This window comes from Neptuniibacter sp., assembly GCF_024231755.1.
Classification (GTDB): Bacteria; Pseudomonadota; Gammaproteobacteria; order Pseudomonadales; family Balneatricaceae; genus Neptuniibacter.
In genome coordinates this window covers 57672-115342 of record NZ_JAAEQH010000279.1, presented here as the reverse complement: position 1 = coordinate 115342, position 57671 = coordinate 57672, and the positions used below count along the sequence as shown (strand labels likewise).

The window sequence follows — 57671 nt, the reverse complement described above, 5'->3', positions numbered from 1 at the left end:
TGTGTAGGTTGTGATATCGCAATCGTGAAGCGCAACGGATTCAGCACGGCCCGATGCCAAAATATAGCCCATGCAATACCAGACATTACGCCCTTTACCCGGCTCTTTAGGTGCTAGCTCCAACTCTTGCAGCTCAGCGTCCAATGCTCGCAGGCGTGGTCCATCGTTCCACAGAATGCGATGATGCTGAGGTAATTTTCCAAAGAACTCCTTAGCAAACCTGAACTGCTCTTCATCCGCCCGGTCCAGGCCAATTACAATCTCATTCAGATAAGGGACTTTGCAGATTTCATCAATGATAGGGCCAAGTGCTGGCCCTTCCAGCTCAGAGAACAGTGAAGGCAGTATTAATGCCAAAGGACGCTTCTGGCTAAAGAGACATAACTCAGCTTCCAGCTCATCCAGAGGACGATCAGATAGATTGTGCAAAGTAGTGATAATGCCATTTTGATAAAAATCAGCCATAACAAATCCTTTAATCGTTTCTGGTAATGTTAGAGATTGAAGTGGTGGGGACGGTGATACCTGTCAGATGTTCAACACCTTCTACCCAGCCTTCAGGCCCGTAATTCCTAGAGTGGTAGCAACAGTTGTTATTGACCACGGGAGATTCATGCACCGGGGACTTAATCAACAGCGCTTTATCAGCAGCTTCCAACATGGCAATATCATTGCCACTATCCCCAGCGGCCAGGGTTAGAAATTCCGAATCGGGATGATAATGACGATACACTTCTGTCAGCCATGTCAGAGCCAAACCTTTGTCACACTCGCCCGTCACGTGTAAAAAGCGGCCACCCTGTAGCACTGTCGCTCCGGCCAACTGTAAACAGGCAATGAATTGTTGTTTACGCTCCTGCGAGCCTTGCCAGAGAACCGGTTCGCTATAATCACGCTGATTAGCAAGTCGCGCTGACTCTTCACTTAAGCCTGTTACTTCAACAATTCCCTCGCATCCCATATCCGTAAAAGAGACAAACTCACCGCCAAATTCAGTAGTTTGCTGTTGTAGGAGTGCTTGCCAGACAGATCTTGGCTGCGAGAAGCGGTGGCAGTAATAACCTTTGTACTGTTCACATTGCGCTGGAGGAGAAGGAAAGTAGTGATGAGGGATAAAAACCGCTGCACCGTTTTCAATAATAAACGGATGACGGTTGCCCAAAGCCTGACGCAACGGTAATAGCTCTGCACGGGTTTTACTTGTTACAGGAATCACAGGGATCTTAAGCTGTTCTAACTGACCAAGCAGGGACTGAGCTGGAGCAAAGCTATAGCTAAAGTGATCCAGTAACGAACCATCCAAATCACTATAGATCAGAATTTTTTGGTGCATATACGCCACCATAACGCCCAGAATGATGCAATCTCTGCCTATACATAGTGAGATTGCACCAAAAGCGTACTTTAAGAATCCTCTAATCCCCGAATACAGCCAAGACGAGGCACTCTTACTGACCAGAGCAGAAACCATGCCGGTTTATTGCTCAAGCTCCTTAAAGTTTTTTTCATTCCTCCAAGAAAAAATTAAATCCGTGCATATACTTAAGAATGTTTTGGGCAATCTTCTCCTTAGTTCGCCCGTTGCAGATTAGACTCAAAGAGGATAGAGGATGTCGGACGAACTCGTTTTCTTTGCCGAAGAAGATCCTGAGGATTCGGAAGCACAAGTCATAAGTTCAAAGCCTTGGAAAATCCTCATTGTTGATGATGATGGAGAGGTACATCATGCAACCAGCTTTAGTCTGAAGGGACTGAGTTTTATGCATCGCCCTCTTGAGTTTCTTCATGCATATTCAGCAGCTGAAGCCACTCAGATACTTCAGGATGAACCAGAGATCGCTGTCATACTCCTCGATGTGGTGATGGAAAATGATCGTGCTGGTTTGGATCTGGTAAGAACCATCCGCGAAGAGTTAGAGTTAAGCAATATCCGGATAGTTCTGCGTACTGGTCAACCGGGTTATGCCCCAGAGATGGAGGTAATCCAGCAGTACGATATTAATGATTACAAAAACAAAGCTGATTTAACCCGAACCGGGCTGTTTACCTGCGTCACCAGTGCACTTCGCTCTTACTCACAACTCGCCACAATCACCACTAGTAAAAAAGGCCTTGAAGTGATAGTTCGTGCATCCAGTGAACTTATGTCAATGCACGGTATTCAAGAGCTGGCGAACGGTATAATCACTCAGCTTGCAGCTGTATTAGGCATTCCCGCCGAGGGGTTGATCTGCTTTCGTAACAAGAATAAAGAAGCTCAGCTAACCTATGCTCCTGAAGATTTTGTTGTAGTTGCAGCATCAGATCAGCTACAAAACAGCATTAATACCCAGGTATCTAAAGTTCAGAATACACAGGTCCGTGAACTTCTGGTTGACTCCATTTCACGCCAGGCGAACAGTCAGAGCGATAATGCCTGTACCCTGTATTTTCCCAATGGCTATGGCGACGATATGTTGCTCTACCTGGATATCCAACGCTCCCTGGAAGAGACAGAACAACAGCTGCTTGAAGTGTTTTGCAGTAACATCGCAATCTGTCTGGATAATGTCACCATTCTCGACCGTTTACATAACTACGCATATTACGACTCACTGCTTGATATCCCTAACCGGGTTTCTTTCGCCAAACATATCGATGAGGTGATGGAGGAGGAATTTAAAAACCTGATCATTATTCTGGTAGATATCGATCACTTCAGTGGCATCAACGACACCCTTGGGGCTGAATCTGGTGATGAGCTACTCAGGCTGGTTGCCCAACGACTGATCCAGGATCTGCCAGCTGAAGTATTTACCAGTCGACTTTCCGGCGATACATTCGGTCTAATGGGGCCGACTCAGGTCCTGACCCCTGAACTAATCGACCGAATCCTGTCACAGCCCTTCGAACTGTTTGGCAATGAACAGATGATCTCGATCACACAGGGATACTATGTCTTACAGGATGCAAATATTAGCGGTAACAATGCCATCAAACGTGCCAACATCGCGCTAAAACGCGCTAAAGATATTGTACGTGGGGATTGCATTGAATATACGCGAGAAATAGAGGAAGAAACCCATCAGCGAATGTTATTGCTGCAGGGTTTGCGAAAAGCCCATACCGACCAAGAACTGTTTCTCGCATACCAACCTCAGATAGACTTACAGAGCGGAAAAATCATAGGCGTTGAAGCCCTAATGCGCTGGCGCACTAAAAATAACAGTATGATTCCGCCCGATCAGTTTATCCCTGTTGCAGAGAGCTCTGGTCTGATTGTGCCTCTGGGTGAATGGGCAATTAAAACCGCACTACAAGATCTAACGACTCTCGAAAAACGCTTTCAGCTAGGTCTGCAGATGGGAGTAAACATCTCTGCAGTCCAGTTCAGGCACCCCAACTTCCTGAAGATGGTCCAAAGCTGCCTTGCAGCAAGTCCAATAAAATCGGGGCAAGTTGAGTTTGAAGTCACTGAATCGGTTGCCATGATGGAAACGGAAAATGTCCGGGAAATTTTACATGAGTTACATAATCTCGGAGTCAAGGTAGCCATTGATGACTTCGGCACCGGTTTCTCCTGTCTCAGTTACCTGGAAAAACTTCCGTTCGATCGTCTGAAGATCGATAAATCATTCATCGACAAGATGATTGATCCAACAAGTACCACTTACATTCCTGAGATGATCATTAATCTGGGACGTAGCCTGCAGATGTCCGTTATTGCAGAAGGCGTAGAAACAGAGGAGCAGACACAATGCCTGAAAGACCTTAACTGTTTTCAGGCTCAAGGCTACTTTTTTTGCCGACCGATGGAGCTGGAACAACTGGAACAGTGGTTGCTTCAACATACACGCAGATAAGCATAAGTAGGTTGATTAGTGATGAGATTATCCCTCCGATTGGTTTTGCTAAGTGGTCTACTACTGCTGATCGGTTGCTCCGATCCCGAACCGATAAAGATCGGATTTATTGGAGGCACATCCGGCCGGGTTGCTGACCTAGGCATCGCCGGTCGCAATGGTTTCCTATTGGCTGTAGAACAACAAAATAAACGGGGAGGGATCGATGGCCATCCCATTGAAGTAATTCTCAAAGATGATCAACAAAACCCAGAGGTTGCTAAAAAAGGGATATCTGAACTACTCAACGCCAATGTTGATGCAGTGATTGGCCCCATGACCAGCGCTATGGCGATGGCAACTGTCGATCAGATGAATAAAGCTGAAACGGTGATGATGGCCTGCACCGTCACAACGGACAAACTGACCGCCCTCGATGATTATTTTCTAAGGCCCTTATCTGCCATCAATTCTCATTCGGCAAAAGCGGCTAAACTTCTAACGAATAAACACCCGGAAGTATCTCAACTAACAATTGTGATTGATCTCGGTAATGAAGCATACACCCGTGATTGGGCCAATGGCTTCAACTCGGAGTTCACAAAAAACGCTTCAAAAAAAGTTATCTCTGAAACATTCGCATCGAGCAACGATACTGATTTCTCCAGTCTGGCTGACAGTATTATTGGAACCTCTCCTGAAGCGGTAGTGCTTGTTATGAACTCAGTTGATGCCGCTCTGCTGAATAAACAGTTGAAACAGATCAAACCAAATCTAGTAATGCTTGCAGCAGAGTGGGCGGGTACAGAAAGGCTTATCGAGCTGGGCGGCAGTTATGTAGAGGGCCTTTATGTTGCCCAATACATTAACAGGGAAAGTGAAACTCCGAGATTCATTAAATTCAAAAATGAGTATCTACAGCGTTTTCAGCAAGAACCTGGCTTCCCTGCCATGTACTGCTATAACTCCGCAACAATGGTGATGGCAGCTCTTAAGCAGAGAAAGAGCGGCCATTCATTGAAACAAAGCTTACTCGCTCTGAATAATTTTCAAGGCGTCCAAGGGGTTGTGGCTATGGATCGCTTTGGTGATACACAAAGTATCACTTATATGACCCAGATAAAGAATGGACAATTTGTTGTAATGGGTGAGTAATGAACACACAAAAAGCCTGGCCCTTACGCTTATTTCTTTCCTCTCAGTTTGCTTTAGTGGCGATAATTCCACTGTTGGTTGTTGGGGTTCTTTCCCTGATTTTTTTACTACCCAAAATTGAGCAAACCCACAGTCTGGACCAAAAAGCTCTGGCCACCTCTATCTCTGGACAAGTTAAAGCCTATCTAGATAATGCTGCCACTGACATGCAAGTGTTAGCCTCTTTTTCTATTCAAACTAACTTCCCAGATGAGAGCATAGAAGAGCTGCTAGACCTCTATGCTAGCAATCAAAGTTATTTTGAAGCGATCTATCTGACAGATGAGAAGGGCAAAATCGAACATATCGGATTGCCTGATTATCAACAGTATCTTCGCCCCAATTTCCTTGGTCTTGATCTGAGTTACTCCGAACGCTACAAACAAGCTCGCTCAGTTGGCCGGGGAGTATGGACCGAAACATTCCTCTCAGCTGTGAGCGGGCGCTTATCAGTTGCTTATGCTCAACCACTGTTAGACGGCGTGATTATCGGTGAGATATCTGTTGACGAACTGCCCAAACTGGTTTTTAACTTGGCAGCCGAATATGACGTGACGGTAATGATCCTGGACAAAGGACGTCAACTGATCGCCCACCCTAACCTGGAATATAGTCTGCAGCAGCTCAACCTCAGTGACTATGAGCTGGTCAAAAGAACTGATTCCGGAGACAACGTTAGCCTGCCGCTTCAGTTTCAGGAAGATGACCTTTTTGGGACTGCTGCCATTATTCCCGAGTTGAACTGGATGGTGATCGCCGCTCAGGACCGATTACAAATTGAAGCGGAACAGAGTGCAATAAATCAGATACTTCTTGTCGCTGTGCTGATCGGTATGCTTGCCGCAGGTGTTACCGGTTCACTGCTGTCAAAAGAGTTCATTTCAGGCTTTAGCCATAATACTAAACTGGCGCAAGCATTAGCCGAGGGGGTGTACATGATAGATCCAAAAGCCTCTCGCATACGTGAGTTAAACTGGCTTGGAGAAAGCCTGAAAGTCACCAGTCAAGCGATCAATAAACGTGAGCAAGAGATCTGTCAGTTGAACGCAGAACTGGAACATCGGGTTGAAGAACGCACAGAGGACCTACGTCAAACCAATACCGAATTACATCATGCTCTACACAACCTTAAGATTACGCAGGACGAGCTAATTCAATCGGAAAAACTAGCCGCCTTGGGGGCGCTGGTTGCGGGGCTCTCACACGAGCTGAATACACCGATTGGCAACAGCATGATGGCTAGTAGCACGCTGGCTGAAAATTCACAAAGGGTCGGCCAACTGCTACATGACAACAAACTTAAAAAATCCGATTTTGATACCTTTATCGCTGAAACAGAATCAGGGAATCAGATTCTGATGCGCAACCTGGAGCGGGCATCGGAACTGATTAGAAGCTTTAAGCAGGTAGCTGTGGATCAATCAAGCTCTAGTCAACGCCCTTTCATACTAAAACAGTTGCTGGATGAGATCCTTATTACTCTGATCCCTATGCTGAAAAAAACCCGGGTACAGGTCAATCTGACAGTTGAGGAAAGTATCAAGATGGATAGTTTCCCCGGTGCATTAGCCCAGATCATAACCAACCTGGTTCAAAACGCACTCGTCCACGGGTTCCCTGATAACCAATCCGGCACTATCAATATTAATGCAGCACGCATCGACGGATATCAGGTTCTTCTGACGGTAGAGGATGATGGCCTGGGTATTCCTCTAGATAAACAAACCTCTATCTTTGATCCGTTTTTCACTACAAAGCTGGGCCAAGGGGGCAGCGGCATAGGCCTACATATCGTACACAACCTTGTGAATAATCTTCTTCAGGGTACTATCACTGTCAGTAGCGAACCGGGGCAAGGAACCTCAATGCAAATAAGAATGCCTTGTGAAGTCACTAAACCGGAGGAGGAAGAAAACGGAATATATCCTGAAGATGAACAGGCATCCTAGCCTTGAAGCGCTGCTTCTAGAACGATTCAACCCTGTTTCGGCCCTGTTCTTTTGCCTTATAAAGGGCTTGGTCTGCCCGTTCTATCAACTGATCAATATTACTATCACTGTTCTGTAACTGGGTTACACCAATACTTACAGTGACTAATAACCCCTCCGGCTTCAGTTGCTCCAGCGCCAAGCGAAGTTGCTCTGCCTTTTGTTTCGAAGCGTTTAAGTCACACTGGCAGAGCAACATAACAAATTCTTCACCACCAAAGCGGGCTGCAATATCCTCCCGACGACACTGATCAGCCAATTCCGTAGCAACATGCTTCAGTACAGAGTCTCCAATGAGATGCCCTTGCTGATCATTAACTTGCTTAAAATGATCAATATCCATTATGAGCAGACTTACCGGGGAACTATGTCGGCGTGATTCAGCAATTTTCTGAGCAGCAGCTTCCAGTAGATAATGGCGGTTATACAAGCCTGTAAGCTGATCTCTTAGGGCAATTTCACGTAACATATCCCGTTGTTTTTTCAGAGTGATATGTGTATTTACCCTAGCCAACACAATCGCGGGTTTGACCGGTTTAGCTATGTAATCAACCGCTCCAAGCTGCAAGCCCATCTCTTCGTTACGATCCTCGTCCCGTGCCGTTACAAAAATCACTGGGATATCACTACTCTGCGAGTCCTGCTGAATTCGCTGACAAACTTGATAGCCATCCATCCCCGGCATCTCAATATCGAGAAGAATCAGATCAGGCTTAGGGCCATGAGCAATAAAGCCGAGACAATCTTCGCCAGAGGTAGCAACTTTAATCTGATAATGCTCTTTCAGGCACGCAGCTAATACCTGAATATTTGAAGGTGCATCATCAACGATCAGCACTACAGGTTTTGCGGTTTCACTCACACCAAACTCCTCAGGACAGTTGCAGATCGAGATCCATGATTTGTTCCAGTTTCTTCAAGCTATCCAGCGCCCGGCTATAGTTAAATGCTCCAATACTACTTTGCAAAGCACTCAGGTGTTCAGTAAGTTCAGCAGATGCATCACAACTCCATAAAGCATCAAAGTCGGAGGTATCTATATAACTCTTTTCAATTACTGCTTTGGCAATCTGGATTAGCATTTCAGTCATCTTTTCTTTACTTAATGACTCTACTTCGGTGTTCTGCTTCTCAGCCAGATACTGGGTAAATTCAGTATTAACTAACTCAGCTGCCTGCATAAAGTCGGGCAGCAACCTAATAACCTCTGCCTCGTCATCCGCTTTAGCGGCTTTTTCCAGAGTTACAGATATCTGATGCAACTGCATAGCAGATAGGTTTGCCGCCATCCCTTTGAGAGCATGTACAAGGCGTCCAACTTCTGCCCAATTCTTTTGTTCCACCGCGGGCCCAATCTGCTGAAGAAGCGGGTCAACATCAGCAAAGTAAATATCTAGCAGAGAGGCCAATAATTCTTCTTTTCCCATAATTCTTGAGATCGCGTCCTGACGATCCCAAATAGGCAAAGTATCCTCAGACATTATCTCTGCGATAGTGCTGGTCTGCAGTTCTGTGTTTAACTCTGGTTCCGCAGGGACATCAGAAAGGGCCTGTTCACTGGAGATGTCTGTTGTAACATCGGACGACTGAATATCAAGCCATCGTTCTAACTTACGATTCAGCTCTTCGGGCACTACCGGCTTGCTAAGATAGTCATCCATACCCGCTGCAATACATTTCTCTCTATCCCCCGCCATCGCATTGGCCGTCATCGCAATAATAGGTATTGAGATATTACTCTGCTCCGCTTTGCCTGATCTGATCCATCGGGTCGCTTCATAACCGTCCATCTCAGGCATCTGACAATCCATCAGTATCAGGCTGTATCTGTTTTCAGGAACTGAGTGCTGCAGTTTTTCAACGGCTTCAACCCCGTTACCCGCAACCTCCGCGGCAAAACCTAGCTCCTGCAATACACCGGTAATCACCATTTGGTTAACCTGGTTGTCCTCTACCACCAGAATTTTAGTTCCGCTCTCAGGAACAGCAGTAGATTGAGATTCTGACTCAAAGCGGAGCTCTTTAAGATTGTGTTGAGTAACCAATGGCTGGGCTTTTTGGTATGCCTCACCACCATCCATTACCACCTGCAAAGCATCAAAAATATCTGAAGTAGTGGCAGGTTTCGGGAAATATGCACTGAAGCCCAGATCAGCAAAACGCTGAGCATCTCCCCTATGTGCCATAGAGGTCATCATTACCAATTTTGAGTTTTGGAAACGTTCATCTATTTTAATGTTCTGTCCCAACGTAGCCCCAGTCATCTCAGGCATCTGCATATCCAAGAAGATCACATCAAAGCTTCGCCCGGTGTCACCGTAATGCCGTTCACACTCTTGCAGTGCTGTTTCTCCACCATCAGCCTCAAATACATTTGCTCCCCATAACCGCAGCTGGGCCGTCAGCACCTCCCGATTAGTAGCATTATCATCCACCACCAGTAGATTTAACTCACTGAGCTCTACACTTGGTAGCACCGCTGTCGAATGTGCACTTGGTTCCAACAGGATGCTGAACTCGAAACAACTACCTTCTCCAACCTTACTCTGGACGCTGATACTTCCGCCCATAAGCTCACTGAGCTTTTTGCTGATAGCGAGCCCTAACCCAGTACCACCAAACTGGCGCGTAGTGGAAGCATCAACCTGACTGAATGAATCAAACAGATCTGGCTGTTTCTCATCTGGTATACCCATACCCGTATCGATAACAGAGCAGGTAAACTGCAGCTTATGGTTGGCAGATGGCTCCAATACCGCACGAATCAGAACCTCGCCCTGTTCTGTAAATTTAACTGCATTCCCAACCAAATTGGTCAAAATTTGGCGCAGACGTCCTGGATCACCTTTAACTTCAGACTGCTCAACTCCGGTCAGATCCAGAATAAGCTCAAGCCCCTTATCCTGAGCTTGTAGTGCCATCGCTTCAGCAAATTCGCCCAGCATCCCCCGCAGGTTGAATTCGATGTTCTCCAACTCCAACTTACCGGCATCGACCTTGGAGAAGTCCAGAATATCGTTGATCAAGGTCAGCAATGCATTGGCACTACTCTGTGCAATAACCGCACGATGTCGCTGCACATCATCCAATGGTGTATTCAAAAGCAGTCCCAACATACCTAATACACCATTCATAGGCGTTCGGATCTCATGGCTCATGTTGGCTAGGAATTCACTTTTTGCCGTATTTGCCAGCTCGGCTTCCTCTTTAAGAGCGACCAGACGACGCTGCATCGCTCTTTCTACGGTAATATCCTGGTTACTACCAATCATTTTTAGAGCATTACCCTGCTCATCAAGTAACACTGCTGCAGTGGCTTTGACGTATTTAATTTTGTCACCCGGTAGTAGCAGCCTGAACTGATAACGCCACTCTTTTTTTAACTCAACCGAACGCTGCAGAGAAGCTTCTGCCGCTGCCATATCCTCAGGATGAACACAGTTACGCCAGTGTTCAAAGTTCAAATTCTGCTGGATAATTGCTGCCGGGGTTTCGTAGATTTCATGCATCCGCTCATCCCAATCCAGCTGATTGGTCTGTAGATCCCACTCCCATATTCCCATGCCGGAAGACTCAACCGCCAGCTCGGTACGACGTTTGGCATCAACCAGTTGCTCTTGCATCCCCTCTGCCAGATCACGAGCCTGGATAATCTCTTTTTCCGCTTTAATTCGTTTAGAGATATCCCGGAAGCTCCAGACTCGTCCAACATTTTCTCCCGCCACATACATCGGTAATGAGGCCTGTTCATAGGTACGCCCGTCTTTCAGACTTAACGTTACATAATCACGCTTGCTTTCACTGCTGAGAAGAGCCTTGATGCTAGGCACAAATTCATCGGGGTTCACTAACTGCCTGGCTATAGGCCCCAACACACGGGAGTTTTCATTGTAGAGTTCTGGGAACCCCCACAGGTCGGCAAAACGTTTGTTATATCGAATAATCGCGCCGTCCAGACGAGTTACCAGAATGCCATTATCTGTAGATTCCAGTATCGACTCTTGGAGGCTCAGTGCTTCCTGAACTTCCAATTCAATCTGCTTTCGTTTCGTTATATCACTGCGGATAGCGATATAACTGACCGGTTTGCCCTCCTTATTTGTAAAAGGCACTACAGTGGTATCAACCCAGTAAATACTGCCATTCTTAGCACGGTTACAAACTTCTGCGTTCCAAACATGACCAGCAGAAATTTTACGGTACATCTCTATGAAGAACTCACGCGGGTGATATCCTGAGTTAAGCAACCGGTGATTCTGTCCAATCAGTTCTTCACGGGAGTAACCACTGATCTGGGAGAACTTATCGTTAGCGTAAGTGATCGTTCCCTGGACATCAGTAATCGCCACAATGGAGTGCTGATCCAAAGCAAACTTCTGCTCTTCCAGTTCCAATAAAGCCTCATTGGCCTGGATGCTACTAAACTGAAGTTCCATTTCGTGGGCTTTACGTTTTTCCAGCATGTGGTTAAACGCTTCGGCCAACTGACCAATTTCATCTGCAGATTTAACATCAACCCGCTGACTGGTTTCCCCCTCCGCTACTTTTAGGCTTGTCGTAGCCAAAGCTGTAATAGGATCAGTTATTCTTCTTGCAACCCAAAGTGACAGCAGTAACACCACCATGACCGTGAGCAACGTAAATATCAGTGTGATCCTTCCTAACCAATGCGCAGCAGATAAAGCAACATCATAGTCAAGTTCGCTAACCAACGCCCATTTCACATTACCGATCTGAATAACGTAGTTAACACCCAAAACCTCTTTACCGTAGGGTCCGATATATTGCAGTGCAGGGGGTGTTAGATCCTGATATGAAGCATGCTTTTCCACGAAATCTAAATAAGCTTCGGTTTGTATCGGCTTTTCCAGTACCTCATCCCAATTATTATTAATAGGGGTCCGCAGCTTTCCATCGAGACCTATAAGGTAGTGAACAAATGACTGCTCACTGTCCGTGCTCAACAAACCTAGAATACGATCTAACTTAAGTTGGAAAACAAACACTCCCTGCCAATCACCGTTGTAATCGATGATTGGGGCAACCATAAAGCCCGTTAATTTAAGATTTGAACTCTTATCCTTTATAAAACCGGAAAAACGCTCCTCGCCGGTACGGATCGATCTAAGTACAGCATTGGCATACTCACTACTTCTATGTTGCCCCTCCAACAAGTTTGTTCCCAGGTCCTCACCTTTAGCGACGCTAAAGAGGACATTTCCCTGCATGTCCAGCAACAGCACATCCTGAATGTAATCGTAGCGCCGTTGAAGAGTGAGGAAATCAGCCTGGTAAACAGAGGTTCTATTCACCCAATCAAAACTGCCCACATACTCTTCTACTGCTCCCCCTCTTTCATTAAAACCCTGATTAAGAGATTCCAGCATTAAAATGGTATTACGTGCTTCGGACTGTCGACGCAGATCCATCCAGCGGTAATCGAACCAGTTGCGGATAAACTGATCTGTCATCACCGCTGACTGCTGCAAGCGGTCTTCTGCAGCGTGCAGAAGGCTTTTCTCCGCTTGTTGATAACTTAGCCATGAAACAAGGGTAAGGGGTACTAATGCAAGCAGCAGAAACCAGAGCAACAATTGCAGGTTAAGTGACTTGAATTTGAAGGGCCTTGATAGCTTCTCCCTTGCCGTCAATGTCGAATCCTTATTCATATTTACTGCACCTGTCCACTGTTCAGCATTTCAACCGAGAAACGAGTATCTGCAAATTCATCTATATCAATGGTTCGTTTCAAGATATTTCCTTCAACTGCGTAGTCCATTATCTGTTTAAGACCGGCCTTATCCACGTTCAGGTTCAGATAGTTAATAACCTTTAAGCGGGGATCCAGGCTGGCAATAATGGCAGCCTTTGAATGTGCGGGGATATGTTTACGTACTATCGACACAATTTCCTGCATCGCTTCACCCCCCTGCCACCGAGCCATCTCAATGTCTGCTCCTGCTTCGTGGATGTAGTGCATTACTTCACGAAGAGCTGCTTCTTTCTCGGCAATCGCCTTGTCAGTCGCAAGCGTAATACACTCAACATGGCCGCTGGGCCATGGCATTACATCCTTCGAGTACCAGGCGACATGGCCAAACCCACGGGCCTCCACTATATCTGCCCAAGGCAGGGACTGCTGGAAGGCTGCGGCACGGGCCCTGTTACTTTGTCCTTTAATAAAAACAGGTGATCTCGGTGGTGCAACGGATATCGCCAAAACCTCATTCCTGCTATCAGGTTGTAAACCCAGACTCAGGCCATGTTCCTTAAGGTAACGATAAAGCACTACAGTATGCGTTGACTGGAGATGAGGCATTCCGATTTCAGTAGATTGGCCTGTATCCTGATGAGCCTGTCGCAAAGCGTCTGCAACAGAAGCATCAGGTTTACGCTCAGAACGATCAGCGGGGAGTTTAATCCGTTTCCTAAGCAACTCGTTTATCGCCAGCGCATTGCCATCCCTGTGCATCAATCCGATCCATCGGAAATCGGGTTGATCCATGTACATCTGCATCGCCAGTGGGCTCATTACATAAGCCATATCTGCTAAACCGGCCTGAAATTTAGCCCTTAACAGATCCCAGCTTTTCATCTGTTCAATTTGAAAATCCGCATGCTTCATCTGTTGTCCATAACGTTCGTATGCCACTAATGCGGCATAGTGATCTGCCAGAGGAATATAGAGAGCGTTCACAACCTGCTTAGAATATACCGAAGAGGAGAACAACAAACTTATCAATACAAGCATGAGACGTTTTAAAACACTGCTTGCGGGTTGAAAAAATGATCCCCTAAAAACCGATACCACCTCTATGCGACTCCTAAACACATAACACTGAATATTTAGTGTAGTTGTAATTATTTTTTTGGGTTGGCAATAAAGCTATTTAAAGCCCCAAAATTCCAATAAGCCTATAAATTCTTTAAAAAAACTGACAGCAAACCAAACGGTCTTTCAGTTTGCTCCGAGAATAAGACGAAAAAAAGCCGACAAAAGTCGGCTTTGCATGAGTCAGAAGAGTAAGGGTGGAGTTTCTAACTCGAGGGAGTAAACAGATCGCAGAAGATATCCTGCATATTAGCCCCTGCGAGGAAGGTCTGTTTGCGTAGCTTCTTCACTCGCTCTTCGGAACCACAGAAGTAAGCCCTGTAGCCTTTGGTGTCTGATACTTTGCTTTTAACAACAGCATTCAGATCACCCACTTCACAGCCCGCAGGCAAACTACCCTCTTCCAGAGTAACAGGCGTATACGTTAAATTCGGATAGGTCTCTGCCAAAGTATTCAACTCATCTACCAGATATAATCCCTCGGCATTTTTTGCTCCGGCAAATAGTTGAATTTCTCCCGAATGACCGCGTTTTAGAGCATCTCGTACAATACCGTATAACGGAGCCAAGCCTGTACCTGTTGCTGCCATAAGTACTGGCTGCGTCAGGTCTGATTCTGTGTAGAAGCAGTCACCAAAAGGCCCCTGCATCTCTATAGCTTCACCTACAACAAAGTCATTCATTGCCCACTGGCTAAATTGTCCATCCGGGAAGATGCGTAACTGGAGCTCTACGTAATCATCTACACCAGGGACACTAGCAATGGAATATGAACGACATAACCCGTCGTGTCGCATCAGGTTTACGTACTGGCCTGGGAGATAATCAAGCTCAGCATTAAGCCTTAATTGCAATACACTAGGGGTTAGCAACTGTTTACTAACAAGTACCGCGGAAACCTTTTGCGCTTCTGCACCTCGCTGGACAGTGATCGGCGTTTCAGGCTCACAACGACAGGCAAGAAAGTAACCTTGTTGCTTCTGCGTTTCCTTAAGTCCATTTTGGGCTGCAGCAGGTGGCGTTCCTTCTGTCGCCTGCAACATGCAGCACTGACAAGCGCCGGCACGACATGAGTTGGGAATGTCATGACCGGCATCCAGTAAGGCTTCCAACAGGGTAGTCCCTTCCTTAACCGTTACATCCACCTCTTCAAATCTGACGCTTACCATAGTGATTCCCTTATCGGTTTAGTACGTCGTCACGTACGCTGTTACCAATTGCCGCAATCTCTTCAATATCTGATGCAGGCACACCCAGTTCAGTCAGAGTTGCTGCCAGATTTTCCAGTACAGCATCAAAGTGCGTGTCATTCAGACCTTTCAAGTGTTTATGACCTTCACGCATATCCATGCCGGTATAGCTGTGTGGGCCACCGAAAACCATGGTCAGGAAGGCTTTCTGTTTAGCTGCCTGTCCATCCATATCAACATCATCGAAGTAGTGGCTGATACGATCATCTGCCAGCACTTTGCGATAGAAAATATCTACTGCTGCATCTACAGCTGCTTCACCACCAATACGCTCATACAAACTCATCTCTTTTTCCTCTTCTACTTCGCTCACGCCTTCCTTAGGGCGATTTAAAACATCATCACGCACGCTCTCTGCAATGCCTGCGATCTCACCAATATCCTCATCACCAACACCCAATTCCGTAAGTGTTGCTGCTAAATTCTCTACTACTGCATCAAAATGTGTGTCATTCAGGCCTTTCAGGTGTTTGTGGCCTTCGCGCATATCTTCACCGGTGTAATTGTTTGGTCCACCGAAAACCATGGTCAGAAAGGCCTTCTGCTTAGCTGCTTGCCCATCCATATCCACATCGTCGAAGTAATGACTGATACGGTCATCCACCAGAACTTTGCGATAAAAAATATCCACAGCAGCATCTACTGCTGCTTCGCCGCCTAGTCGCTCATACAAAGAGGCTTTGCACTTACCGCTACCACCAAACAGCCCTTTTAACTTGCTAAAAAAACAACCCATAATCTGTTCCTCACTGTCCTACTTGAGAGAGCATGTAACCTACTGCAAAGCTGATCTCTTCATCAGATAAATCATCAAAACCACCTTTAGCAGGCATTAGCCCAAATCCATTAATGGCATGTTCGACTAGAACTGCTTTGCCCTGAGTCGCACGTTTCTGCCACATCTTTTTGTTACCAACGATTGGAGCACCATTGATACTTTGCGCATGACACGCAAAGCATCGGCCCTCAACAATCTGTTTACCCTTCTCCAATTCAGGAGATAGCGAACTGGTTGTTGTGTCGTCTGAATTGCACCCTGATACAGCAAATGAAATGAGTACCAGGGTGAACAGCGACATCAGAGCACCGTTAAACATCAATGATTAGCCCCCTAGAGGAACACGAATCACTACACCGCCCATCACGTCGCCCATTTTGAAGTCAGTCTTAGGGCTGTCTTTATGGCCGTTGTGGCAAGTTACACATGCTTTAACGGAAGCTACGTCTGCATAAACTGCAGTGAAGTACTCTTTGCCACCCAGTGTTTCAGTGCCGTAGAAGTTTTTACCCAGGTTCTTAGCAACGTATTCCAGGCCTTCTTTCTCCATTGGAGTACGTGGTGCGTTTTGAGAGTTGATTGGCCAGATTGACTGAAGGGAGTAAGTGAAATCGTCAGTTACTTCTGAAACTGCTTCGTAACCAGCACGGAACATCTGAGCTGGTAGAGGTACGCCATTATCAACATCTTTCCAATGTTCGACTGGAAGAACAGCATCAGCCCCCTTAGGTCCCAAACGGCCTACGATCAGCTTCGTATAATTAGTACGATCTGCATTCATGACTGCGAACAGTGCATCTGTGTGTTTACTTGGGTCGATACCCACAGATTTAGCTTCTTCCTGACAACCTGTAATAGCTACAGTTGTTGCTGCTATGGCCGCAGCCAGCGTTAGTTTTTTCAGCATAGTAATTCCCCGTTCATCAATTGCTCATAAGTGAATCTTGTTTATTTTTTCTCGGCCTCCCGTTTCAGCGCCATCTCAATAGATGGAATATGCTGAACAGGAAGACCTTTAAAGTTGTTCTGAATTAGTTCTGGATCAGCCAGTGAATCAAGACTGAAAGAGAGAGAGTGGCAACTCATACATACATCACGCACCATCTTCTCGTTCGGGCGCAAGTTCATGCTTTGGTTGTGCTGAACACGCACTTCAACCTGACCGAATTCTTTATGTTCTTCACGTGGCATATGACAGGTCGCGCAGCTCACACCACTCCCACTAGGCAGCTCTCCGCTTTGCTCTTTCTTCCATAGCGTGGCATGAGGCGATGCGGCATAGCTCTGCGTGTGAGTATCGTTATGACAGCTGGTACAGGCTTCTACTGCTGCAAGCTGAGGAGCAGGATTATGTGCATCGTGACAGCTAGCACAGTCCAGACCGGTGAGATCAGCATCCCCATGGAATACAGCTCTACCCTTCTCTGGCGACATCTTGCCAAGCCCTTCCGCCAGTTTCATACCGTGCTTACCCAGTAGGAATCCTTTTTCTTCGTTCTGGTGACAGCTACTACAAGCCTCCAGACCGGGATCATCTTGCCAAGGCAGGCCATTCGGCGCATGACAACTGGTGCAGTTCACACCTGCTGCAGCATGGCCACTCAAACTCCACTCTTTAAGATGCTCAGGGCTTGCCGTTGGCGCATCTGCCTGATCAATACTCAGGCCCGCCTTACGCTCAATAGCTTTTGTCCCTGAACGCTCAAGAACCTGAGCAATCGCTTTGACCATCGGCCCCTCGCTGTTCTTCAACAGGAAGGCTTCATAAAGTGCACGGTTATCGTGGTAGTTGTGGCAGCCTGCGGAAGCACAGGTATCGAAACCCATGCCTTCATGGCTTGGACGTTCCTCTGCTATCTCTGCATGACACTCGTAGCAGAAGTCTTCGGGCAGGGTGACACCCATAGAAAATGTCCGGTCCTGCTTATGCTCGCCGTGACAGGCAACACAACTGACCGCATTGATTTTTTCCAGACGGTCAGCATTACGAGGATCGGTAAATTTCTTGATCGGATGCGAGTCGTGAGCAGCCTTTAACTCTTCTTGGTGACAACCAAGGCAAGCATCATGAATAACCTCTTCACCGCCGAAAGGTTCTGTGTGACAGGTAGCACAACTCAGTTCTATTTGATGATGGCCATGTGTCGCATCACCAATTAAGAAATCCGGTTTCTGTTCCTGCATAAACATCTGATAGCCAAAGAAAGCTACCAATGAAAAGCACAGTAACAACCAAACCAACCAGATAGACAATTTACGACTCATACATATCGCTCCGGCCTAGAAATAGTAAACGCTAAGAATATGGAAGCTAAGCAGTGCAGGCAGAGGCCAGCTGAGGAGCAAATGTCCCCAGAAGCTGATTTTGCGCAACTGAAGCCCAACGCTTGGTGAAAATTTATGCTGCATCCCTATTGCCACGCTTACGAACGCACCTAAAAAAGCCAAAAGCAGGAAGTCGATCAGCAACCACTGGTTAAGCGCCTGGCCACTGTTAAATCCGGTATGAACTAATAAGATCAACAAACAGAAAACAGCTAAGACGGTGTGTAAACTGCGCCATAGTTTGTAAGAACCAAACTTCAGTGCTTTGCTACGCTTCTTCAGCGACATCAACAGACCAATAACGGTTAACCCCAAAAGGGTGAAACCTGATACCTGTTTATAGAATCCATCATTCCAAAAAAGATCTAAGCGCAGAGGCTCCTGCACAGAAGTGCTTACAGTCAGTGCAGGGATCAATAGAAATGCCAACAATGCTGTTGCTACAGCCAGTGATGTGCCAAGTAAGCTGTTTTTATCAGGTTCAGCTTCCTGCTGAACTTCGCTTCCCAACATCTGCTGCACCAGAGGCTTACAAGTTCCGCAGGTTGTTGAAGCACCTGTTGCCTGAGCTAGACGGTCGACACTGCAGCAGCCATGTTCAATGGCGTAGCTGAGCTGACCTCGAGTAACATTATTACAGTTACAGATAACGGCTGTTTCAGGCCAGTGTTCAGGGCTATTAGAGGAAGGGCTCCAAACATTCCCGCTCATTCGGAAGCGCAGCAATTGCCAAGGAAAGAGGCGGCGTTTGTGCGTAATCAGTTCCTGGATACGTGGAATTTCATCCCACTCACCTATCGCCATCGCTCCAACCAAGCGGCCATTTTTTAGCGCTAGTTTGCGATAGCTACCCTCTTTTGTTGTGTAGGTAATAAACTTTTTCTTGTCGTATTGTTGTTCATCCAGCACATCCCCCATGCTGAAGACCGCTTCTCCAACAACCTTCAAACGGGCAATACTGTGTGAACCCAGATACTGACTACCACCCTGAGTAATATGATTCGCAGCTACAGCAGCCTGTTCAAAACCAGGTGCAACCAGGCCATAAACCTTTTCACGGTGCTCTGCACACTCGCCGATCGCGTAGATATCAGGGTGCGAAGTCTGAAGCTGGTCATTAACTCGAATACCACGCCCGACTTTTATCCAGGCTTTTCGCGCTAGCTCGATATTTGGTTTGATTCCAGCAGATAGCAACACCGTGTCACACTGAATGGTCTCACCATTTCGAAGTGCAACGCCCTCAACTCGATGCTCCCCGACGACACCTTTAACGCCGGCACCAACAACGACACGAATACCCATCGCTTCAAGTTTTTCCTGAAGCGCTGCTGCAGCAACATCATCCAGTTGCTGATTCATAATTCGGTTAGCCTGCTGTACCAAGGTGATGTTGGTCAGATTTCCCTGCATCGCCTTAGCGGCTTCGAGTCCCAGCAAACCACCACCCACTACAACCAAATCCTGGCTTCGCGTGGTGCGTGCTTTGAGCTTTTCCGCATCACGCATGTTGCGGAAAGTGAACACGCCATCCATCTCCACACCTTTAATATGCGGTACATGGGCACGGGAACCTGTCGCCAACACCAACTTACTGTAGGAGTATTCCGTACCTTCGGAATCCATCACCGTACCCCAATCGGTATTGATGGCAGTGATCTCTTTACACAGATATTTGAAAAGCGGGTCGTTTTCTAGATCATCTAACGGTAAAAGCAGGCTTTCTGTAGAGTCCTGGCCAGCCAGTAAGGCACTCAGTCTGACCCTGTCATAAGGAAGGTAAGGTTCGTTACCAAAAAGAATAACGGGAGCCTGAGGAGCGTTTTTACGCAACTCCTGAATAAAACGAAAACCAACGGGACCGGCGCCGACCACGATGATCGCTTCGTCCCATTTATCTGCACCTACGCTCACTTTTGGAAGTGCTTCGCTCATTTTTAACCTCCCGATGTCACTCACCTGACCTCGGTTATAGACTGAGCAAAAGCCTTGCCAAAAATGTTTTAGCTACACATCTTTAAAGAAAAATATTTATATATCAATAAGATACAAGCACTCAAAAACATTAACTGTTGAATATTAAGAATAATGAGCTTCGCACCAAAAAAATACTTGAACAAAGAATAGACAGATTTTGTGCACCGCAAAACTGCAAACAGCGAACTCTAATATAGTGCAACATGGATTGTTAGTAGCTAAGAAAAGGTGCAACAAAGATATTGTTGCACTTATATAATGCCAAACCTGCTCTACAGATTACTGCAACTGCTGCAGCTTCTGTTTTTCCTGACCGAGTTGGTATTCAAGACGATGAAGATAGGAAGGGGAGGGATCTTTTTTCTGTTCCAGCTCTCGAATCTCCTGCAGCAACCTCTGCCGTTCGCTGCTCGATAGACCATCACTGACAAGACGTTTCTCTTTTTTACTAATCTCTTGGTCCAACTTTTCTTGCTCACGCTTGTGCTGGCTGATCTTGCGTTCAGTTTCGCGGACTTTCTGCTCCTGGAGATAGAAATCACGACCTTTCTTATAGGTTGCTAAGAAGGCGGTTTCCATATCCGGCGGGCAAACATACGCATATACAAAACCATTACGTCCAACCCGGTAACCGTTATCAGGTTTACAGTAGGACTGCAGGCCCTTTGTTCGGCCAGTAAGATACTGATCCAGATTCAGTTTAACTTTATGCTCAGAGCAGGCCTGTTGATGCTCAGCCAAATAAGCTTCAGTTTTACCCTGCAATCCATCCTGATAACCAATACCATGCCAGTCACCAGTCAGACACTCCTCTTTACTAAGACTGGCACAGCCGGTCATAGCTAATATAGAGAGTACTGCTCCTATGCTTCGTAATCTCACTATCGCTCCTCCAGTTTGGAGGCAGAATAATACATACAAGCTTAATAAAAAAAGAACGATTCCAGTTTCAAAAACTAGAAAACCGGTACCAATTTATAACCCTGTGTTTGCCAACCGATCAAAGAGATAAACCCATCGGCAACCACGCTTAGCTCTTTGGGTAGAGTACTGTTGTCCACCTTGAACACATCAGTAGCAATAGCACAGACTTCGATTCGCACACCCCGTTTATGCAGCTCTTTGATACTCTTCTGAATGGAATCAAACTCCTTCTCATAATCAAAGGTCAGCTCAGGGTTGGCAGTTTTGCTCAGAAACTTAACCGTCGGTCCGATGACAACCACAACCATTTCCGGCTCTACATTCTGCCGTTTAAGCCCATCATAGGTACCCACAATCAGGTCCATATAAAACGCAGTTTTCTGAGCCGTTTGAAAGTCGATCAGGAAAACTGCTTTTGTCTCGCTGATACCATTCAGTGCAACTGAATCATCATATTTCTGTTCCGCGGATAGTGATACTGCAAACAGGAACGTAAACAGCAGCATCAAAGATTGTGCTGCTTTATACAGATAGCTCATAACTTCCCCCTCATTTTTATGCAGTTATCTTGTAGCAGAGCAGGAGATGCAAGACAGTTAAGGGAAAAAGGATAGAAAGAACTAATTTAGCCAGCACTAAAGTAGAAAAAATGCAAAGTATTGGAGCCAATAACCAGAACGGTTATAGACTCCAACCGAAAGGAGAAAAGTTACTGCATCAGTACATATTCACCACGAAATTGAAGGATGATACGCACAGGCTTGTCTGACTTATTTTTCCAATACCAGCCATGGGTTCCGGCAAACGGTGTTTTTACCTCTCCACTAACTTTACTATCTGTACCTATCTGATAGCTCTGAAAGAACCCCGTCTTATCTCCTGCCGGCTCACCATGGAAATCGTAGTAAAGTTCACCACCATCAGTTATCCACTCGTAAGCCAACAGTTTATCTTTGGCCTGCATCACCTTATATTCCTTGTACCCTTGCGGCGGCAGATCAATAACGATTGAATCTTGCCAGTCGCCTTCAGATAACCCTTCAGCAACAGCTGATACCTCTACGGCTTTACTCTCAGCAGCATAAGACGTATCTGCATGGGAATAATCATGCATCTGCATCAAGAACAGTAATCCCCCCATCACCATCAAACCAGAGTTGGCTAGGCGAGAGAAAGGTCTGAAGCTTTCCTTATCACGCCAGACACGTAACAGGATCAGCATAACGACCAGTGCCGCTAGCTGCCCCAGCTCAATCCCCAGATTGAAGGTAACAATATTCAACAACAGATGCTCGGCATCCAGCGGTAACTCCTGAAGGCGGGTAGAAAGGCCAAACCCATGAATCAAGCCCAGGCCTGTAATCATCAGCAGCATATTAGGTGCTTCTATACGCAGGTACTTCTGGAAGCCTCCCAAATTGGTAAAAGCGATATAGGACACACTCAATGCAATAACAGCGTCAATCAGGTAATAATTGATCTGAATACCCTGGTAGGTAGCCCAGATCAAAGTAACACTATGTCCAAGCGTAAACGCGGTTACATACTTGGCAATATCCCTGAAGCTCTTGAGAAAGAAGACAATCCCGAACACAAAGGCCAGATGGTCATATCCAGAGAGCATATGTGTTGCTCCCAGCCAGAGGTAGCTCAGATTACCGCCTTCGATAATCGCCTGCTTCTCCTCTTCAGACATACCATGGGCAAAGGCCAACTGTGAAACACACAACAACGCCAGTAGCCCGATCAATACAGGCCAACGAAAACTAAAACTCATTTTATTTCCTCTATAGCGGGATCATAGATCCCCTTGAAAAACTGTTAACCAAATTTGTTAAAACAGTTTCCCTGGAGGAGCCCGAGGAGGCGGGCGAATGGTTGATAGTGAGGGTAAAGGTGCCGGCTGATATAGCCACCGAATTCGGGTAGCAACTCGAACCGACAGAATAAGGAATAGAAGGACACTAAGAACAAATAGCGTCGAATCGGATTGGACTTTCTTCAACAGCAGCTGTTGCGTGAACTCCATCTCAACACTCTGCTGCTGATGCTCTTCACCATCCGTAATAAAACTACCGTGCGCATGGGTATGATCATGTGAATAATAACCCACATCGTGGTGGTGATGAGACTCCGAGTTAAGATGCAGATGCAAAGAGGAGGACTGGACACTGGTATGCACCAGTATCAAAACGGCAATAAGCAGCCCCCATAGCAACTGAAATCGAGTATCGGATCTTTTCATGGAATTAATGATAAGGAAACGTAGCTACCGAGCAAGGCACAATTGGTGCCTAACTCGCTGTTATAAAGTACTAAAAAGCCACCTATGGCTATTATCGAATTACAATATCCGGCAACCAACGTTTAGCGCGATCGATCTCATCCCGCTCCCCTTCATTCATTGGTGGAACAGTAAGATCATCCGGTGGAGAGGCCAACAGGTTCAGATCTACTGCTTCTGCCTGCCCCTTGATCACCCCATCTTCAACCCGCATATTGTAGTAAACACCGTTCCAGAAGTTAGCGCCAAAATCCTCTTTCTTCTTGAACATAAATAACATGTCATGGGAAAGCCAACTTAAATCACTTTCGGTAACCATATGCGGCTGTTTATATGGGTATGGAAGATGACACATCAATTCAGGGCCACCTTCCAGACATTTCATCTCTTTCATTGAGAGGAAATAATCTTGAAACTTGGCATGATCCATATGCAGTTTATAACTACTGCCATCAGCTTGGGGCTTGAATATGACATCACCTACGACAACTTCATTGCCCTGTTTATCCATCAGGATAATCTGTTTTTTTCCATCTAGAGCATCAGCTAGAGCAATATTTGACAAGACAAGACCCGACAGTGCTACTGCGGTTGAAATAGTTCGGACAAGCTTCGGCATAACAGGCTCCCTCGACATTAAGCTGATACAAATAGTCTAGTAGTTTAGTCAGATATAGCCATGGTACTTGGGTACAGGATTTCCCATATCCAACAACATGTTGTAAACAACAGCACCATCTCTGGATTCTTCACAGCAGACAATCTGCAAACTTATTAGTTCCGACAATATGGCTTTTGCTCGACCAAAGGTGTAGAAATAAAATAATCGGAAAGAATGGAGTAATTATGGGCTCCTGTTGTGGTGAAGATAAAGATTTTGACGGAGCATCAATTGAATACCGTCGGGCATTGTGGTGGGTCATAGGGATCAATGCGGTCATGTTCTTTATCGAAATGGGCGCCAGCTTTCACGCCACATCTCAAGCACTGCAAGCAGACGCTTTGGATTTTCTTGGCGATACTGCCACTTATACCTTGTCCCTGCTGGTTATAGGCCGTTCCCTAACTATTCGTAACCGAGCTGCTCTGTTCAAAGCAGTGAGTCTGTTGCTGATGGGTATAGCAGTATTTTCCATGACGGTTTATCGGGTTTTAGTTCTGCAACCCCCTGAGGCAGTCACAATGGGAACCGTTGGCGTGCTTGCTCTCACCGCTAATGTTATCAGTGTTCTTATTTTGCTCCGTTTCCGAAACGGTGATGCCAATGTCCGTTCAGTCTGGCTCTGCAGTCGTAACGACGCTATCGGTAATGTTGCTGTTATTTTGGCTGCTGCCGGTGTCTGGCAGAGCCAAAGTGCATGGCCTGACCTCATTGTTGCCGCAATAATGGCAAGTCTGTTTATCTGGTCCGCTGTCCAGATACTACGCCAGGTACAGCATAGTGATTCAAACATCAACGGTTCTGGTCACACCAGCTAAAGCGCCCATAAGTCATCGTATAATGGTCAAAGGCTGGCGTATTAATTGATTTTGAACAAACATTATTTTTAAAAAACTATCCATAAAGACAGTTGAAAAATTGTGCCTAATCAAACAAAGTAGGCCTCAACTTTTTAGATTTTACCCTTTAGAAATTCTGGAATTTAAAGGAACACAATATGGCTACAATTCTTGTTGTCGATGACTCCGCATCTCTTCGTGGAATGGTAACTTTTACTCTGAAGGAACAGGGTTACGACGTAGTTGAAGCCGCAGATGGAAAGCAGGCATTACTCAAAGCAAAAACTGGTAAATTTGATCTGATTCTAACAGACGTGAATATGCCGGGTATGGACGGTATTACTCTTTGCAGTGAACTACGTAAACTACCAAATTTTAAATTCACCCCTATTCTGATTCTGACAACAGAAAGTAATGCTGATATGAAGATGAAAGGTAAAACTGCAGGAGCCACTGGTTGGCTGGTAAAACCTTTCAATCCGCAGAAGCTATTAGCAACAGTACAGAAAGTTGTACGTTAACTAGCCTTCCTATAGATATAAAGGTAACTGTGCAGAGGTCTGGCTATCACTGCACAGTAGAATCAGATTCTTTGGATTGATTACTATTGACCTTTAGCAAACAATCCACAAAACCCTCTGATTTATTTCCCTTAAAACATTTCCACATCGTATTTGAACGACTACTATTTACCCTAGGTCTATGGGTAATTCCCTCAATACTAATAAGAACATAGAAGTAGCGCCTGAACTATGAGAGCTTAGTCGGCGAGGTTTTGAAAAAGCCCCCAGCAGTATCAGGAACCAGAAATGAGCGACACCCTATTATTTGCAGAAGATAAACCTACCGTTGAGCAAAATAGTAATCCTCCCTGGAAGGTGCTTGTCGTTGATGATGAAGACAGCGTACATAAAGTCACCCGATTAGTGTTGAAGAATCTCTCCTTCGACAACCGACCTGTACAACTGATTGAAGCCCGTTCTGCTGCCGAAGCCCGAACTATTCTGAAACAAGAGGGTATTGATATCGCTCTGGCGCTGGTTGATGTGGTGATGGAGTCGGACCATGCGGGTCTGGAGTTAATTCGCACTATCCGTGGTGAGCTGCAAAACCATATAACCCGAATCGTGCTACGTACCGGTCAGCCTGGACAAGCCCCCGAAGAGAAGATTATTCAGGAATACGATATAAATGATTACAAGGATAAAACTGAACTCACTGGCACGAAACTGAAGACACTGGTTTACTCTTCTTTACGCTCCTATCGAGATATTCTTACTATTGATCATCAGCGCACCTCACTGGAAACGGTGATACATGCAATCGGCAAAATAAATGAAGTAAAAAGTCTGGGAATGCTGGCTTCAGCCATACTTGATCAATTAATTTCCCTTTTACAGTTCGAGCCCGATTCTATCTACTGCATTACCCGGCGTATTTATCGCAATGAAGCCCATTTTAATGTTCTGGCAGCTACAGGGGCATTGGAACCGCTTCTTAAGGACAAAAGCCATTCACATAAAAGCATGATGCAATACCATGAGGATGAGCTGCCAAAAGAGTTGCAAGAGGTCTTTAACACAGCGCTGCTCGAGAAATGCTCAATTCACACAAAACAGGGCTATGTAGCTTACCATTCAGGTATGTCAGGCTCAGAAAGCCTACTTTACGTTAAACATCACTCCCAAATAGACGAGCACGCTAAACACCTACTGGAAATTTTCAGCGCTGATGTTATCTCTACTTACCATACCCTTCTCCTCAAAGAGGAGATTCAGGAAACCCAGGAAGAGCTTATCTATATCCTTGGCGAGGCAGTTGAGAAACGTTCCAAGGAAACCGGTGCCCATGTTAAGAGGGTGGCAGAAATTTCAGCCTTACTTGCATCCCTGTTCGGCACTAATGAACTATTTGTAGAGAATATTCGCTTAGCCTCCCCTTTGCATGACTTGGGAAAAATCGCTATCCCTGATGCTATTCTCAACAAACCCGGAAAGCTGAATCCTGATGAGTGGGAGTTGATGCAAACCCACGCTGAAATAGGCGAAGCGATGCTTGCAAGCTCTGACAGGCCTATTTTCCAATTGGCGGCACGCATTGCTGGCAGCCATCACGAAAAGTGGGACGGAAGCGGTTATCCCAGAGGGCTACAAGGAGAGGAAATCCCCCTATCAGGCCGTATTACAGCAGTGGCGGATGTATTTGACGCACTCAACAGTGAACGCTGCTATAAAGAAAGCTGGCCCCTGGAAAAAACACTCGGTCTATTGCAAAAAGAGAGCGGAAAACAGTTCGATCCTGAGCTGATCAAACTGTTTTTAGATAATATAGAGACCGTTCTGGATATCTGTAATCGTTATCCTGATTAGGAGCGAGGCGATTCAATGTCTGAGGCTTCATCTCAAAAAACCTCCCGCAAAGTGATTGCCAGTCGACTGGGTAAACGTTTTGCTATCCTCATTGTCCTGTTCAGCTCCTGCTTCACTCTACTCAGCACAAGTCTTCAGTTGATACTTGATTACCGGGTGGATATCAGCCGAATCGAACAACAGTTCACCAATATCCGAACTTCATATCTGCAAGCGATTACGCTCAGTGTCTGGTCTCTTGATGACTCACAGATTGAAACCCAGCTAGTAGGACTGAGCCAATTACCCGATATCGAACACGTTTCGATTAAGGTATCTGGAGAAACCAACTGGCAGCAGGGGGATGATGTATCAACCAACACAAGGACGATGGAATTTCCGCTTTCATACCGGGCACAAGGTATTTCTGAACAGAACATCGGCACTCTGGTTGTCACTGCCAGTATCGACAATGTATACAAGCGACTGATAAATAAGGCAGGGGTTATTCTGGTCAGTAATGCGGTCAAAACCTTCCTTGTATCAGGTTTTATCCTGCTCCTGATCTGGGTATTAATTACCCGGCACCTACACACCATTTCAGAATATATCAGCACCCTTGATTTCGATAATCTGCGAACGCCCCTGCAACTGCAGAAAAAAGAGAATCCGAATAAACCTGATGAGATAGATTCTGTAGCCCATACAATCAACCATATGCGCGAAAGCCTTCATAGTTCCTACGAAGAGCTGAATGAACATAAACAACACTTACAATCTCTGGTAAAAGAACGCGATAACCTGCTACAAGTAGAGCGTAACTACAAAGAGCATCTGGAAGATTTAGTATCGGAACGCACAGATCAGCTGGAAAAATCGATGGATGATTTACGCTCAGCACAAGATATGCTGATCGAATCCGAGAAGATGGCAGCCTTGGGAAATATGGTTGCCGGTGTGGCCCATGAGATCAATACACCTATCGGTGTCTGTCGAACCGCTGCCAGCTATCAGGACGAGGGAAGCAAACTGATTCGAAAAAAACTTGAGCAAGGCACTCTTACTCAATCAGATCTCAAAACTTTTCTGGATGATATTGATGAATCAAGCCTGTTGTTTGAAACCAATATTGTTAAAGCCAGCAGGCTGATCTCAAGTTTTAAAGAGATCGCAATGGATCAGAGCTACGATGCCAAACATAAATTCAATCTCAAGAATTATTTGGAATCATCCATACAGACCATCTTCCCACAATACAAACATCAGAATGTTACTTTCTCACTCGACATACCCGACAATATTGAGATGAACAGCTACCCAGGTGCGTTGCATCAGGTACTGAGCAATCTGATCAATAACTCAGTTCTGCATGGCTTTGAAGACAATGAGATAGGTGAGATTACTATCCGGGCTGAAAGGGATAATGAACAGCTAGCTCTGTACTACTCTGATAATGGTCGCGGCCTTAACGACGAAGAGCAGAAAAAACTATTTGAACCGTTTTTCACCACCAAACGCGGGAATGGAGGAAGCGGGCTCGGAATGTCGATTGTATTTAATATTGTTTCACGGCAACTGGAAGGACGTATAGCGCTAATACCTTCAAATGAATCCGGCTTCCACATCAAGATTACCATCCCCCTTGAAGCGAAAGATAAACCGATTGAACTATAAATTCGAGTCAAGGTGAGCGGACTCTTAACTCAGGGCAATTTTCGCACGCTGAGATCCTGTCTCACCGATCTCAGCGCTTGCCTCACTAAGACGGCAAACTCTGCAAAGTACTATTACTCCAACAGACCGCATCAGAATATGAGGTAGAAAGTTGCTGCTGAGTATACTTGTTAGAAATGGCATCCCACTCACCACGGGTATAAGCATCAACCTCTTGTAACATAAGCCCCAGCGGGTTACCCCCACCAGCAACCGCTCTTTTGATTTCAAGCTGCACAGGCAGTTGTTCAAGAAGCTCTTTCTGCGGGATGCCAAACAGAGCATCAATCCCTGATAAAACACCTGCCATAAAGGCCGTACTAGGCTCTATTGCCTCCTCGCTTTCTGCCAAGGATTGGCACATTTTACCTTTGATAAGCAGATTATTAATCACTTCATCTGGAGCATGGTCATTACGGGTCAGTGAGAGAAGCAAAACCCATTTACGCAGCTCCTTCAAACCAAGAAGAACTATAGCCTCGGATATGTTGGAAATCGTACGATGCCCACGGAACACAGCCGAATTCACTAATCGCAACAAAGCCGCCATTAACTGTGGGTCTTTCTGGATCAGCTCTTCTATGCTCTCAGGGCTAGCGTCTGGATGGTGAACTTCACCTATCAACTGCAACATCACCAGCTCATTACGAGCCAATTTGTTACCTTTGATATATTGGGGGCGGGCGAAGAAATAGCCTAGGAAAAGATCGCATCCGGCTTCACGGCATAATTCGAATTCATCATAGTCCTCGACCTTCTCAGCCAGGATAGTTTTATTACCCTCGGACTTAATCCGCTGACAGTGTTCTCTCAGTTCTGCTGGAGATAATGTTTGCACATCTAATGTAATAATCGATGCAAGTTCCTGTAAGCGCGCATCTGCATTAGCGGAGACACTCAACCGGTATCCACTACCCGCCAGTTCAGCCAGATGCTCGATCACTAAATCGGTTACATGCTCATGGCGCTCAACATCCAGAATCAAGGTTTCCACAGGAACAGAGGGAAGCTGCCCATCGTAAAGCCAGTCAGCATTAAAGTTTACCAACGCAGGAAGGTATTTAACCTGCCCATTTTCGAGAATATTAGTGAATGCGCTAACCAGTACTTCAGTGGTTGCAGCCACACCATCAAAACCACTATCGGGCCCCAACCCCTCGGCATCCCTGTAAAGAAGCTGGTAAGCATAAGTATTGAGGGCTTGATCGAAGATAGGTTGACGAGCAAAAAGAATTGGCCTGCTCATATTTCTCCTTTAAAACAGCGCCGGTATTGATCCAACAAAAACCGCTTCCTCAGCAGCCTGGGTACTTCGAGTGTAGTAAAGAGCAGCTAACGGATGCAACTACAATAAAGCCCGCAAATCATGACATAAAACAAAATTGTCATGACTAAATTGACATAAATACTTTACGCCAGAACATCGACCACAAAAAACTCCTTGGTAATCATAGCCTTACAGTAATTAATGAGACTGGCACCCTCCTTGCTCTACCGAGGGTAACAACTCATTCAAACCTATTAGGTGAATTATTATGGATACTCATGAAGAAAATGTAGAAGTCATAGGCGTTGTTCCTTCTATCCTGATGGTACTAGCAGGATTAGCCGTAGCAATACTTCCAGCAATTGTTCAGTTGGTCCTGATTTCAGGATAGCCCAATGCTGCCGGGTAGAACGCTCCCTACCCGGCGGGCTTTCAACCTACCTGGATCTCTCAATTTCTTGACTTCGGTTCCTTGCGCAGTTGCTAATATTAACAAATACTTACTACAGGGCCTGCTATAGGCCTTGGTTACCGTGTTTAAGCAGCTGTGAGCAATTCCAGAAATAAGCTGTACCTGGCGTGCCCCTGCCCACTTCAAAAGGATCACCGAAGATGCAGCATAACAAAACCTCGATTATTGCTTTTCTGGCAATAGCTGCCATTACTCTGTTTGCTCTGCTGGGGACTCCCATTAAAAAAGATTTTCCTCTAGAGGAGGTCAGGATAGCGGTATCCACTACTCCGCTATCAGCTCCTTTCTACGTTGCAAAAGAGCAAGGTTTTTTTGAAGAGTCAGGTGTTGCTGCCACGCTTGTTGAAATGGCCGGTGGCGCTAAGTGCTTCAGTGAAATGATCAGCGGAAATGTAGAACTGGCGACTATTTCCAACTCCGTAGTGATGTTTAACAGCTTCCAATACAATAATTTCTCTGTACTCGGTAGTTTCGTTGAATCAGATAACGACATAAAACTTTTCGCCCGAACAGAGGATAATCATCCCGCAACTATTCATAATCTTGTCGGCAAAAATATTGGTGTCGTCAAAGGCAGTGCCAGTGAGTATTTCTTGCATTCACTACTGATCACCTCCGGTATTGAACCTGACAAAGTCATTAGGGTCCCACTCAATGTGGATAAAATGCCAGAAGCTCTCGAACAGCATACGGTCGATGCGATCTCAGTATGGGAGCCTTTCGCGTACCAAACTCACAAACACAACCAACAGGCAGCGCAAGTTGATGCCAAAGGGCTATACAACCTCTCTTTTGTACTCGCCGGAAAAAGAGATAGCTCTGAGGCCCAGATTCAGATTAGAACAAAGGTTCTACAAGCTCTGAATAAAGCCACTCACTTTATCGCCAGCAACCCGAAACAGGCCCAGGCTATTTTACGTAGTCATCTGCAATTAGATCAGGAGTTTATCGATTGGATCTGGCAGGATTACCTGTTCAAACTCTCGTTGAACAATTCATTGGTTACTTCGCTTGAAAACCAGGCCCGCTGGGCTGTGGAATCCAATCTGGTTACTCACGAGCAGATTCCTTCTTTCCAGGAATTCATCGACCATGCTCCTCTTAGCAAAGTCGATGATATTTCAGCTTTTTAGAAGCTGGAGAGTGACTTATGAAGATTAGAACCCGGCTAATCATTCTTACCTCTCTCTGTATCTTGTTGAGTGTGAGCATTTTTGTAGGCCTTTACTGGTTGGAAAACCAGCACGCCCAGCTATTCAAGCGGATAGAGGATATTGGCCGGATTGAGGTACAGACCAGTCTGTTACGTAGTCAGTTCCATATGCATGAGCGATATAATGACAGTGACTCAATCGCTAAAGCCACCAAAGTTCAGCAAAGCCTTCACCTACAGCTCAATAAAATGAAATTTGAGGAAGGGCAGCTGCAAACCTATCGCAATAGTTTACTCCGCCTCAACAACAGCCTTAGTTCTCTTCTTACTAAGCTACAAGAGGTACATGGAGCTGACTATCCCGGACATTTAGTACTGGAAAGCCATCATCATCTAATGGATCGCCTGGATAACACTATCCTCAGTATGAGTGAAGATAGCTTCAAGCTAGCAACGCTGGCGCAAAAAATTACCAAAGCCAAAACTCACGAAAGTATGCTGTTTATCGACGCATTACTGCTCTCACTCACTCTAATGATCTCTCTTGCTGCACTTCAGACCTTAAATCTGTTCCGCTCCCGGCTTAACACACTTGAGACCGGTATTACCAAAGTTGCGTCAGGAGATACCGATTATCAGATTCAAGTATCGGATAATGATGAGATAGGCCTGATCGCCGGTCATTTCAACCAGATGACCCAAAGCCTGAAAGAAAGCACCATCTCTATAGACGAGTTGCAACATGAGGTAGAAAAACGTACCTGTGAACTTGAACAACAGAAAGAAGCATTCAAAGAACTTGCCGAACAAGACAGTCTGACCGGCCTGGCCAATCGTACTACCTTTCTTGGTAACCTGAGCAGCACCATCGCCCGCTGCAAACGTGAGCAAAGCTCAGCTGCGGTGTTCTTTATCGATCTCGACAAGTTCAAACAAATCAATGACTCTCTTGGGCACAACGCGGGTGATAAAGTGCTCATTGAAACAGCAAACCGTTTTGGCAAATCCTTACGCCTAAATGACCTCATTGCTCGAATAGGTGGCGATGAATTTTCCGTCATCATTGAACCCCTTCATAACGTACATGATGCCGGAGAGTTAGCGCGAAAGCTTATCAAATGCCTTAATAAACCCGTTAAGTACGAAGGGCGGGAACTGTATCTTAATACCAGCATCGGCATTGCTGTATACCCTGATGATGGCGAAGAACCTCTTGAACTTATGCGTAATGCTGATGCAGCTATGTATAAAGCAAAAAAAGCGGGAGGCAGTGATTTCCACTACTACAGTAAAGAGATGAATCAGAATGCATTGATGTGGATGCAACTGGAAGCCGACCTGAGACTGGCTCTGAAACATAAACATCTGGAAGTCTATTATCAGCCGCAATTCGATATCCATAGCAACAGCCTCATCGGCATTGAAGCCCTTGCACGATGGAATCATCCGGAAAAAGGAATGATTCCCCCAGATCAATTCATAGCTCTGGCAGAGGATAAAGGCTTGATCCATGAACTGGGCAGTCAGGTTCTGGAACAAGCATGTAACGATGCCAAAGATTGGCGTTCATCAGATGGGATACCACTGACTCTGGCAGTGAATATCTCGCCAAAGCAGCTTAACGAAGCAAATCTTCCCCGAGTTATAAAAGCGATACTGGATAAAACCGGATTCGATGCCAATCAACTAGAGCTTGAAGTAACAGAAAGCTATATCCTGCAGGACCCAGAAGATGCGATCTTTAAACTCCAGCAATTGCGGGATATGAATATTCAGCTGGCGCTTGATGACTTCGGTACCGGCTATTCATCGCTCTCCTACCTGAAGCGTCTGCCTCTGACTAAGCTAAAGATCGATAAATCGTTCGTTGACGGGATAGTAAACCTTTCCGAAGACAGAGCGATCAGTACCACTATTATCGCCTTGGGCACCAGCCTGAATTTGGTAGTTATTGCAGAAGGCACTGAAGAGAAGGCACAAATCGATATTCTGCGCAAAGAAGGCTGCCATCAGGCACAGGGCTATTTTTACGGAAAACCACAAAGCGCATCGGAACTAGCTGCTAACTTTTTGAATAATGAGGAAAAAATAACGGAAAAAGTTTGAGATTGGTGCAGATGGGGAGACTCGAACTCCCACGCCCGTGAAGGCACTAGCACCTGAAGCTAGCGTGTCTACCAATTCCACCACATCTGCGTGTCAACCAAATTGTCTGCTATTGAAGGCGCAACCCTTACTTTGTTCACCAACTCAGCTAATCTGAGATTGGTGCAGATGGGGAGACTCGAACTCCCACGCCCGTGAAGGCACTAGCACCTGAAGCTAGCGTGTCTACCAATTCCACCACATCTGCGTCAAAAGTGGGGCGCATTATATAGATATGATTTTTATTTGTGAAGTATTGCCGAACTTATTTTTCCTAACGGGTCAAACTATCCGGGAATTCCTGTATATTTAGTAAGGACGTTAAGATATATCCAGGATGGACCATCGCAAGTATTCCGCGCTATTCGGTTCACAGTTATCAAGGTTTAAACGTGCGAAAAATCAATACTCCCCCAGAAAAATCGGTCGTCATGATCATAGATGACCAACAAGCTATGCGCATGCTGGTTAAAACCACTTTGAAGCATATGGGGTTCAAGCAGTTTGCGGAAAGTCCCAACGGTTATGAAGCACTGAAACGGCTAAAACTGATGAATGTCGACTTGATCATTTGTGATTGGGATATGCCACAGATGAACGGATTGGAACTGTTAATAGCAATTCGGGCAGATGAGCGACTAAGAAAAATCCCTTTTATCATGCTAACTGCAAACTCCTCTGCAGAGCTTATCCACCAGTGTATCAGTGCCGATGTTGATACTTATATGGTCAAGCCTTTCCAGCCAGCAGCACTATGCAAGAAAGTAAACAGCATGATGCCTAACTCCACATCAGCGACTGCCTGAAGATTACTTCAGGCAGTTTTCGATACGTGCCGCCATATCCTGCAAATATCCACTGTAACCCTGTTTCTGACTGATATCGATTGCCAGTGGATCCAGATGGCCACGTTTAACAGATAGCCCCTGTGTTATTCTCTTAACCACTGCCGCTTCAAACTGAGGCTCAAGAAAAACACATACCGCTTTTTCTTTCTTTATCACTTCCTGAATATTTGCCAGCTTCTTCGCACCCGGTGCCTGACCTGGATCGACTGTGAAATAGGCTAACTGGTTCAAGCTGTAATGCTCCACCAGCAAGCTGAAAGCATCATGAAACACGACAAAGCCTCGATCCTTATACGGTGCAAGTTTCGAACTGATCGCTTTATCAGTCGCTAACAGGCTCGCTGCAAACTGCTCATACTGTATACCCAGAGAAGAAGACAACTCCGGATACTGCTGACTCAACACATCACGAACTTTAGTCGCCGCCTCCAGCATCAAAAGTGGATCTAACCAAATATGTGGATCATTGTCACCGTGGTCATGGTGGTGTCCCTCATGCCCTTCTTCACGCCCCGCTTCGTGATGTTTATCTTGTTCCACTTCCCCTTCCAGAAGTTGTAGCAGAGGGCGATTCAATTTGGTTAGAGGCCTACTCAGAAATTGCTCCATATCTGGCCCTACCCAGACAATAAGATCCGCCTGGGCAAGTTTACGCATATCAGAAGGTTTCAGGCTGTAATGGTGCGGCGAAGCACCCGCCGGGATAAGTACATCAACATCAGCAAGATCCTGCAATAGTTCTTGCAACACCAACTGTAATGGTTTGATACTGGTGACAATTTTTACTTTTTCAGCAGCGCTGGAAGATATTGAAAATAAAGAAATGAAGAGAACTAGAAAAAGCTTTTTCATCAGGAAAAGGTACACCTAGGTAAGATTTGGTTACAATATAACATAAACCATTGTAGTGACGCTCACGCCATGACAAACAAACAGCTCGCTTTTCATCCGGAACACGATCACAGCGGTTGCATTGAACATGCGCTGGAAGATGCACGTAGTTTGTGCAAAAAAAGGAACTTACGCTTCACTCCAATCCGGGAATTGGTGCTGAAAACAATCTGGCAGAGTCATAAACCCCTTGGTGCCTACGAACTGCTACCTACACTAGCAGAGGCTGGTTTTAACTCGGCTCCTCCGACAGTTTACCGGGCACTGGAATTTCTTCAGGAACAGGGACTTGTTCACCGTATAGCCCTGCTCAATGCCTTTATCGGTTGTCCGCACCCCAATGACCACCATGAAGGGTCTTTTCTAATTTGCAAAACCTGCAATAACACCGTCGAGATTGAGACAGGCAACATAAGCAAAGCCATCAACGAGCAGGCGTCCCAGGTAGGTTTTCAACCCGAACAACAATCCGTTGAAGTCCTTGGTTTATGCCCAACATGCCAGAAGGGTAATACTGCATGAGCAGTTCACACCAACCGTTAATTAAACTTGATCATGTCAATCTCAGTTTCGGGCGAAACCATGTTCTGCAGGATATCAGCACTGAGCTGCATAAAGGTTGTATCACTACATTAATTGGTCCTAACGGTGCGGGAAAAACCAGTTTGGTTCGTGTAGTTCTAGGTTTGGTAAAACCGCAGCAAGGTACCGTCTGGAAGGAACAAAATCTGCGTATCGGCTATATGCCGCAGAAACTGCAGATCGACAATACCTTCCCTCTAACAGTGGAACGCTTTCTCAAGACATCGCAGTGTAAAGATATTAATACACTTCGATCTGCTCTAAATGATGTAGGTGCAGAACATCTGCTATCCCAATCGATCCACAATCTCTCTGGTGGAGAGATGCAGAGGGTACTGTTGGCAAGGGCCCTGTTACGCGATCCCAATTTGCTGGTGTTGGATGAGCCGGTGCAGGGCGTAGATATCAACGGCCAACTTGAACTCTATAACCTGATCAGCAGGATCCGTGATGAACGCGGCTGCGGCGTGTTGATGGTGAGTCATGATCTTCACCTGGTAATGGCTGCAACAGATCATGTGGTTTGCATTAACCATCATATCTGCTGTTCTGGTCATCCTGAACATGTTACCAACGACCCGTCCTTTACCGAACTCTTTGGCATCACGGGTAGCGAACAACTTGCGGTATATAGCCATCACCACAATCATCGTCATAACGATCACGGTGATGTTATCACCGACTCCTGTTGCAACGAGGAGCATAACTGATGGCTGAATTTCTGTTATTTGCGCTTCTTGGCGGCCTTGGAGTAGCTATGGTTGCAGGCCCTCTGGGCTCTTTTGTCGTCTGGCGTCGCATGGCCTACTTTGGCGATACACTGGCCCACTCAGCGCTGCTCGGTGTATCCATAGGTTTCCTGCTCGATATCAATATGAATCTTGCTGTGATCTTCTGTTGCGTTGGCTTAGCTCTGGCACTCGTCGCTATGCAACGCCAACGTATGGTCGCAACAGATACCCTACTGGGGATTATGGCTCATAGCGCTCTATCCCTTGGCTTAGTCGCGGTAGCATTGCTGGAAATCCGGGTAGACCTGATGTCTTATCTATTTGGCGACTTGCTCGCTGTAGGTAGAGAGGATTTGTACTGGATCTATGGAGGAGGACTCCTGGTTCTGATCCTGTTAAAGCTTCTCTGGCAGCCTCTGTTGGCAATTACCATCAATGAGGAACTGGCTCAGGTTGAAGGGGTAAACGTCGCTCTGACACGCCTTATGCTGATGCTACTGATTGCCGTAGTAATAGCCATCGCCATGAAAATTGTTGGCTTACTGCTAATCACTTCACTACTGATAATTCCTGCTGCTTCAGCGAGGCGTTTGGCCCGTACACCAGAACAGATGGCATTTGGTGCTGCACTGGTTGGCTGTCTGTCCGTTGCAGGGGGGCTAGCCTTATCCTGGCACGTTGATACACCTGCAGGCCCCTCTGTTGTAGTCATTGCCCTGCTAATTTTTATTCTGCTTTACACTATTCCTAGCAAACAGAATCAGTAGCACCTTAATGAAAAGTGCTTAATTAGGAGACGCTTTTTAGGGCCTGTTAACACTAATTTCATCGCCCCTGCTGGAGGCTATTTTTGTTCTCAACAAGGCAGCATGAGCGTAGTTTAGTTATTCTAAATAAGCGAAGAATAACGAAGTTGAGGGCATAAATAGCCCCAGTCCTTCGGATTGAGGCTATAAAAGCGTCACTCGTTGTTACTCGTCGTTCATTTAGAACCACTAAATTCTCTCCTCTTGCCTAGATTGATGCTTTTCTAGTCTCAACAGGGATGAATAAATTAGTGCTAACAGGCCCTAGCGCTTCCAAAGAGCATTAACCAGAGCACCAGCAATAATCAGACTACCTCCCAACAGTGTCCACAGAGTCGGAACCTCTGAGAAGAATATAACGCCAAGGATGGCGGAAAAGATTACCTGTACATAGGAATAAGCGGTTGCCTTACCAGCCTCTTCTGCAGCCATCGCTTTGGTAAGTCCAATCTGTCCCACTTGAGTAAAGATGCCCACCAGTAACAATAGCACTAAAGCTTCTGTACCTGGCATCACAAAATCATCTCCAAGCATCAATATCGATGCAGGCAATGCGACCAGCGGGAAATAGAAAATAATAACGGAGCTATCTTCACTCTGACTTAGCTTACGAACAATCACATAAGCAATGGCACTACCAAACGCCCCAGCTAAAGCCGCCATCAAACTAAGATGTGGCAGATTAATTAACGACTCCCCACCAAACGGCCTTACCATCACCATCACACCCAAGAAGCTCAACAGAATACAGATCAGAGTGGAGGCTTTTATCCGCTCACCCAAAAACAACAGCGCTAACACAGCAGTGAAAGCTGGGTAGGTGTACTGTAATACAGTCGCATCTGCCAAAGTTAGTGTGGTGACAGAGTAGTAAACACACACTAACGCTAAAGCCCCAGCCACACCTCGAGCTACCAATAACGGCTTGTTATGGCCCCAAATAGAGATCCGCTTTCTTTTCACATCAAGATAACTAAGAAACAGCGAAACTGCTGCTCGCGCCGCTACGATCTCCAACACAGAAATACCATAGCCACTTACCGCTTTAACGCAGGCAGCCATCAAAGCAAATCCCAAAGCAGAGAGCAGCATATAACGGATTGCAATAGGGACAGCAGAAATCATAATTGCGGCGAAACTCGGTGGATTATTCGGGCGAGGCATCATAGCAGATCCCATTGTACCCTTCCTATGCAATGGCCTTTATGCCCTTATACAACTATGTTTATGAACAGGGTTTATCAACAAAACGAACCAAGGCGTTAGGGGTAGCAATGACAGAATTCCTCCTGCTGATGGCATTTTTCAATCAAGCTAACGGTCTTGAATTAGAGCAGTTACAACTTCCAGATGGTCTTAAAATTGAAGTCGTTGCCACAGCGCCTAATGTCCGTCAGCTAGCACTAGCCCAAGACGGAACTCTCTTTGCCGGTAGCCGCAGAGCGGGGAATGTTTACGCCTTTATCGATAAAGATAAAGACGGCAAATATGAAGAAACCATTGAGATTGCCTCGGGACTAAATTTGCCAAGTGGCGTAGCCGTTGAAGGGAATGACCTTTACGTAGCCGAAGTACAAAGGATCCTACGTTACAAAAATATTCTTCCGTTAAAACAAAATATAGGCTCTCAAAACTCTCAAAAGAACCTACCTGAACCCGAAATCTACTTCGATGAGCTACCCGACAAGCGTCACCACGGTTGGAAATACTTGAAATTCGGTCCCGATGGGGCGCTGTATTTTAATATTGGAGCTCCATGTAATATTTGTTTACCAGAAGAACCCTTTGCAACGCTGGTACGACTAGATCAGCAGAAAAATCTATCCATCATCGCATCTGGGGTTCGTAATAGCGTCGGCTTCACCTGGCACCCCACCACTGAGAAGATCTGGTTTACCGATAATGGGCGCGACTTTTTAGGCGATAATCAACCTTCAGACGAGCTCAATAGACTGGAAGAATACGGCCAGCATTTTGGTTATCCTTTTATCCATGCATCAGGGGTAAAAGATCCTACATTCGGCGGTCAGGCCTTCGGCAATTACCAACTGCCTGCTTATGACCTGGGCGCTCATGTCGCCCCCCTAGGGCTTACTTTCTACACTGATAATAATCTTCCTGGTGCTGATGAAAATACGTTATTCATAGCAGAACACGGCTCCTGGAACCGTAGCAGCAAGGTGGGCTATAGGGTCGTTAAGTTGCAAATCCGGGATGGAAAGGTCATTGATCACCAGCCCTTTATTGAGGGCTGGCTTCAAGGCGAAGATCACTGGGGTAGGCCCAATGATGTGATCGTAGCTGAAGATGGCAGCTTGCTTGTATCCGATGACTACGCAGATGTTATCTATCGAATTTCAGCAGAGTAACAACCATCCAAAATATAAATTATCAGTGATCCTTTCGCTTAGCACCTGGATTAGAGGTAAATAACAGTGGCTGTGCGTCCGGCTCAATTTCCGGTTTCTTATCCTGGTTTACTCGAGTTTCCAACTCTTCCATCTGCTGATCGGGCTCTCCATCCAAGCGCATGGAGTCTTCGTAATCACACCGCACACACTCTTTATACTCCCGCTCCTCATCGCGGAAGGTACGGATGCAATCCATCTCGCCACAACGTGGACAAACGGCACCTGCGATAAATCGTTTAATCACTTTCATCTTGTCACTCACTCTGTAATGCCGCTGTGGCGAAGCAGAGCATCAACCTCTGGTTCACGCCCCCGGAAGGCAACAAACAGCGCCATCGGTTCTTTCGAACCACCCATTTCCAAGATATTACTGCGGAAAGAGTTGCCTGTTTCAGTATTAAATATACCCTCCTCCTCAAAACGGGAGAATGCATCAGCAGAGAGAACCTCCGCCCATTTATAACTGTAGTAACCCGCAGCATAACCACCAGCGAAGATATGACTAAAGCTATGCTGGAAACGATTGAATACAGGTGGAGTAATTACCGCAACCTTACTACGCACATCATTCAATAACGCTTGCACATCCGTTTTGCCCGGCAGGTATTCACGGTGTAAACGGAAATCAAATAAAGAGAACTCCAACTGACGAACCATCATCATGCCTGACTGGAAGTTACGTGCCGCCAGCATCTTATCCAACAGCTCCTGTGGAAGCGCTTCTCCTGTCTGATAATGGCCAGAGATCAAGACAAGCGCTTCCGGCTCATAACACCAGTTTTCCAAAAATTGACTTGGCAATTCCACCGCATCCCAGGCAACACCATTGATACCACTGACATCAGCACATTCGATCTTGGTCAGCATATGGTGCAAACCATGACCAAACTCGTGGAACATAGTAGTCACTTCATTGTGACTCAGCAGTGCAGGGTCATCCCCTACGGGTGAGCTGAAATTACACACCATATACGCCACTGGCAGTTGCAATGCGCCATCATCAAGACGACGACGGACACGGCAATCATCCATCCAAGCACCGCCACGTTTTTTCTCACGGGCATAAAGATCAAGGAAGAAGCGGGCGATTAATTCACCACCACGACTAATCTCAAACAGACGTGCATCTTTATGCCAGCGATCAAATTCTTCTACTTCGCTAATCTGTATATCAAACAGTTTTCCAGCAACAGCAAACAGGCCATCCAGTACTTTAGGTAGTGGGAAATAAGGACGAATCTGCTCTTCAGAGATCGCATACTCCGCTTGCTTGAGTTTCTCTCCATAATAGGCCAGGTCCCAGGCCTGAAGATCACTCACACCATGCTCTTGGTTAGCAAAATCACACAGCTGCTGATAATCCCTTTTAGCCACGGGTAGGCTTTTTTCTGCCAGATCATTCAGGAACTTAATCACCTGATCCGGTGTTTCTGCCATCTTTGTTGCAAGAGAGTATTCCGCGTAGTTTTCAAAACCTAAAAGCTGCGCCAGTTCAAGACGCAGATCAAGGATCTGAGTCATCACATCCGTGTTATCCCACTTACCTTCACCCGGCCCCTGATCTGAAGCACGGGTTGAGAAAGCCGTATATACCTCTTTGCGCAGTTCACGATTATCTGCATAGGTAATTGCCGCTAGATATGACGGAAAATCCAGAGTCAGCAACCAGCCTTCCTGCTCTTTCGCCTCCGCCAGCTGTTTTGCTGCTGCCAGCGCCATTGGCGGTAAACCGGCCAATTCAGCTTCGTCAGTGATCAGTTTGTTCCAATCGTTGCTCGCATCCAGCACGTTCTCGGAGAACTTAGTCGTCAGCTCAGATAGTTTCTGCTGTAGTTCAGCGTAGCGCTGCTTGTCTGAATCATTCAAAGCAATACCAGAAAGACGGAAATCACGCAGAGTATTTGTTACCACTTTCTGTTGCGCTTCAGAGAGCTGGGAGAAACTTTCACTCTCAGCCAGTTTATTAAAGGCAGTATAGATATCGTGATTCTGCCCCATCTCTGTCCAATATTGAGACAGTTTAGGCAGGCAGGCATTGTAGGCATCACGCAACTCATCACTGTTAACGACCGCATTCATATGCGATACCGGTGACCAGGCTTTTGACAGACGGTCGTTCATCTCTTCGAGAGGTGCTACAAGCGAGTCCCAGTCAGGCTGATCCAGTTCAGCCACCAGCTTTGCAGCGATTTCACGGTTATCCGCAAGAATCTGATCGATAGCAGGCTCAATCTGATCGGCCTTAATCTGACTGAATGTAGGTAATAGCTGTGACTCAAGCAAAGGGTTGCTCATTGCGATGAACTCCTGAAACAGATGAACTGATCACATATAAATGGGTTCAAAAGCATACTTTTCAATAACAAGCAGCGCTAGAATGCAGTTAAAGTAAGGATAAAGAACACTTTCAGAGGTAATGTTGTGAAAATTCGTACATATCAGGGCATGACACCAGAACTGGGTGAACGTGTATTTGTTGATCCTAGTGCCGTTGTTCTGGGTGATGTAGTACTCGGGGATGACGTTTCGGTCTGGCCTCTGACTGTCATACGTGGCGATATGCATCGTATTCGTATTGGTGCACGTACCAGCGTACAGGATGGCTCTGTTCTACATATCACCCATGCGGGCCCCTACAACCCGGATGGATTTCCTCTAATCATCGGCGAAGACGTTACCATTGGGCATCAGGCAATGCTGCATGGCTGCACAATCGGCAACAAAGTACTGGTCGGTATGGGCGCAATGGTGATGGATGGCGCGGTTGTTGAAGATGAAGTAATTATTGGAGCAGGCGCTTTGGTGCCACCGGGTAAAACCCTGGAAAGTGGCTATCTCTATGTAGGTCGCCCAGCCAAGCAACAACGCCCCCTTACTGAAAAGGAACGCTCATTTTTCAGCTACACAGCAGGAAACTATGTGAAGCTTAAGGATAAGCACCTTGAAGAGGAATACGCCTCTTTATAAGAGCTCTACTCTACTCTTTATCACTCTATGTAGGGGCTGCAGTTAAAACTATAACTTCAGCTCCTATATCTAAATAGCCTGCACCATCCCCGCACTACTCCTCCACCGAAGCTTAAACCCATACAGTTCATGAAACTAATTATTGCACTGTAATATGATAAGCATTATCATTCGCGCCCTCATTAACATATTTCCATCAACTCTAAGGAATTGATCATGAAACTGCGCAAGACTCTTGCTGCTCTGGCAGTATCTACCGCTATGCTTGGTTCTACTCAGACTCAAGCTGCAGCGCCAGCTACAAATGACGTTCTGAACCACTACGCTGATATTGCTCATGCAACTTATGAAGATTCCCTGATTACAGCCAAAGCGTTAAACAAGGTAATCGATCAGTTCCTAGCTTCACCTAGTGAAGCCAATTTGAAAGCAGCACGTGAAGCCTGGGTTGCTGCACGTGTCCCATACCAACAGTCAGAAGCTTACCGTTTTGGTAACGCACTGGTTGATGACTGGGAAGGCAAAGTAAATGCGTGGCCGTTGGATGAAGGTTTGATCGACTACGTTGCTACTGATTATGGCACAGAGTCTGATGAAAACCCGTTCTACACGGCAAACATTATCGCTAACAAAACCCTGAAGATTGGCGGTATTGAAGTTGATGCTTCAACAATCAATAAGCAGCTACTTGGCGAAACTCTGCACGAAATCGACGAAGTAGAAGCCAACGTAGCTACAGGGTATCACGCAATTGAATTTCTGCTGTGGGGCCAGGATCTAAACGGCAACAATCCTGGTGCGGGTAACCGTCCAGCAACTGACTTCGATCTAAAAAATTGTACTGGCGGCAACTGTGACCGTCGTCGTGATTACCTACAGGCAGCCACAAATCTGCTGATTGATGATCTGACTGAGATGACGAACAACTGGACTGTAAACGGTGCAGCACGTCAGGATCTGCTTTCCAAAGGTCCTGAAGGCGGTCTGGCAACTATTCTGACCGGGATGGGTAGCCTTGCATACGGAGAACTGGCAGGCGAACGTACTAAGCTAGGGCTGATGCTGCATGACCCGGAAGAAGAGCATGATTGTTTCTCAGACAACACACACGCTTCTCACTACTACGATGCCAAAGGTATTAAGAACGTATATCTGGGTGAATACACTCGCGTAGATGGTTCTACTGTGTCTGGTCCAAGCCTTTCTCAGTTAGTTAAGGCATCCGCGCCAGTTGTAGACCAGAATCTACGTAACAAACTTGAGGCCACACAAACGGCTGCACAAGTGATGATGGATGAGGCAGAAAAAGGAAACACCTTTGATGTTCTGATCGGTGAAGGTAACACTGCTGGTAATCAGGTTGTTCAGACATTTGTTGATGCCCTGGTTGCTGAAGCTGAAGCGATCGAGCATACCATCGCGGTTCTAAAGCTAGACAATATCGAACTGGAAGGCTCTGACAGCCTAGATAACCCTGCGGTTGTTTTAGCCGAATAATTCAGCCAATTATCGATGAAAAAACTCCCTGATTTTCTCTTCAGCCCGATCTTTCACAGCCTGCTGATTTGCGTGGTTGGGATCGGCCATGCTCTGCACGCTGAAGCAGCCCTCGATTTCAGCAAACCGGAACAAGGAGAGATTTATCAGGGGGGTGCTACCACCCATTTTAAAACAGCTGATCGAAATGCCTTTACCCATCCTGCTGCCAATATGCCTTTTAAACAGCAGCTGGATTTCAAACTGGGAAATGGGATTTTCAGAAAGCTCTGGGTGGCAGCTCCCTCCTCTACCACCGCCAGCGATGGTTTAGGACCTCTCTATAATGCTCGCTCCTGCATGCAATGCCATGCCCGAGATGGACGCGGTCACACGCCTATAGCCAACTGGCCGGAAGATAATGCGGTATCCATGTTCTTGCGCCTGAGTATTCCGGCACAAAAAAAGCAACAGGAAACCCTCCTCAAGGAAGGTAAACTTGGTGTTATCCCCGAACCTAATTACGGGGGCCAATTACAGGATTTCGCAGTCACAGGCCTGCAAGCTGAAGGGAAGATGCAGATCAGTTATACCGAGAAGAAAATCACACTGGCCGACGGCAAGGAGATATCTCTTCGTAAGCCAAGCTATAAGGTTACTGACCTGAGTTATGGCCCCCTGCACCCTGACACAATGATCTCCCCACGCATTGCCCCAGCAATGATCGGATTGGGACTGCTTGAAAATATTCCTGAAGCACAGATTTTAGCTTTAGCCGACCCGCAAGACAGAAACGGCGATGGCATATCTGGTAAAGCTAACAAAGTATGGAACTCTGAATTACAGAAAAGCATGCTCGGCCGATTTGGCTGGAAAGCGGGTCACCCTACGCTGAACCAACAGAATAACTCAGCATTTAATGGTGATATCGGTATCTCAACACCTTACGCTACCAATGCCTGGGGCGACTGCACCGAACAACAAACAGACTGCCTATCTCTGCCTAGCGGTAATTCCAATCATCTTGAAGGGCTGGAAGCTTCCAGCGAGATGAATGAGGTGCTGCTGTTTTACACCCGCCACATCGCTGTTCCTGCGCGTCGCACTGCAGACAACTCTGAAGTTCTCGCAGGCAAAAAAGTTTTTTACGATAGCGGCTGCGTTTCCTGCCACAGTGCAAGTTTTATTACCGCCGAAACACCCGGACTGCCACTTTTGAGTCAACAACGTATCTGGCCATACAGCGATATGCTGCTCCATGATATGGGACCTGATCTGGCTGATAATCGCCCTGAATATATGGCTAACGGTCAGGAGTGGCGCACAGCACCACTCTGGGGGATCGGGCTAACTGAAAAAGTCAGCGGTAAAAGCCACTATCTACATGATGGTCGCGCTCGCACTCTGTTGGAAGCGATCCTATGGCATGGAGGAGAAGCCTCAGCATCTCGGGATAAGGTTATCCAAATGCCGACTGAAGATCGCCGCCATCTCATACAATTTCTGGAGTCTCTCTGATGAGATTAGTTACACGCTTCCAGCTAATACTGCTTAGTCTTACCACAACTACGGTCACAGGTAATACCTATGCCTCTGTAACCGAACAGCAGTGGATGGAGCTGAACCAGAACCTGGTTCAGCAGCATGTATTACCTCGCTATCAGGCGCTGATGCACACCTCCGCTCAACTACATAAAGAGGTGGAACTCTTCTGTGATAAACCGGAAGAGAAAACGCTTGGTTCTGCTCAGTCAGCATTTAGAGATACTCTGAATGCATGGCAGGCTATTCAGCATGTCCAGTTTGGCCCAATTGAATTTCTGATGCGCAGCTATAGCCTGCAGTTCTGGCCGGATAAAAAGAACCTGACTTCAAAGCAACTGAACAAACTGCTTAAAGCTGAAGACCCGCAGACACTGCAACCAGAGTATTTCCAAACCGCCAGTATCGCTGTAAAAGGACTACCCGCTATAGAACGCCTGCTGTTTTCCAAAGCACCACTAACGGAAATCCAAGAGGCTCCGTTCCGTTGCCAGTTCCTCCATGCGGTTAGCGGCAATGTAAATAAAACTGCAACAGATACATTTAATGAGTGGCAGACATTCAGCGAGGAGTTCAACTACCTGAACTCTGAAGAGGGCCATTATGAAACCAGCCAGGAAGCCACTATCGATCTGATGAAAGCCCAGGTCGAACCACTTGAAGTTATTCGCGACCTGAAACTCAACCGCCCTCTGGGAAAAACCAAAGCTAAAGGCAAACGCTTGGAAAGCTGGCGCAGTGGGCAATCACTGCAAAACATCCAAACCAATCTTCAAAGCCTGCAGCATATGTTCAGCGGTGTTTCCGGCCTGAACCTGAAGCGACTTCTAGAAGAGAACGGTGTTACGGACAGAGCTGAAGCTATAGAAACAAGCTTCAACAGCATCAACAAACTACTGGCAGAACTTCCTTCCCCGCTCTATCTGCATGTTCAGGATGAGAAGGTAAGAGTAAAGCTATTGCAGGTTTCAGCAGAGCTTACCGAGCTACATGAGCACCTGGGTAAAAGCATGAACAAACTTGAGCTACAACTGGGATTTAATAGCCGTGACGGGGATTAACAGGCGCAAGTTCTGCCTACTGTTAGGCTGTGGATTATTCGCGCCTCAGTTGTTGGCCAGCCAACAAGTCGCTGAACAACAGCGTTGGTTTGCATCTGCCGCCCAGTCCGCTGCTGGTGCTTTTGAACTGACAGTTGTGAGTACTGTAGGGCAAACCATGCTGAAGCACCCTCTGCCAGCTCGCGCGCATCACGTGGAGCTACACCCATTTAAACCGCTTCTGGCCGCAGTGGGTAGACGTCCTGAACAGTTTATCGACATAGTTAATCTACGAACCGGACAACTAGAGAAAAGAGTAACTGCAGAAGCAAACCATCACTTCTATGGACACGCCATTTTCAGCGCGGATGGCCGCTATCTGATCTCGACTGAAAACAAGATCAGTACCGGACAAGGACAAATCGTGTTGCGGGATATTGAAGATAACTACCAGGTCGTTCATCAGTACAGCTCTGCAGGTATCGGCCCGCACGAGTTAAAAATGATGCCGGATGGCGAGACGCTTGTGGTAGCCAATGGCGGTATTTTCACTCATCCAGAACGTGGCAGAGAAAAACTAAACCTCGACACTATGCAGCCATCACTAGCATATATCGATAGCAGTACCGGAGCGCTAAAGGAGCAGGTATTTCTACCAGAAGAGATGCACCAGTTAAGTATTCGCCATATCGATATCAACTCTCTGGGGCGAGTAGTGATCGCCCTGCAGTATCAAGGCGAAAAATACGATGATGTCCCTCTAGTTGCATTCCACTCTCCTGGTAAAGAGATAGAACTGGTTCGTGCACCAGATCAAATTAACAACGCTATGAAGCAGTATTGCGGCAGTGCTCGTTTTGATCGCAGTGGTCAGATTGCAGCGATCTCATCGCCTCGTGGAGATCTCGTGACTTTCTGGAATCAGCATGGTGAATTCCTAACTTCAACCCGAGCTGCTGATGGTTGTGGCCTGGCAGCGATGGAAGAGGACGGAAATTTCCTTATATCGACCGGGAGAGGTCATTGTTACACGTACAACGCCTTCACGGCAGAGAAAACCAAATTTCCGCTTACCGGTCTTGGCAGGGTTAGCTGGGATAACCATCTTACAAGCCTTAGTTAACGGGATAGCTACAAATCATTCCTTGGTGTATCTGGGTTTATTTAAGAACAGAGCGTCTATGACGAAATAACATAACTTAAATCTTATTCTTTAAAGATATAGAAGGGAAAAACATGAAAAAACAGCTCTGGCTACTCTGGTAGCGGCATCAGTAGCAACGGCTTCCCCTGCATTTGCAGGCGTTGCAGAAGAACTTGCAGCAATGAAAGCTCGGATTGCCCAGCTAGAAGCACAGTTGGCAGCACAGCAGGCGACTATCGCTAAAAATGAAACGACAGAAAGCACTGCTGGCGGTTTTGCTGATAACGTCACTGTTAGCGGTGAAGTTTCTCTGCTAGCTCAGCAAGTTGAAGCTGATAACGGTGATAGCACAGCTGATATTCTGGTTGATACCTTTGAGATTGCAATCGAAGCTGACGTAAACGAAAACGTTAAACTGGCGACTCTGATTGAATACCTGTCAGTTGATGAGAAACTAGACCTAGCGGAAGCGTACGCTGTGATTGGAGCTGAAGACAGCCCGGTACACCTGACCCTGGGTAAAGCAGCTCACCCTCTCCTTGTTGGCGACTCTGCAGCGTTCACTGACCCAATTGCTTTCGACATCTTCGACGCAAAAGAAGGTCTTGCTATGGTTAGCTATGCTAACGACATGGTGAGTCTGGACGCTTACGCACTGAACAACTCTGGCGACGAAGGTACAACCCTGGATACTCTGGGTCTAAACCTGGGTCTGGATTTTCAAAATGGTGTATCTGTAGGTGCAGGTTATGTGACTGATGTAGCTAACACTGCTGGCCCATTCTCTGAGCTGGGTGGTCTGACCGAAAAGATCGATGCTTGGCGTGTAAATGCTTTGGTAGAAACCGGTGATCTGGCAATGTTTGCTGAATATATCAAACTGGGTGACTCTAACCTAGAAGGTGAGCCAAGCTTCCTACACCTAGGCGCGGGATATAGCACTCAGGTGCTTGGCGCTGATGGTTCTCTATTCCTGGGTTACAGCGAATCTGACGAAGCCAGCGACATCGATGATGTAGCGGGTATCGATTACGAACTACCAGAAACTCGTACGGCTCTGGGTATCACAAGAGCAATGGGTGAAAATGCAGAACTGAGCGCAGAGTACGTTCGCGAAGAAGCTTACGATGGCGGTGATACAGACATTCTTAATGTTGCTGTAACTACCTCTTTCTAAGCTTAGTTTGAGGTATGAGCTAAGGCATTTGTTAAAGCGTTAACAGTGCCTTTAGTGTGACCGGCCGGTGACGAATCCCCCTTCAATCATCGCCTCCGGCCGTCACAAAAGGTTGTGCAGAAAAGCTATTATCCTTTCCTAACTTTTCTGCACTCTTATCGGGCATATTATCCCCAATCTACTTTCCATGGAATCATTACCGCTAACTTTTCATCCGTTTCTAGCCCAATGTATAAGATTAGCTTTCAGATTTTGCCTCTGAGATTTCCTTGAGTCGTTTCACCACCTGAGCATTAATACTACGTTGCGTAAAGCTACCATCATCTTTACGCCGTCCTGCCTTACGCCCCATCAGGATTTCGAGACATTCGTCCACATGCGATACCGCATGAACAGCAAACATACCCTGGTTAACAGCCTCAACCACTTCGGCTTTAAGCATTAAATTTCTGACATTTGCTTTGGGAACAATCACACCCTGCTTACCATTCAGGCCACGGGTTTTACACAGATTGAAGAAGCCCTCAATCTTCTCATTCACACCTCCAATCGCCTGAACCTCGCCATACTGGTTAATTGAACCGGTGGTAGCAAAGTTCTGACTGATCGGGATATGCGTTAAAGCAGACAACAAAGTACAAACCTCTGCCAGTGATGCGCTGTCCCCATCCACATAACCGTATGATTGCTCAAGAGCGATACTGGCAGAGATTGCTAATGTAAAATCCTGAGCATACTGATGACCTAAGAAGCCTGATAAGATCAAAACCCCTTTAGAGTGGATCGGTTGCCCCAGTGTCACCTCTCGCTCAATATCTACGATTCCACGGCTACCTGGATGCACCGTGGCGGTAATTCTTGCAGGTGTACCAAAGGCGACGTCACCCACCTGAAGGACAGTGAGACCGTTGGACTTACCCACAGCCTCACCTTCGGTATCAATCAGAACAGTTTCGTTCAGAATACCTTCTTCAATCTTTTCTGACATACGTGAGGTGCGGCGCTCTTTCGCATTCAAAGCCATCTCAACATGGTCAGCATTGATAAGCTCATCCTCTTCTTTAATGCGCTTGAAGTTCGCCTCGCAGAGAAGATCCACTAACTCACCGATATGGGCCGATAAAAGCTCTTGATCCTCCGCCTGACGTGAACTGTGTTCTACCAGACGAGCGACCGCCCTGCGGGTTAGAGGTGCTAAGCCCTCTTCCTCAGCTAAGGTTTTCATCAGACGAGCATAATTACGAATCGCCTGGGGCGTCCGTTTCACATCCTCATCAAAATCCACCACAACACGGAACATCTTTTCAAAATCATGATCCAGTTCCTGCAGTAGGTAATAGATATTCCGAGCTCCAATCAATACAACTTTGACTGACAAAGGAATCGCTTCTGGGATCAGCGTGATGGTGCTAATACCGGTGTATTCACTGGCAGGGCTTTCGATACGGATCTCATGGGATTTAAGCGCACGCTTCAAAGCACCATAGACAAAAGGCTGTTCAAACAGCTTCTCCGCTTCCAGCACCAAATACCCGCCATTAGCCTGATGCAGAGCACCCGGACGGATCAGTTTATAGGAGGTCGACAACGCCCCCATCTCTGAGGTGTATTCAACGCGGCCAAACAGATTTTCGTAGCTCGGATGTGCTTCATAAACAACTGGGGCACCTTTGGTTTTCTGGTTATCCACCAGCAGGTTTACACCGTAGTTGCTCTCCATATAGCTACGTCGCGTTGCATCGGTAACCGGCTCAAGCAGTTTGTCATCACCGACTATCTCACCACAGTTCTTTACCAATGAAGTTTCCATCTCAGAAAGGTAATCTGCCACGGAGGAGATATTGGCGTATTTATCTTTTACCGGCTGGAACAGAGGAGCAATGGCCTGACGTGTAGTATCCCGGTCCAGATTCTTCAGCTTTTCAGCCGCTTCACGACGCCATTGAGGTAAGCCAGTAAGCGATTCATTCAGTTTATCTTCAAGATTAGAGATCGCTTTTGTAAAAGCATCCCTGATATCCTCAGGCAACTGAGAAAAAACAGCCTCATCCATAGCCTGTCCATCAGCTACTGGCGTAAAACCTATGCTTCCAGCATCACGATACACGGCAATACTGTGCTCACGTGCATCACGCTCTACCCCTTCAATCGCTTGATCGTAATATTTATTGAGATCACGTTCGATCTTACTTTTCTTGCGTTGGTAAGTCGGGCTTTCAAAAGCAGCGGGCATCTCGGTGAGCGCACCTTCAATGATATTTTTTATATCCCGCTTAAACTGCTGTGCTTTACCTGCAGGGAACTGTATTGAGAGCGGATTACGGTTATCTGAAAGATTATTCAGATAAACCCAGTCACCCGGCTTTTTCTCTTTTTTTGCCACTGCTTTCAGATTTTCCATCGCAAAGGAAAACCTTCCGGTGTGCGGATTACCCATCACAAACAAGTTATAACCCGGCCGGCGCATACCAATACCGAAGTCCATCGCCTCAATCGCACGGCTCTGACCAAAGAATCCAGAGAACGGTTCAAGTGTGGATGTGGTTTTAAAAGGCAGTAGTTCAGGATCACAGCTGCAGTAGAGCTGTTCAGGGGTAAGTCGGGTTTCCGTTACCATACAGGTACTCCCGCTGACGTCTGAAAGAAGGATACAACGTGAAGTTGCTTTCTAGCAGTTATACGCCGCGCGAGCGCCTCATGCAAGCACCCTGACCCGTAACGAAGGAATTCATGACAGATGTATAAAAATCAAACAGTTAAAGTAAGAAAGAGGGCTTCTAGGTCATTGTAGCTCTACTAAGTCATCGCTGTATGCTACAACCTGCATCGCTTTGAGTCCCAGCCCTAAGGCTCTTGAATCAGTATCAATCCCTAGTTGTAAAGGCGATACCGGGTCCTCAATATTCACTTGCAACAGGTTACTTCCATTTTGCAGCACGCCTTCCGGCAAACGCAGATCCAAAACTTGTGCGCGATGATTAATTCTATGCACCTGTTCAGAAATCATAACCCCGTTGAGTTTGAAGCTGACTTTCTGTTCCTTTTTCTGATTAGCGGTAAAGCCTTGCAGCTTCAATTTGATACTGTAGTTCTTTAAGGGCAATGCCTGATTATCAACAGCAAAGCGTAATACAGCTTGATCGGCCACACTCCATACACCCCAAGATTCAGGTATCCCCCAACCCGCTATCAACGTGTTTTTACCCTGATCTTTTCCTGTAAAGCTGTGTAAAACCAACTCTTTAAATACGAATTTAGGACCTGCAGAGTTGTGCAAGTGATCTGTAACTTTATTGTTGGCAGTTACGTTTAGCTTATCAACACTAAAGCCTAACGAATCATGTTCTTCCGCGGGCTCTGCACTCACCTTAAACTCAAGAATCTCGACCTCACCATCACTCCCTGCTTCCAAAAAGGGTGAGAAATATTGGATGCCTTTATTGCTATAAAAGCTGTAATCCAGCTCCAGTAGGTCACCCGCTTTTAATTCAGGTAATTTAAAGCGATCAAACTCTGTTGGAAACGGTGTGGCAGTTAAACGAATATGGCCTGAATTACGCAACTTCAATGCTGTATCACTGTGTGCAAGCAAGCGTAATGTCACCTTCACTTTCCGTTTATCGGGAAGAGATATTAGATTCCCTCCACTGATTAATTCCATGTCGGAATGCTTCGACAAATCATGACGACTGTTCTTTTGCAGAACAATTTCCATATTCTCATTACTCAAACGACCATTCAGTGATTGGTCAGCACGGCGACCTAAAAGAGAAATCTCCGACAATACCTTGTCGTTGTCTTCCCCTTGTAATCGGGACGTTGTGTAGTGAGGCGCAAACAACAAACCTGTTTCGTTACCGATAGCGCTACATTTACGGCGGTGATTACAAGCTAATACATGTTGGCCATCTTCAGCTTTAAATTTCTGAGTAGAGTGGAAAAGCATCGAGCGTGGTTGTTCATATTCGCGGAATAAACTTCGCCCCAGCAGATGCCCACTTTTATCCGCAACTCCCAGATAATCCAATACTGACAACGCGGTATCACTTAGGCCATATAAACCCTGCTTAAGACCCGGCTTAACATCAGGGCCTAAAGCTATATTCAGCCCCCAGTTATTCCCGTAAGGGTGTCCTGCAACGCCGTGAGATTCATCGGAGGTAAAGATGATTAAGGTATCTTCCGGTACCCCCATCTCAGCCAAACGAGTCATAAACGCACCAACCGCTTGATCTAAATAAGCAACTGCAGCTTCCTTTGGTGTTCCATATTCTTCTACCAATTTCTCAGGTGCGGCATATGGGTGATGCGTACCCACAGTTAACAACGTCAACAACCAGGGTTTATCCAATGAATTAAGATCAGCAATATGCTCTGAAGCCGCTTCAAGAAATGCACGATCATCAGGTCCCCAACCAAAATCTACATACTGCTTCTGATTAATATCCTTGCCTTTAACCTGATCGAAGCCAACTGCAGGCATAAATTGATCTTTGGACATAAAAGCCAAAGCCGCAGCCTGCATGTATGAGGTTTGATAACCTTCCTCTTTTAGTATTTGAGGCAAACAAGCCGGACGCTCGTTTGCAGGTATCTGCAGGTATTCCAGCGCCTTAACCGTCGAACGTGACTGCTTACTGTAATCACCACACAAGATGCTATACAAGCCTCGAATAGTCTGCTGACTATGGGCAATAAAGCTTGGTGTTACCTGCCCTAACTCTGCTATTTTGCTCAAATTAGGCATTAACTCTTTGGTTTCAACACCAAAATAATCTCTTACTGAACTAACATAAGCTCCGGGAATCCCTTCCAAGACCACAATAAGAACATTGCGATCCTTCTTTTCTCCGCCTGATAATTGCAATTGATTAGAGAAAATATCTGCAGACACAGCATCAAAGGTTTCATCAGCAACATAGATTGCTGCAGAGTCATCATTAGCGATGTACAAAAAAGATAACATCGTTGGATTGGTTTCCAGCCAGGAATCAGCTTCTACGCTGACAAAGGTATTGGCAATCAATGCCATGAAAACCACAGATTTAGTGAAGATGCTTTTGTTCACTGATTGTGATCGCAGGTGAAAAACCACAAAAACAAAGGTTATTAAAGCGGCCAAATAAAATACGGGAAAGCTCATAGCCGAGAACGAACCCGCCAGAAAATCACTATCCCCTGCGTAATGTATATCACTCAGCGAGATAGGCTTATTCAGCGCGATAAGGCTCTCAAGATTAGCAAACTGAAAAATTAGCCATGTCAAAAGCAAGCTAACTGCCAGCCATCTATAACGCCAACAGTAACTGCAAATTCCAGCAATTGATAAAGCAACAACCAGTTCTGAAAAGAGTCCAGAAACCTGCATCATCTCCACTGAAAGATAATCTGACGCCAAGAAACGGCATGTCGCTTGTACTGCAAATAAGAATAGGAATAGGGTAAAAAATAGACGCATGAATTAAGGAAAGGTCGATAAGAAGTTGCTTTCAGCGCTCACTGGAACGCACAATGTCAAAATATGAGACGCACAAGAAAAGTATGCACCCCACTCTCCTTTGCAGCCTTTCTCATCTCAGGGTCAGTATCACTTATAGGTGCCCGGTGTTCAAGCAATAGAGAAACCACACCATCGAAGGTGTAAGCAGTGTTGGGAACCTACAAGGCAAAACATCAAGCAGTTAAAGAGTTTCTGATCTGCCTGATAACCGCTTGAGAATCAGGTTCTACCCCCCGCCAAATCAGGAATGATTGCGCAGCCTGTTCCACCAGCATCCCCAAGCCATCAATCGCTTTCTCTGCGCCCATTTTCTCTGCCCAAAGGCAGAAAGCTGTTGGCTCTGCAGAATACATCATGTCGTAGCACCAGGCATTTTCAGCCAGAGTATTGTCTGGCAGAGGAGGTACCTCTCCCTGAAGACTAGCGGCGGTACCATTGATTACCAGATCGAAACATTCTTCACCCAATGTATCGTACCCACAACCCGTAACGTCACCCAGATCAGCAACCAGATCAGCTAGTTCAACGGCCTTGGACGCCGTCCTGTTAGCAATCACTAATTTGGCCGGGCTTTGCTCCAAAACAGGCTGTAACACACCTCGTACTGCCCCTCCTGCACCCAGTATTAGCACCCTTTTTCCTTCAATCGTGCCACCGTGGTTACTAACAATATCACGCACCATGCCGATACCGTCGGTGTTATCCCCACAGAGCTGCCCCTGGTCATTACGATATAGGGTGTTCACTGCTCCAGCCAGCTCAGCACGAGGGCTCCGAATATCCGCCAGATCCCACGCTTCCTGCTTGAAAGGGATCGTAATATTCAAACCACGACCATCACCGGAAAGAAAAGAGTCTACATGCTCTGCAAATTCCCCCTCTGGTACACAGATCGCTTCATAAGTCAGATCCTGCTGAGTACTCTCAGCAAAAGCGGAATGAATCTGAGGTGACTTAGAGTGTTTAATGGGGTTACCAAAAACGGCATAACGTTCAGTCATAGCTGAAAAAACCTATACATTGCTCAAGGAATGTTAAACTTCTAACCAGTTACGAGGTTTCAAATAACGCTCGTACAATACGGCTTCTTCAGTATCTGGTTCTGGCTTCCAGTCATAGCCCCAGCGTACTTCCGGCGGCAGTGACATAAGAATCGATTCTGTACGCCCACCTGACTGCAACCCAAACAGAGTGCCACGATCAAATACCAGATTGAACTCAACATAACGACCACGGCGGTGTAGCTGGAAATCTCGCTGTCGCTCGCCGTACTCCTTATCTTTATTTCGCTCAATAATTGGTAGATACGCTTTGCTGTAGGCATTACCAATCGACTGCATCAGAGCAAAGCTTTTCTCAAAACCCAGTTCGTTCAGATCATCAAAGAATAAGCCACCTACACCACGCGGCTCATCACGATGCTTCAGATAGAAATACTCATCACACCACTCTTTGAAACGAGGATAGATATCTTCGCCAAATGGATCACAAGCCTCTTTTGCCGTCTGGTGCCAGAATTTACAATCTTCGTCGTTACCGTAATAAGGCGTCAGGTCGAATCCACCACCAAACCACCAGACTGGCTCTTCACCTTCTTTTTCAGCAATAAAGAAACGTACATTGGCATGTGAAGTAGGGATATAAGGGTTGTGTGGATGGATAACTAACGAAACTCCCATCGCTTGAAAGCTTCTTCCCGCTAACTCTGGTCGATGTGCTGTAGCCGATCCTGGCAACTTATCGCCAAAGACATGGGAAAAATTAACACCGCCTTTTTCAATAACTGCGCCATCAGCTAAAACACGGGTGCGACCGCCGCCACCCGCTTCACGCTGCCACTCATCCTGAAAGAATTTCCCTTCACCATCAGCCTGCTCAAGAGCATCACAGATGGCATCTTGCAGACCTAATAAATACTCTTTTACAGCGTTAATATCTGGGGCGGACATAGTACTCACTCTCATTAAAATTTTTATGCTCTAACCAACTGATCTGAACGTAGATCCCGTATCTGAGTTGGTTGAGCTAAACCACCTAAGTCACCAGGCAATACATAGCCTAATTGATCACCGAAGTAAGTCTTTACTCTCAATACATCCCTTGCAGGCGGATACGCTGCAGGATTAGCCGATGTGGAAACGATGAAAGATCCATATTCCTCTGTAAGTCTTTTTACACCTAAGTGAGCACTCACTCTAACAGCTACAGCACTGTGATCACCCTTAATCCAATGCGGAATCTGGTCTTCCGGATCAGGCAGAATCCAAGTGAAAGGGCCCGGCCAGTTAGCAGTTACTCTTGCGTAGTCTTCCGATGATAAATCACGCAGTAAAAAGTCAATTTGCGACAGATTTCCCGCCACTAAAACCAAGCCTTTGTGCATTGGACGGCGCTTAATATCCAGAAGATGCTGAACGGCTTCCCGATCAAACGGATCACAACCTAATCCCCAAACAGCTTCAGTAGGGTAGGCAATAACTTCACCTCGACGCATCGCTCGCGCAGACTGGCGAATATGCCACCAATCGGAATTAAGATTACAGCTCACCTTTTATAGCTTCCCCAATTATGGTTACTTACCCGAA

Annotated in this window: 47 protein-coding genes and 2 tRNA genes (1 of these 49 only partly in view); 21 read left to right on the top strand and 28 right to left on the bottom strand. The window is 46.2% G+C overall.

Annotated elements, in window-relative coordinates:
- Together GY843_RS16305 and GY843_RS16300 are read right to left on the bottom strand one after the other, a co-directional pair.
- A protein-coding gene (locus tag GY843_RS16305) for a glycosyl transferase (protein ID WP_297311134.1) crosses the window boundary here: on the bottom strand, positions 1-465 show its beginning. The gene continues 762 nt to the left of window position 1, outside the view; only the first 465 of its 1227 coding nucleotides appear in the window; the start codon lies at positions 463-465; its stop codon lies beyond the left edge, outside the window.
- Between the two features lie 10 nt (positions 466-475).
- On the bottom strand, positions 476-1333 hold the full coding sequence (locus tag GY843_RS16300) for a mannosyl-3-phosphoglycerate phosphatase (protein WP_297311133.1): 858 nt from the start codon (positions 1331-1333) through the stop codon (positions 476-478).
- Positions 1334-1610: 277 nt separating this feature from the next.
- On the opposite strand from GY843_RS16300, the gene GY843_RS16295 reads away from it, so the two are divergent.
- Genes GY843_RS16295 through GY843_RS16285 form a run of 3 tightly spaced genes read left to right on the top strand, consistent with a single transcriptional unit; the run spans position 1611 to position 6964 of the window.
- Complete coding sequence (locus tag GY843_RS16295) at positions 1611-3842, top strand: EAL domain-containing protein (RefSeq protein WP_297311132.1); 2232 nt, start codon at positions 1611-1613, stop codon at positions 3840-3842.
- A gap of 21 nt (positions 3843-3863) precedes the next feature.
- Entirely contained in the window at positions 3864-4976 is a 1113-nt protein-coding gene (locus GY843_RS16290; protein WP_297311131.1) for an ABC transporter substrate-binding protein, read from the top strand.
- Positions 4976-6964, top strand: a complete 1989-nt coding sequence (locus GY843_RS16285) for an ATP-binding protein (protein WP_297311130.1) — start codon at positions 4976-4978, stop codon at positions 6962-6964. Before GY843_RS16290 ends, GY843_RS16285 begins: the two co-directional genes overlap by 1 nt.
- A 16-nt stretch (positions 6965-6980) precedes the next feature.
- Here the strand turns inward: GY843_RS16285 and GY843_RS16280 are convergent, their stop codons facing one another.
- The 14 genes from GY843_RS16280 to GY843_RS16215 form a co-directional block, all read right to left on the bottom strand.
- The gene (locus GY843_RS16280) at positions 6981-7865 is read right to left on the bottom strand and encodes a diguanylate cyclase (RefSeq protein WP_297311129.1); all 885 of its coding nucleotides are present in this window, start codon (positions 7863-7865) and stop codon (positions 6981-6983) included.
- A 10-nt stretch (positions 7866-7875) separates the two neighbouring features.
- Complete coding sequence (locus GY843_RS16275; RefSeq protein ID WP_297311128.1) at positions 7876-12672, bottom strand: response regulator; 4797 nt, start codon at positions 12670-12672, stop codon at positions 7876-7878.
- A 2-nt stretch (positions 12673-12674) separates the two neighbouring features.
- Positions 12675-13700, bottom strand: coding sequence for an ABC transporter substrate-binding protein (locus GY843_RS16270; protein WP_297311127.1), 1026 nt, complete (start codon positions 13698-13700; stop codon positions 12675-12677).
- 341 nt (positions 13701-14041) lie between these two features.
- On the bottom strand, positions 14042-15004 hold the full coding sequence (locus GY843_RS16265; protein WP_297311126.1) for a 2Fe-2S iron-sulfur cluster-binding protein: 963 nt from the start codon (positions 15002-15004) through the stop codon (positions 14042-14044).
- A gap of 10 nt (positions 15005-15014) precedes the next feature.
- Positions 15015-15821: a group 1 truncated hemoglobin gene (locus tag GY843_RS16260; RefSeq protein WP_297311125.1), complete on the bottom strand. Its 807-nt coding sequence runs from the start codon at positions 15819-15821 to the stop codon at positions 15015-15017.
- A gap of 10 nt (positions 15822-15831) precedes the next feature.
- Positions 15832-16182 carry a c-type cytochrome gene (locus tag GY843_RS16255; RefSeq protein WP_297311124.1) on the bottom strand — a complete coding sequence of 117 codons (351 nt, stop codon included), beginning with the start codon at positions 16180-16182 and terminating at the stop codon, positions 15832-15834.
- 6 nt (positions 16183-16188) lie between these two features.
- Positions 16189-16770: a DUF3365 domain-containing protein gene (locus tag GY843_RS16250; RefSeq protein WP_297311123.1), complete on the bottom strand. Its 582-nt coding sequence runs from the start codon at positions 16768-16770 to the stop codon at positions 16189-16191.
- 41 nt (positions 16771-16811) lie between these two features.
- Positions 16812-18128, bottom strand: coding sequence for a cytochrome c3 family protein (locus GY843_RS16245; protein WP_297311122.1), 1317 nt, complete (start codon positions 18126-18128; stop codon positions 16812-16814).
- A 15-nt stretch (positions 18129-18143) separates the two neighbouring features.
- A complete protein-coding gene (locus GY843_RS16240; protein ID WP_297311120.1) occupies positions 18144-20123 on the bottom strand; it encodes an FAD-dependent oxidoreductase in 1980 nt (659 codons plus the stop codon).
- Between the two features lie 321 nt (positions 20124-20444).
- Complete coding sequence (locus GY843_RS16235) at positions 20445-21047, bottom strand: DUF2799 domain-containing protein (RefSeq protein ID WP_297311118.1); 603 nt, start codon at positions 21045-21047, stop codon at positions 20445-20447.
- 74 nt (positions 21048-21121) lie between these two features.
- Positions 21122-21628, bottom strand: coding sequence for a DsrE family protein (locus GY843_RS16230; protein ID WP_297311116.1), 507 nt, complete (start codon positions 21626-21628; stop codon positions 21122-21124).
- A gap of 170 nt (positions 21629-21798) precedes the next feature.
- Positions 21799-22866 carry a HupE/UreJ family protein gene (locus GY843_RS16225; protein WP_297311114.1) on the bottom strand — a complete coding sequence of 356 codons (1068 nt, stop codon included), beginning with the start codon at positions 22864-22866 and terminating at the stop codon, positions 21799-21801.
- A gap of 57 nt (positions 22867-22923) precedes the next feature.
- Positions 22924-23334 (bottom strand): hypothetical protein, encoded by a 411-nt coding sequence (locus GY843_RS16220; RefSeq protein ID WP_297311113.1) that lies wholly within the window; start codon positions 23332-23334, stop codon positions 22924-22926.
- Positions 23335-23425: 91 nt separating this feature from the next.
- Positions 23426-23992: a hypothetical protein gene (locus GY843_RS16215; RefSeq protein WP_297311111.1), complete on the bottom strand. Its 567-nt coding sequence runs from the start codon at positions 23990-23992 to the stop codon at positions 23426-23428.
- Between the two features lie 227 nt (positions 23993-24219).
- Here GY843_RS16215 and GY843_RS16210 point away from each other — a divergent pair, with 227 nt between their 5' ends.
- The 4 genes from GY843_RS16210 to GY843_RS16195 all read left to right on the top strand — a co-directional run bounded on the left by GY843_RS16210 (position 24220) and on the right by GY843_RS16195 (position 28895).
- Positions 24220-24852, top strand: a complete 633-nt coding sequence (locus tag GY843_RS16210) for a cation transporter (RefSeq protein ID WP_297311109.1) — start codon at positions 24220-24222, stop codon at positions 24850-24852.
- Positions 24853-25031: 179 nt separating this feature from the next.
- Positions 25032-25394, top strand: a complete 363-nt coding sequence (locus GY843_RS16205; protein ID WP_297311108.1) for a response regulator — start codon at positions 25032-25034, stop codon at positions 25392-25394.
- A 288-nt stretch (positions 25395-25682) separates the two neighbouring features.
- Entirely contained in the window at positions 25683-27242 is a 1560-nt protein-coding gene (locus tag GY843_RS16200) for an HD domain-containing phosphohydrolase (RefSeq protein ID WP_297311107.1), read from the top strand.
- A 15-nt stretch (positions 27243-27257) separates the two neighbouring features.
- A complete protein-coding gene (locus GY843_RS16195) occupies positions 27258-28895 on the top strand; it encodes an ATP-binding protein (RefSeq protein ID WP_297311106.1) in 1638 nt (545 codons plus the stop codon).
- 85 nt (positions 28896-28980) lie between these two features.
- On the opposite strand, the gene GY843_RS16190 is transcribed toward GY843_RS16195, so the two are convergent.
- Positions 28981-30180, bottom strand: coding sequence for an EAL and HDOD domain-containing protein (locus GY843_RS16190; RefSeq protein ID WP_297311104.1), 1200 nt, complete (start codon positions 30178-30180; stop codon positions 28981-28983).
- Between the two features lie 289 nt (positions 30181-30469).
- On the opposite strand from GY843_RS16190, the gene GY843_RS16185 reads away from it, so the two are divergent.
- The 3 genes from GY843_RS16185 (at position 30470) to GY843_RS16175 (ending at position 33932) form a co-directional block, all read left to right on the top strand.
- The gene (locus GY843_RS16185; protein WP_297311103.1) at positions 30470-30592 is read left to right on the top strand and encodes a hypothetical protein; all 123 of its coding nucleotides are present in this window, start codon (positions 30470-30472) and stop codon (positions 30590-30592) included.
- Positions 30593-30813: 221 nt separating this feature from the next.
- On the top strand, positions 30814-31806 hold the full coding sequence (locus tag GY843_RS16180; protein ID WP_297311102.1) for an ABC transporter substrate-binding protein: 993 nt from the start codon (positions 30814-30816) through the stop codon (positions 31804-31806).
- Between the two features lie 17 nt (positions 31807-31823).
- Positions 31824-33932 carry an EAL domain-containing protein gene (locus GY843_RS16175; protein ID WP_297311100.1) on the top strand — a complete coding sequence of 703 codons (2109 nt, stop codon included), beginning with the start codon at positions 31824-31826 and terminating at the stop codon, positions 33930-33932.
- Positions 33933-33935: 3 nt separating this feature from the next.
- Here the strand turns inward: GY843_RS16175 and GY843_RS16170 are convergent.
- A tRNA-Leu gene (locus GY843_RS16170) sits at positions 33936-34022 on the bottom strand.
- 70 nt (positions 34023-34092) lie between these two features.
- Positions 34093-34179: transfer RNA gene (locus GY843_RS16165), tRNA-Leu, on the bottom strand.
- A 184-nt stretch (positions 34180-34363) separates the two neighbouring features.
- Here GY843_RS16165 and GY843_RS16160 point away from each other — a divergent pair.
- Positions 34364-34777 carry a response regulator gene (locus GY843_RS16160; RefSeq protein WP_297311098.1) on the top strand — a complete coding sequence of 138 codons (414 nt, stop codon included), beginning with the start codon at positions 34364-34366 and terminating at the stop codon, positions 34775-34777.
- A 3-nt stretch (positions 34778-34780) separates the two neighbouring features.
- On the opposite strand, the gene GY843_RS16155 is transcribed toward GY843_RS16160, so the two are convergent.
- On the bottom strand, positions 34781-35671 hold the full coding sequence (locus GY843_RS16155; RefSeq protein ID WP_297311096.1) for a zinc ABC transporter substrate-binding protein: 891 nt from the start codon (positions 35669-35671) through the stop codon (positions 34781-34783).
- Positions 35672-35740: 69 nt separating this feature from the next.
- On the opposite strand from GY843_RS16155, the gene GY843_RS16150 reads away from it, so the two are divergent.
- From GY843_RS16150 to znuB, 3 genes are read left to right on the top strand one after another with little or no spacing between them, the layout of a single operon-like run.
- Positions 35741-36232, top strand: a complete 492-nt coding sequence (locus GY843_RS16150; RefSeq protein ID WP_297311094.1) for a Fur family transcriptional regulator — start codon at positions 35741-35743, stop codon at positions 36230-36232.
- On the top strand, positions 36229-37002 hold the full coding sequence (gene znuC, locus GY843_RS16145; protein ID WP_297311092.1) for a zinc ABC transporter ATP-binding protein ZnuC: 774 nt from the start codon (positions 36229-36231) through the stop codon (positions 37000-37002). Before GY843_RS16150 ends, znuC begins: the two co-directional genes overlap by 4 nt.
- The gene (gene znuB, locus GY843_RS16140) at positions 37002-37790 is read left to right on the top strand and encodes a zinc ABC transporter permease subunit ZnuB (protein WP_297311091.1); all 789 of its coding nucleotides are present in this window, start codon (positions 37002-37004) and stop codon (positions 37788-37790) included. Before znuC ends, znuB begins: the two co-directional genes overlap by 1 nt.
- 303 nt (positions 37791-38093) lie before the next feature.
- Here the strand turns inward: znuB and GY843_RS16135 are convergent, their stop codons facing one another.
- Entirely contained in the window at positions 38094-39008 is a 915-nt protein-coding gene (locus GY843_RS16135) for a DMT family transporter (RefSeq protein WP_297311089.1), read from the bottom strand.
- 26 nt (positions 39009-39034) lie between these two features.
- Here GY843_RS16135 and GY843_RS16130 point away from each other — a divergent pair, with 26 nt between their 5' ends.
- A complete protein-coding gene (locus tag GY843_RS16130) occupies positions 39035-40198 on the top strand; it encodes a PQQ-dependent sugar dehydrogenase (protein ID WP_297311088.1) in 1164 nt (387 codons plus the stop codon).
- A 22-nt stretch (positions 40199-40220) separates the two neighbouring features.
- Here the strand turns inward: GY843_RS16130 and GY843_RS16125 are convergent, their stop codons facing one another.
- Together GY843_RS16125 and prlC are read right to left on the bottom strand one after the other, a co-directional pair.
- Positions 40221-40502, bottom strand: coding sequence for a YheV family putative zinc ribbon protein (locus GY843_RS16125; protein WP_367183862.1), 282 nt, complete (start codon positions 40500-40502; stop codon positions 40221-40223).
- Positions 40499-42535 carry an oligopeptidase A gene (gene prlC / locus GY843_RS16120; RefSeq protein ID WP_297311086.1) on the bottom strand — a complete coding sequence of 679 codons (2037 nt, stop codon included), beginning with the start codon at positions 42533-42535 and terminating at the stop codon, positions 40499-40501. Before prlC ends, GY843_RS16125 begins: the two co-directional genes overlap by 4 nt.
- 126 nt (positions 42536-42661) lie before the next feature.
- On the opposite strand from prlC, the gene GY843_RS16115 reads away from it, so the two are divergent.
- From GY843_RS16115 to GY843_RS16090, 6 genes are all read left to right on the top strand, one after another.
- Positions 42662-43207 (top strand): gamma carbonic anhydrase family protein, encoded by a 546-nt coding sequence (locus tag GY843_RS16115; protein ID WP_297311084.1) that lies wholly within the window; start codon positions 42662-42664, stop codon positions 43205-43207.
- A 216-nt stretch (positions 43208-43423) separates the two neighbouring features.
- The gene (locus tag GY843_RS16110; RefSeq protein ID WP_297311081.1) at positions 43424-44704 is read left to right on the top strand and encodes an imelysin family protein; all 1281 of its coding nucleotides are present in this window, start codon (positions 43424-43426) and stop codon (positions 44702-44704) included.
- 15 nt (positions 44705-44719) lie between these two features.
- The gene (locus tag GY843_RS16105; protein WP_297311080.1) at positions 44720-46201 is read left to right on the top strand and encodes a di-heme oxidoredictase family protein; all 1482 of its coding nucleotides are present in this window, start codon (positions 44720-44722) and stop codon (positions 46199-46201) included.
- Positions 46201-47286, top strand: coding sequence for an imelysin family protein (locus GY843_RS16100; protein WP_297311079.1), 1086 nt, complete (start codon positions 46201-46203; stop codon positions 47284-47286). The genes GY843_RS16105 and GY843_RS16100 overlap by 1 nt, the downstream gene beginning before the upstream one ends.
- Positions 47246-48388: a DUF1513 domain-containing protein gene (locus tag GY843_RS16095; RefSeq protein ID WP_297311078.1), complete on the top strand. Its 1143-nt coding sequence runs from the start codon at positions 47246-47248 to the stop codon at positions 48386-48388. The genes GY843_RS16100 and GY843_RS16095 overlap by 41 nt, the downstream gene beginning before the upstream one ends.
- Before the next feature lie 202 nt (positions 48389-48590).
- Complete coding sequence (locus GY843_RS16090) at positions 48591-49586, top strand: LbtU family siderophore porin (RefSeq protein WP_297311076.1); 996 nt, start codon at positions 48591-48593, stop codon at positions 49584-49586.
- A gap of 238 nt (positions 49587-49824) precedes the next feature.
- On the opposite strand, the gene GY843_RS16085 is transcribed toward GY843_RS16090, so the two are convergent.
- The 5 genes from GY843_RS16085 to GY843_RS16065 form a co-directional block, all read right to left on the bottom strand.
- Positions 49825-52203, bottom strand: coding sequence for an AAA family ATPase (locus tag GY843_RS16085; protein WP_297311074.1), 2379 nt, complete (start codon positions 52201-52203; stop codon positions 49825-49827).
- A 165-nt stretch (positions 52204-52368) separates the two neighbouring features.
- On the bottom strand, positions 52369-54618 hold the full coding sequence (locus tag GY843_RS16080; protein WP_297311072.1) for an LTA synthase family protein: 2250 nt from the start codon (positions 54616-54618) through the stop codon (positions 52369-52371).
- A gap of 641 nt (positions 54619-55259) precedes the next feature.
- Positions 55260-56087: a shikimate dehydrogenase gene (gene aroE / locus GY843_RS16075; protein WP_297311070.1), complete on the bottom strand. Its 828-nt coding sequence runs from the start codon at positions 56085-56087 to the stop codon at positions 55260-55262.
- A 33-nt stretch (positions 56088-56120) separates the two neighbouring features.
- Positions 56121-57035: an oxygen-dependent coproporphyrinogen oxidase gene (hemF, locus tag GY843_RS16070; protein ID WP_297311069.1), complete on the bottom strand. Its 915-nt coding sequence runs from the start codon at positions 57033-57035 to the stop codon at positions 56121-56123.
- Positions 57036-57058: 23 nt separating this feature from the next.
- Positions 57059-57634, bottom strand: a complete 576-nt coding sequence (locus GY843_RS16065; RefSeq protein ID WP_297311064.1) for a Sua5/YciO/YrdC/YwlC family protein — start codon at positions 57632-57634, stop codon at positions 57059-57061.
- Between the last annotated feature and the right edge of the window lie 37 nt (positions 57635-57671).

Excerpts from the sequence above, each read along its gene's own strand:
- GY843_RS16265 (WP_297311126.1), bottom strand. The coding sequence starts at position 15,004 with ATGGTAAGCGTCAGATTTGAAGAGGTGGATGTAACGGTTAAGGAAGGG.
- prlC (WP_297311086.1), bottom strand. The coding sequence starts at position 42,535 with ATGAGCAACCCTTTGCTTGAGTCACAGCTATTACCTACATTCAGTCAG.
- GY843_RS16225 (WP_297311114.1), bottom strand. The coding sequence starts at position 22,866 with ATGAGTTTTAGTTTTCGTTGGCCTGTATTGATCGGGCTACTGGCGTTG.
- GY843_RS16155 (WP_297311096.1), bottom strand. The coding sequence starts at position 35,671 with ATGAAAAAGCTTTTTCTAGTTCTCTTCATTTCTTTATTTTCAATATCT.
- GY843_RS16220 (WP_297311113.1), bottom strand. The coding sequence starts at position 23,334 with ATGAAAAGATCCGATACTCGATTTCAGTTGCTATGGGGGCTGCTTATT.
- GY843_RS16210 (WP_297311109.1), top strand. The coding sequence starts at position 24,220 with ATGGGCTCCTGTTGTGGTGAAGATAAAGATTTTGACGGAGCATCAATT.
- GY843_RS16195 (WP_297311106.1), top strand. The coding sequence starts at position 27,258 with ATGTCTGAGGCTTCATCTCAAAAAACCTCCCGCAAAGTGATTGCCAGT.
- GY843_RS16255 (WP_297311124.1), bottom strand. The coding sequence starts at position 16,182 with ATGTTTAACGGTGCTCTGATGTCGCTGTTCACCCTGGTACTCATTTCA.
- GY843_RS16300 (WP_297311133.1), bottom strand. The coding sequence starts at position 1,333 with ATGCACCAAAAAATTCTGATCTATAGTGATTTGGATGGTTCGTTACTG.
- GY843_RS16230 (WP_297311116.1), bottom strand. The coding sequence starts at position 21,628 with ATGAGCTATCTGTATAAAGCAGCACAATCTTTGATGCTGCTGTTTACG.
- GY843_RS16295 (WP_297311132.1), top strand. The coding sequence starts at position 1,611 with ATGTCGGACGAACTCGTTTTCTTTGCCGAAGAAGATCCTGAGGATTCG.
- GY843_RS16285 (WP_297311130.1), top strand. The coding sequence starts at position 4,976 with ATGAACACACAAAAAGCCTGGCCCTTACGCTTATTTCTTTCCTCTCAG.
- GY843_RS16240 (WP_297311120.1), bottom strand. The coding sequence starts at position 20,123 with ATGAGCGAAGCACTTCCAAAAGTGAGCGTAGGTGCAGATAAATGGGAC.
- GY843_RS16085 (WP_297311074.1), bottom strand. The coding sequence starts at position 52,203 with ATGGTAACGGAAACCCGACTTACCCCTGAACAGCTCTACTGCAGCTGT.
- GY843_RS16215 (WP_297311111.1), bottom strand. The coding sequence starts at position 23,992 with ATGCCGAAGCTTGTCCGAACTATTTCAACCGCAGTAGCACTGTCGGGT.
- GY843_RS16205 (WP_297311108.1), top strand. The coding sequence starts at position 25,032 with ATGGCTACAATTCTTGTTGTCGATGACTCCGCATCTCTTCGTGGAATG.
- GY843_RS16200 (WP_297311107.1), top strand. The coding sequence starts at position 25,683 with ATGAGCGACACCCTATTATTTGCAGAAGATAAACCTACCGTTGAGCAA.
- znuB (WP_297311091.1), top strand. The coding sequence starts at position 37,002 with ATGGCTGAATTTCTGTTATTTGCGCTTCTTGGCGGCCTTGGAGTAGCT.
- GY843_RS16175 (WP_297311100.1), top strand. The coding sequence starts at position 31,824 with ATGAAGATTAGAACCCGGCTAATCATTCTTACCTCTCTCTGTATCTTG.
- GY843_RS16190 (WP_297311104.1), bottom strand. The coding sequence starts at position 30,180 with ATGAGCAGGCCAATTCTTTTTGCTCGTCAACCTATCTTCGATCAAGCC.
- GY843_RS16090 (WP_297311076.1), top strand. The coding sequence starts at position 48,591 with ATGAAAGCTCGGATTGCCCAGCTAGAAGCACAGTTGGCAGCACAGCAG.
- GY843_RS16080 (WP_297311072.1), bottom strand. The coding sequence starts at position 54,618 with ATGGCATTGATTGCCAATACCTTTGTCAGCGTAGAAGCTGATTCCTGG.
- GY843_RS16275 (WP_297311128.1), bottom strand. The coding sequence starts at position 12,672 with ATGAATAAGGATTCGACATTGACGGCAAGGGAGAAGCTATCAAGGCCC.
- hemF (WP_297311069.1), bottom strand. The coding sequence starts at position 57,035 with ATGTCCGCCCCAGATATTAACGCTGTAAAAGAGTATTTATTAGGTCTG.
- znuC (WP_297311092.1), top strand. The coding sequence starts at position 36,229 with ATGAGCAGTTCACACCAACCGTTAATTAAACTTGATCATGTCAATCTC.
- GY843_RS16105 (WP_297311080.1), top strand. The coding sequence starts at position 44,720 with ATGAAAAAACTCCCTGATTTTCTCTTCAGCCCGATCTTTCACAGCCTG.
- GY843_RS16260 (WP_297311125.1), bottom strand. The coding sequence starts at position 15,821 with ATGGGTTGTTTTTTTAGCAAGTTAAAAGGGCTGTTTGGTGGTAGCGGT.
- GY843_RS16185 (WP_297311103.1), top strand. The coding sequence starts at position 30,470 with ATGGATACTCATGAAGAAAATGTAGAAGTCATAGGCGTTGTTCCTTCT.
- GY843_RS16250 (WP_297311123.1), bottom strand. The coding sequence starts at position 16,770 with ATGCTGAAAAAACTAACGCTGGCTGCGGCCATAGCAGCAACAACTGTA.
- aroE (WP_297311070.1), bottom strand. The coding sequence starts at position 56,087 with ATGACTGAACGTTATGCCGTTTTTGGTAACCCCATTAAACACTCTAAG.
- GY843_RS16245 (WP_297311122.1), bottom strand. The coding sequence starts at position 18,128 with ATGAGTCGTAAATTGTCTATCTGGTTGGTTTGGTTGTTACTGTGCTTT.
- GY843_RS16290 (WP_297311131.1), top strand. The coding sequence starts at position 3,864 with ATGAGATTATCCCTCCGATTGGTTTTGCTAAGTGGTCTACTACTGCTG.
- GY843_RS16130 (WP_297311088.1), top strand. The coding sequence starts at position 39,035 with ATGCCCTTATACAACTATGTTTATGAACAGGGTTTATCAACAAAACGA.
- GY843_RS16180 (WP_297311102.1), top strand. The coding sequence starts at position 30,814 with ATGCAGCATAACAAAACCTCGATTATTGCTTTTCTGGCAATAGCTGCC.
- GY843_RS16135 (WP_297311089.1), bottom strand. The coding sequence starts at position 39,008 with ATGGGATCTGCTATGATGCCTCGCCCGAATAATCCACCGAGTTTCGCC.
- GY843_RS16150 (WP_297311094.1), top strand. The coding sequence starts at position 35,741 with ATGACAAACAAACAGCTCGCTTTTCATCCGGAACACGATCACAGCGGT.
- GY843_RS16110 (WP_297311081.1), top strand. The coding sequence starts at position 43,424 with ATGAAACTGCGCAAGACTCTTGCTGCTCTGGCAGTATCTACCGCTATG.
- GY843_RS16100 (WP_297311079.1), top strand. The coding sequence starts at position 46,201 with ATGAGATTAGTTACACGCTTCCAGCTAATACTGCTTAGTCTTACCACA.